The sequence below is a fragment of the Pseudomonas sp. PF05 genome (genome assembly GCF_056521845.1).
The window spans coordinates 114,888-172,558 of the sequence record NZ_JBWLPW010000013.1 but is presented as its reverse complement, the minus strand read 5'-3'; the positions used below and the strand labels follow the sequence as shown (position 1 = coordinate 172,558).

Annotated in this window: 47 protein-coding genes and 1 tRNA gene (2 of these 48 cut by a window edge); 29 read left to right on the top strand and 19 right to left on the bottom strand. The window is 60.2% G+C overall.

Annotation, left to right across the window (positions count from 1 at the left end; all coding sequences use genetic code 11):
- The 10 genes from trpE to AC09SL_RS21260 all read right to left on the bottom strand — a co-directional run.
- Window positions 1-709 carry the beginning of an anthranilate synthase component I gene (gene trpE / locus AC09SL_RS21305; RefSeq protein ID WP_058542829.1) on the bottom strand. Its footprint begins 773 nt before the window's first position, so 709 of the gene's 1,482 nt are visible here — the first part of the coding sequence; its start codon is at window positions 707-709; the stop codon falls past the left edge of the window.
- Window positions 710-780: 71 nt separating this feature from the next.
- Entirely contained in the window at window positions 781-1,599 is an 819-nt protein-coding gene (locus AC09SL_RS21300; RefSeq protein WP_058542830.1) for a phosphoglycolate phosphatase, read from the bottom strand.
- Window positions 1,596-2,270: a ribulose-phosphate 3-epimerase gene (gene rpe / locus AC09SL_RS21295; RefSeq protein ID WP_058542831.1), complete on the bottom strand. Its 675-nt coding sequence runs from the start codon at window positions 2,268-2,270 to the stop codon at window positions 1,596-1,598. Before rpe ends, AC09SL_RS21300 begins: the two co-directional genes overlap by 4 nt.
- Window positions 2,271-2,348: 78 nt before the next feature.
- Entirely contained in the window at window positions 2,349-3,497 is a 1,149-nt protein-coding gene (locus AC09SL_RS21290; protein WP_058542832.1) for an iron-containing alcohol dehydrogenase, read from the bottom strand.
- 138 nt (window positions 3,498-3,635) lie between these two features.
- On the bottom strand, window positions 3,636-4,460 hold the full coding sequence (locus AC09SL_RS21285; protein WP_058542833.1) for an ABC transporter permease: 825 nt from the start codon (window positions 4,458-4,460) through the stop codon (window positions 3,636-3,638).
- 12 nt (window positions 4,461-4,472) lie between these two features.
- Entirely contained in the window at window positions 4,473-5,720 is a 1,248-nt protein-coding gene (locus tag AC09SL_RS21280; RefSeq protein WP_058542834.1) for an ABC transporter permease, read from the bottom strand.
- Between the two features lie 153 nt (window positions 5,721-5,873).
- Entirely contained in the window at window positions 5,874-6,917 is a 1,044-nt protein-coding gene (locus AC09SL_RS21275; RefSeq protein WP_058542835.1) for an ABC transporter substrate-binding protein, read from the bottom strand.
- A gap of 49 nt (window positions 6,918-6,966) precedes the next feature.
- Window positions 6,967-8,091, bottom strand: coding sequence for an ABC transporter ATP-binding protein (locus tag AC09SL_RS21270; protein ID WP_058542836.1), 1,125 nt, complete (start codon window positions 8,089-8,091; stop codon window positions 6,967-6,969).
- 343 nt (window positions 8,092-8,434) lie between these two features.
- Entirely contained in the window at window positions 8,435-9,064 is a 630-nt protein-coding gene (locus AC09SL_RS21265) for a response regulator (protein ID WP_003206156.1), read from the bottom strand.
- Between the two features lie 116 nt (window positions 9,065-9,180).
- Window positions 9,181-11,577: a PAS domain-containing sensor histidine kinase gene (locus tag AC09SL_RS21260; protein WP_058542837.1), complete on the bottom strand. Its 2,397-nt coding sequence runs from the start codon at window positions 11,575-11,577 to the stop codon at window positions 9,181-9,183.
- A 74-nt stretch (window positions 11,578-11,651) separates the two neighbouring features.
- Between AC09SL_RS21260 and AC09SL_RS21255 the strand changes: the two genes are divergently transcribed.
- Window positions 11,652-12,644, top strand: coding sequence for an alpha/beta hydrolase family protein (locus AC09SL_RS21255; protein WP_058542838.1), 993 nt, complete (start codon window positions 11,652-11,654; stop codon window positions 12,642-12,644).
- A gap of 165 nt (window positions 12,645-12,809) precedes the next feature.
- On the opposite strand, the gene AC09SL_RS21250 is transcribed toward AC09SL_RS21255, so the two are convergent.
- The 3 genes from AC09SL_RS21250 to AC09SL_RS21240 are packed head-to-tail and all read right to left on the bottom strand — an operon-like array spanning window position 12,810 to window position 15,272.
- On the bottom strand, window positions 12,810-13,577 hold the full coding sequence (locus tag AC09SL_RS21250) for a TerB family tellurite resistance protein (protein ID WP_058542839.1): 768 nt from the start codon (window positions 13,575-13,577) through the stop codon (window positions 12,810-12,812).
- Between the two features lies 1 nt (window position 13,578).
- The gene (gene murU / locus AC09SL_RS21245) at window positions 13,579-14,250 is read right to left on the bottom strand and encodes an N-acetylmuramate alpha-1-phosphate uridylyltransferase MurU (RefSeq protein ID WP_058542840.1); all 672 of its coding nucleotides are present in this window, start codon (window positions 14,248-14,250) and stop codon (window positions 13,579-13,581) included.
- Entirely contained in the window at window positions 14,247-15,272 is a 1,026-nt protein-coding gene (locus AC09SL_RS21240) for an aminoglycoside phosphotransferase family protein (protein WP_058542841.1), read from the bottom strand. Before AC09SL_RS21240 ends, murU begins: the two co-directional genes overlap by 4 nt.
- Window positions 15,273-16,394: 1,122 nt before the next feature.
- Here AC09SL_RS21240 and ltrA point away from each other — a divergent pair.
- From ltrA to AC09SL_RS21180, 12 genes are all read left to right on the top strand, one after another.
- Window positions 16,395-18,092, top strand: a complete 1,698-nt coding sequence (ltrA, locus tag AC09SL_RS21235) for a group II intron reverse transcriptase/maturase (protein WP_058542842.1) — start codon at window positions 16,395-16,397, stop codon at window positions 18,090-18,092.
- A 155-nt stretch (window positions 18,093-18,247) separates the two neighbouring features.
- Window positions 18,248-21,046, top strand: coding sequence for an LPS-assembly protein LptD (locus AC09SL_RS21230; protein ID WP_058542843.1), 2,799 nt, complete (start codon window positions 18,248-18,250; stop codon window positions 21,044-21,046).
- Window positions 21,027-22,343, top strand: a complete 1,317-nt coding sequence (gene surA / locus AC09SL_RS21225; RefSeq protein ID WP_153389002.1) for a peptidylprolyl isomerase SurA — start codon at window positions 21,027-21,029, stop codon at window positions 22,341-22,343. The genes AC09SL_RS21230 and surA overlap by 20 nt, the downstream gene beginning before the upstream one ends.
- On the top strand, window positions 22,340-23,329 hold the full coding sequence (gene pdxA / locus AC09SL_RS21220; protein ID WP_058542844.1) for a 4-hydroxythreonine-4-phosphate dehydrogenase PdxA: 990 nt from the start codon (window positions 22,340-22,342) through the stop codon (window positions 23,327-23,329). The genes surA and pdxA overlap by 4 nt, the downstream gene beginning before the upstream one ends.
- Window positions 23,326-24,144 carry a 16S rRNA (adenine(1518)-N(6)/adenine(1519)-N(6))-dimethyltransferase RsmA gene (gene rsmA, locus AC09SL_RS21215; protein WP_058542845.1) on the top strand — a complete coding sequence of 273 codons (819 nt, stop codon included), beginning with the start codon at window positions 23,326-23,328 and terminating at the stop codon, window positions 24,142-24,144. The genes pdxA and rsmA overlap by 4 nt, the downstream gene beginning before the upstream one ends.
- A gap of 115 nt (window positions 24,145-24,259) precedes the next feature.
- Entirely contained in the window at window positions 24,260-24,640 is a 381-nt protein-coding gene (gene apaG / locus AC09SL_RS21210; protein WP_058542846.1) for a Co2+/Mg2+ efflux protein ApaG, read from the top strand.
- A complete protein-coding gene (locus AC09SL_RS21205) occupies window positions 24,640-25,515 on the top strand; it encodes a symmetrical bis(5'-nucleosyl)-tetraphosphatase (protein ID WP_058542847.1) in 876 nt (291 codons plus the stop codon). Before apaG ends, AC09SL_RS21205 begins: the two co-directional genes overlap by 1 nt.
- Window positions 25,516-25,547: 32 nt before the next feature.
- A complete protein-coding gene (gene glpE, locus AC09SL_RS21200; protein ID WP_058542848.1) occupies window positions 25,548-25,877 on the top strand; it encodes a thiosulfate sulfurtransferase GlpE in 330 nt (109 codons plus the stop codon).
- 299 nt (window positions 25,878-26,176) lie between these two features.
- The gene (locus AC09SL_RS21195; protein ID WP_058542849.1) at window positions 26,177-28,099 is read left to right on the top strand and encodes a PrkA family serine protein kinase; all 1,923 of its coding nucleotides are present in this window, start codon (window positions 26,177-26,179) and stop codon (window positions 28,097-28,099) included.
- Window positions 28,100-28,211: 112 nt separating this feature from the next.
- Window positions 28,212-29,483 (top strand): YeaH/YhbH family protein, encoded by a 1,272-nt coding sequence (locus AC09SL_RS21190; RefSeq protein ID WP_003206179.1) that lies wholly within the window; start codon window positions 28,212-28,214, stop codon window positions 29,481-29,483.
- Window positions 29,480-31,045: a SpoVR family protein gene (locus AC09SL_RS21185; RefSeq protein ID WP_058542850.1), complete on the top strand. Its 1,566-nt coding sequence runs from the start codon at window positions 29,480-29,482 to the stop codon at window positions 31,043-31,045. Before AC09SL_RS21190 ends, AC09SL_RS21185 begins: the two co-directional genes overlap by 4 nt.
- Before the next feature lie 63 nt (window positions 31,046-31,108).
- On the top strand, window positions 31,109-32,335 hold the full coding sequence (locus tag AC09SL_RS21180) for a multifunctional CCA addition/repair protein (protein WP_058542851.1): 1,227 nt from the start codon (window positions 31,109-31,111) through the stop codon (window positions 32,333-32,335).
- 151 nt (window positions 32,336-32,486) lie between these two features.
- Here the strand turns inward: AC09SL_RS21180 and folK are convergent, their stop codons facing one another.
- Window positions 32,487-33,005: a 2-amino-4-hydroxy-6-hydroxymethyldihydropteridine diphosphokinase gene (gene folK / locus AC09SL_RS21175; protein ID WP_053189955.1), complete on the bottom strand. Its 519-nt coding sequence runs from the start codon at window positions 33,003-33,005 to the stop codon at window positions 32,487-32,489.
- The gene (folB, locus tag AC09SL_RS21170) at window positions 32,996-33,349 is read right to left on the bottom strand and encodes a dihydroneopterin aldolase (RefSeq protein WP_058542852.1); all 354 of its coding nucleotides are present in this window, start codon (window positions 33,347-33,349) and stop codon (window positions 32,996-32,998) included. The genes folK and folB overlap by 10 nt, the downstream gene beginning before the upstream one ends.
- 74 nt (window positions 33,350-33,423) lie before the next feature.
- Between folB and plsY the strand changes: the two genes are divergently transcribed.
- Entirely contained in the window at window positions 33,424-33,993 is a 570-nt protein-coding gene (gene plsY / locus AC09SL_RS21165; RefSeq protein WP_058542853.1) for a glycerol-3-phosphate 1-O-acyltransferase PlsY, read from the top strand.
- 8 nt (window positions 33,994-34,001) lie between these two features.
- Here the strand turns inward: plsY and tsaD are convergent, their stop codons facing one another.
- Window positions 34,002-35,027 carry a tRNA (adenosine(37)-N6)-threonylcarbamoyltransferase complex transferase subunit TsaD gene (gene tsaD / locus AC09SL_RS21160; protein WP_058542854.1) on the bottom strand — a complete coding sequence of 342 codons (1,026 nt, stop codon included), beginning with the start codon at window positions 35,025-35,027 and terminating at the stop codon, window positions 34,002-34,004.
- A 199-nt stretch (window positions 35,028-35,226) separates the two neighbouring features.
- Between tsaD and rpsU the strand changes: the two genes are divergently transcribed.
- The 5 genes from rpsU to AC09SL_RS21135 all read left to right on the top strand — a co-directional run bounded on the left by rpsU (window position 35,227) and on the right by AC09SL_RS21135 (window position 43,758).
- Complete coding sequence (gene rpsU / locus AC09SL_RS21155) at window positions 35,227-35,442, top strand: 30S ribosomal protein S21 (protein ID WP_002551877.1); 216 nt, start codon at window positions 35,227-35,229, stop codon at window positions 35,440-35,442.
- Between the two features lie 479 nt (window positions 35,443-35,921).
- Window positions 35,922-37,880 carry a DNA primase gene (gene dnaG / locus AC09SL_RS21150; RefSeq protein ID WP_024616738.1) on the top strand — a complete coding sequence of 653 codons (1,959 nt, stop codon included), beginning with the start codon at window positions 35,922-35,924 and terminating at the stop codon, window positions 37,878-37,880.
- 67 nt (window positions 37,881-37,947) lie between these two features.
- Window positions 37,948-39,795 (top strand): RNA polymerase sigma factor RpoD, encoded by a 1,848-nt coding sequence (gene rpoD, locus AC09SL_RS21145; protein WP_058542855.1) that lies wholly within the window; start codon window positions 37,948-37,950, stop codon window positions 39,793-39,795.
- A gap of 127 nt (window positions 39,796-39,922) precedes the next feature.
- Window positions 39,923-43,666: an EAL domain-containing protein gene (locus AC09SL_RS21140; RefSeq protein ID WP_058542856.1), complete on the top strand. Its 3,744-nt coding sequence runs from the start codon at window positions 39,923-39,925 to the stop codon at window positions 43,664-43,666.
- A gap of 15 nt (window positions 43,667-43,681) precedes the next feature.
- Window positions 43,682-43,758, top strand: a tRNA-Ile gene (locus AC09SL_RS21135).
- Between the two features lie 100 nt (window positions 43,759-43,858).
- Here the strand turns inward: AC09SL_RS21135 and AC09SL_RS21130 are convergent.
- The 3 genes from AC09SL_RS21130 to AC09SL_RS21120 form a co-directional block, all read right to left on the bottom strand.
- Window positions 43,859-44,740: an SH3 domain-containing protein gene (locus tag AC09SL_RS21130; protein WP_058542857.1), complete on the bottom strand. Its 882-nt coding sequence runs from the start codon at window positions 44,738-44,740 to the stop codon at window positions 43,859-43,861.
- A gap of 4 nt (window positions 44,741-44,744) precedes the next feature.
- A complete protein-coding gene (locus AC09SL_RS21125; RefSeq protein ID WP_269203541.1) occupies window positions 44,745-44,999 on the bottom strand; it encodes a tyrosine-type recombinase/integrase in 255 nt (84 codons plus the stop codon).
- A gap of 132 nt (window positions 45,000-45,131) precedes the next feature.
- Complete coding sequence (locus AC09SL_RS21120; RefSeq protein WP_269203539.1) at window positions 45,132-45,260, bottom strand: hypothetical protein; 129 nt, start codon at window positions 45,258-45,260, stop codon at window positions 45,132-45,134.
- Between the two features lie 402 nt (window positions 45,261-45,662).
- Here AC09SL_RS21120 and AC09SL_RS21115 point away from each other — a divergent pair, with 402 nt between their 5' ends.
- The 10 genes from AC09SL_RS21115 to pqqF form a co-directional block, all read left to right on the top strand.
- On the top strand, window positions 45,663-46,163 hold the full coding sequence (locus AC09SL_RS21115) for a hypothetical protein (RefSeq protein WP_058542859.1): 501 nt from the start codon (window positions 45,663-45,665) through the stop codon (window positions 46,161-46,163).
- A gap of 10 nt (window positions 46,164-46,173) precedes the next feature.
- Window positions 46,174-46,416, top strand: coding sequence for a hypothetical protein (locus AC09SL_RS21110; RefSeq protein ID WP_054594326.1), 243 nt, complete (start codon window positions 46,174-46,176; stop codon window positions 46,414-46,416).
- A gap of 722 nt (window positions 46,417-47,138) precedes the next feature.
- Window positions 47,139-48,068 carry a pca operon transcription factor PcaQ gene (gene pcaQ / locus AC09SL_RS21105; protein WP_058542860.1) on the top strand — a complete coding sequence of 310 codons (930 nt, stop codon included), beginning with the start codon at window positions 47,139-47,141 and terminating at the stop codon, window positions 48,066-48,068.
- 127 nt (window positions 48,069-48,195) lie between these two features.
- Window positions 48,196-48,915 (top strand): protocatechuate 3,4-dioxygenase subunit beta, encoded by a 720-nt coding sequence (gene pcaH, locus AC09SL_RS21100; protein ID WP_046064546.1) that lies wholly within the window; start codon window positions 48,196-48,198, stop codon window positions 48,913-48,915.
- A 12-nt stretch (window positions 48,916-48,927) separates the two neighbouring features.
- Entirely contained in the window at window positions 48,928-49,530 is a 603-nt protein-coding gene (pcaG, locus tag AC09SL_RS21095; protein WP_058542861.1) for a protocatechuate 3,4-dioxygenase subunit alpha, read from the top strand.
- A 360-nt stretch (window positions 49,531-49,890) separates the two neighbouring features.
- Complete coding sequence (locus AC09SL_RS21090) at window positions 49,891-52,203, top strand: hypothetical protein (protein ID WP_479571958.1); 2,313 nt, start codon at window positions 49,891-49,893, stop codon at window positions 52,201-52,203.
- Between the two features lie 36 nt (window positions 52,204-52,239).
- Window positions 52,240-52,701, top strand: a complete 462-nt coding sequence (locus AC09SL_RS21085) for an Lrp/AsnC family transcriptional regulator (RefSeq protein ID WP_018607342.1) — start codon at window positions 52,240-52,242, stop codon at window positions 52,699-52,701.
- Window positions 52,702-52,882: 181 nt separating this feature from the next.
- Window positions 52,883-54,565, top strand: a complete 1,683-nt coding sequence (locus tag AC09SL_RS21080; protein WP_058542863.1) for a flavin monoamine oxidase family protein — start codon at window positions 52,883-52,885, stop codon at window positions 54,563-54,565.
- A gap of 11 nt (window positions 54,566-54,576) precedes the next feature.
- Window positions 54,577-55,374 carry a carbon-nitrogen hydrolase family protein gene (locus AC09SL_RS21075; RefSeq protein ID WP_058542864.1) on the top strand — a complete coding sequence of 266 codons (798 nt, stop codon included), beginning with the start codon at window positions 54,577-54,579 and terminating at the stop codon, window positions 55,372-55,374.
- A gap of 58 nt (window positions 55,375-55,432) precedes the next feature.
- Window positions 55,433-57,671, top strand: partial view of a pyrroloquinoline quinone biosynthesis protein PqqF gene (gene pqqF, locus AC09SL_RS21070; RefSeq protein WP_058542865.1) — the 5' portion only. Its footprint extends 194 nt past the window's final position; the window shows 2,239 of its 2,433 coding nt (coding positions 1-2,239); it begins with the start codon at window positions 55,433-55,435; the stop codon falls past the right edge of the window.

Below are 57,671 nucleotides of genomic sequence, written 5' to 3'. Positions count from 1 at the left end.
TGTACTCCTTGATGGTATCGACGGCCCGCTCGTAATCGTCCTGGGTGAAACTGGAACGGAACACCGGGTCGGCCGCCGACTGCTTGCTGAAGTCCAGGCCGGGACGCGGAGCGATCGGCTGACGTAACTTTTCCAACAGTGCTTGCAGGCTTTGTTGACCTTGCTCGTAGGCACCTTCCTGGGACGGATCGGCCAGGACGATGGCGTGCATCTTGCCGGCGAGGTTATCGAAGACCACGACCGCGTCGGAGACCATCAGCAAAATGTCCGGCACACCCAGCGGATCGGGGTTCGGGCAGGTGCCCAGGCGTTTCTCCACGTAGCGCACGCAGTCGTAGCCGAAATAACCCACCAGGCCGCCGTTGAAGCGCGGCAAGCCAGGGATGGTTGGCACGTTGTAACGAGCCTTGAAGGTTTCGACGAAGGCCAGCGGGTCTTCGACTTCGAGGCTTTCGATTTCGACACCGTCGTGGGTCACGCTGATGCGATGGTCATGGACCCGCAGCACTGTACGGCACGGCAGGCCGATGATGGAGTAACGGCCCCATTTCTCGCCGCCCTGCACCGATTCGAGCAAGTAGGAGTTGGGCTGGTCGGCCAGCTTGAGGTAGATCGACAGCGGCGTGTCGAAGTCGGCCAGGGTTTCACAGGCAAGGGGGATGCGGTTGTAGCCGGCAGCGGCTAGACGCAGGAATTCTTCACGGATCATGGGGGTGCCTCGTGGCAAGAGGAGCTGACAGTCAGGTATGCAAACGCGCCGGATAACCGGCCAGGATCACGTCAGGTGCGCCAACGCCAGCGGGCCAGGGCCTTCATGACTTTCATCCAGAGCTTGCGAGTGACCACCACGATGGCGTTTCCAGAAGAGGATTGAACAGCGTCGGGCAACGTTATCTCAGCGGCCGGGTCCAGGCAACCGGGAATTAACAGGCGCAAATCGTCGATCACCAGCGTTGGAAACTCTTCGGCGATCGGCCGACCATGGTTGTAGCCATAACTCAACGCCACACATTTGACCCCAGCCGCTTTCGCCGCCAGCACATCGCTGCGCGAGTCGCCGACGAACAACGATTGGGAGGCCGGGATGTTGGCCATTTTCATCACGAAGAACAGCGCGGCCGGGTCCGGTTTTTTCTGCGGCAAGGTGTCGCCGCCGATGATCCAGCGGAAATAACGGCCGATTTTCATCTGGTCCAGCAACGGCGCAACGAAGCGCTCCGGCTTGTTGGTAATCAGGGCCATTTCCACGCCCTGTTTTTGCAGCCACTTGAGGGTGGAGCGCACGCCGGGATAGACCACCGTCAGTTGGTGATTGTCTTCGTAGGCGTCATTGAACAACGCCAGCGCCCGCTCGGCCTCGGCATCATCGACACCTTGGGCGTCGATGTCATTGGCCAGGGCCCGGCGCACCAGCATCGGCGCGCCATTACCGACCCAATGGCGTACCGAATCGAGGCCGGCAGGCGGGCGTCCAAGCTTGAGCAGCATCGTGTCCACCGCCGCCGCAAGGTCCGGGACCGAATCGACCAATGTGCCATCGAGGTCGAACATCACCAGACGCGGCAAGCTGCCGGGGAACAGCTGCTCGAAGCCGCTCATGGGCGCGCCAGGGCCAGTTCGGCGCGCATTTTTGCAATCACCTCTTTGTAGTCGGGTGCATTGAAGATCGCCGAACCCGCGACGAACGTGTCGGCGCCGGCCGCGGCGATTTCACGGATATTGTTCACGTTCACGCCACCGTCGATTTCCAGGCGGATATCACGGCCCGAGGCATCGATCAGCGCACGGGCTTCGCGCAGCTTGTCGAGGGTGCCCGGGATGAACTTCTGCCCGCCGAAGCCAGGGTTGACGCTCATCAGCAGGATCATGTCGACCTTGTCCATCACGTACTTGAGCACGTCCAGGGGCGTGGCCGGGTTGAACACCAGGCCGGCCTTGCAACCGCCTTCGCGGATCAGCTGCAGGGAGCGATCGATGTGCAGCGTGGCTTCCGGGTGGAAGGTGATGTAGGTGGCGCCGGCTTCGATGAAGTCACCGACAATGCGGTCCACCGGGCTGACCATCAGGTGCGCATCGATCGGCGCGGTGACGCCGTACTTGCGCAGCGCCGCGCAGACCATCGGGCCGATGGTCAGGTTGGGTACGTAGTGGTTGTCCATGACATCGAAGTGCACGATGTCGGCCCCGGCGGCCAGAACGTTGTCCACTTCCTCGCCCAGGCGGGCGAAGTCGGCAGAGAGAATCGACGGAGCAATAGCGAAGGGCTGCATGACGCACCTGTTTTGAGCGAAATCACGATGGCGCGCATTGTATACCTCAAGATTTGGCGCGCCCACCGCGACAATCGATCAATACGCTGCGCGGTAGATTTCCTCGATATCGGCAGCGCTCAGTTTGCGCGGATTGTTGCGCATCAGCCGTTCTATTCCCGCCGCTTCCACCGCCATGGATGGAATCACCTCCTCGGTCACGCCCAGGCTGCTGAGGCCCTTGGGTATTTCCACCGCGGCACACAGCGTTGCCATGGCCTCCACAGCCTCGTCGGCAGCCTCAAGATCGCTCAGGTGAGCGGTCTTGAGGCCCATGGCCTCGGCGATGTCACGCATGCGTTCGACACACGCCATCTTGTTCCAAGCCATGACGTACGGCAGCAACAAGGCGTTGGCCACGCCATGGGACACGTGAAAGCGCCCGCCCAACGGATAGGCCAGCGCATGCACCGCTCCAACTCCGGCATTGCCAAATGCCATGCCGGCCATCAGGCTGGCCGTGGCCATGTCTTCACGGGCTTGCAAGTGAGCCGGGTTGGCATAGGCCTTGGGCAGCGCGCGGGTGATCAGCTTGATTGCGCCTATGGCCAGGGCATCGGTGATCGGCGAAGCATTGAGCGACAGGTAGGCCTCGATGGCGTGGACCAGCGCATCAACGCCACTGGCAGCCGTGACGCTGCGCGGGCATGTGAGGGTCATCTGCGGGCTGACCAGCGCCACGTCCGGCAACAGATAATCGCTGACGATGCCTTTTTTCAACTGCGCGGCCTTGTCGGAGAGGATCGCCACGTTGGTGACTTCCGAACCGGTACCGGCCGTGGTGGGGATGGCAATCATCGGCGGGCCTTTGCGCGGCACCTGATCGACGCCGAACATATCTTGCAACTCGCCGTGGTACCCGGCATAGACCCCCACGCACTTGGCGATGTCGATGGCACTGCCGCCACCCAGGCCAATCAGGCCGTCATGACCACCGTCGCGGTAGGCTTGCATGCAGTCTTCGACAATGGCGATTTCCGGGTCCGGCATGACCCGGTCGAAAATCTCGTAGTCCCGTCCACCCAGATGTTGCAGGGCCAGCTCAACAGTGCCGGACTTGACGAGCGCGGCATCGGTGACGATCAGCGGGTTGTCGACATCCAGCCGGGTCAGCTCAGCCGCCAGTTGCTCGATGGCAGCGGCACCGGTGATCAGTTTGTGGGCGATCTTGAATGAGGAAAGACTCATGTGCGCGGCCTCTTATTCGAGTATGGGCTGGCACAAGGATAGCTCGGTATTGAGGGTTGTCTGCTATTCAGCGCATGAATACACCCCAGCCCCCCGTGGGAGCGAGCAAGCCCGCTCCCACAGGGACCAACGCTGGCCTCAGACTTGGGCAGTGCGCAGTTTCTCGCTGCGCCCACGCAACCATTCCAGGGTCAGCAGCAGGATCACCGAGAAGGCGATCAGCAGCGTCGCCGCCGCCGCGATGGTGGGGCTGAGGTTTTCGCGGATGCCGCTGAACATCTGCCGTGGCAGGGTTACCTGCTCGGGACCCGCCAGGAACAGGGTCACCACCACTTCATCGAACGACGTCGCGAAGGCAAACAGTGCGCCGGAGATCACCCCCGGGGCGATCAACGGCAGGGTCACCCGACGAAACGCCGTCAGTGGCGAAGCCCCAAGGCTGGCGGCGGCCCGAACCAGGTTGTAGTTGAACCCCTGCAGGGTCGCCGACACCGTGATGATCACGAACGGTACGCCCAGCACGGCGTGGACCACGATCAGCGAGACGAAACTGTTGCCCATCCCCAGTGGCGCGAAAAACAGGTAACTGGCCACGCCGATGATCACCACCGGCACCACCATCGGCGAGATCACCAGGGCCATCACCAGCGCCTTGCCTGGGAAGTCGCCACGGGTCAGGCCGATGGCCGCCAGTGTGCCGAAGATCATCGCCAGAAACGTCGCCGCCGGGGCCACGATGATGCTGTTTTTCAGCGCCCGCATCCATTCGGCCGAGGCGAAGAAATCGTGGTACCACTGCAGCGAAAAGCCTTGCAGCGGGTACACCAGGAAACTGCCGGAGTTGAACGACAGTGGGATGATCACCAGCACTGGCAAAATCAGGAACAGCAGGATCAGCCCGCAGAGTGTGCGCAAGCTGTAGAACCACACCCGTTCGACGGGAGACATGTAAGGACTCAGCATTTCAATCTCCCCTTAGCTCAGGCGCAGGCGACTGGCGCCCACCAGCCAGTTGTAAATCAGGTAAAGCACGACGGTCGCCAGCAACAGCAACCCGCCGAGCGCCGTGGCCATGCCCCAGTTGATACTGGTGTTGGTGTAGAACGCGACAAAATAGCTGACCATCTGATCGCTCGGGCTGCCCAGCAGCGCCGGGGTGATGTAGTAGCCGATGGCGAGGATGAACACCAACAGGCAACCCGCGCCGACACCGGCATAGGTCTGCGGGAAGTACACGCGCCAGAAACTGGCAAACGGATGGCACCCCAGGGAAATCGCCGCACGCATGTAAGTCGGCGAGATGCCTTTCATCACGCTGTAAATCGGCAGGATCATGAACGGCAGCAGGATATGGACCATGGAGATGTACACACCGGCGCGATTGAACACCAGTTCCAGAGGCTTATCGATGATACCCATGGCCATCAGGCCACTGTTGATCAATCCGCCCGATTGCAGCAGCACAATCCACGCTGCCACCCGCACCAGGATCGACGTCCAGAACGGCAACAGCACCAAAATCATCAGCAGGTTGCTCTGGCGTGACGGCAGGTTCGCCAGCAGGTACGCCAACGGATAGGCCAGCACCAGGCAGATCGTGGTAATCACCAGGCCCATCCAGAACGTACGGGCAAAAATATCCAGGTAGATCGCCTGATCGGGGGTGGCCGGGGCCAGTTCACCGAGGTCATCGATGCGATGATCGACAGCCGCCAGCAGGTAGTACGGGGTGACATCACTGGTGTTGCGGCGGATCACCTGCCAATACGCCGGATCGCCCCAGCGTTCGTCGAGGTTCTCCATCGCTTCTTTATAAGAGGCCGGCTCAGTGGCGAACGGCAGCGCACGGGCGGTCTTGGTCATCAGGCTGCGATAGCCGGCCAGTTCCATGTTCAGGCGCTTGGACAAATCGCCCAAGGTCTGATTCTTGCGGGCTTCGGCCAGGTCTTCGCTGGCGGCCTTGTATACCGGCTCGCCTGGCAACCCACGTCCGTCCCAGGCAGCGACCGCAGCGACGGTGCGCGGCATGCCATTGACCACTTCCGGATTGCTGACACTTTTGAACAGCAGCGCCACGATCGGCACCAGGAACACCAGCAACAGAAACAACACCAGCGGCGCGATCAAGGCCTGGGCCTTCCAGCGGTTGACCCGCTCGGCGCGCTTGAGCCGTTGCTTGAGGGTGGGGCTGGTGCCCGCGTTCAGTGGAACGGCGATGGCCATGGCGAACTCCGCAAATCTTTTTGATCGTTACAGCGGCGGCGAACCGCCACTGTTTATGGTGAAACGCAAATCCTGTAGGAGCTGGCGCAGCCTGCGATCTTTTGAGGCCCTCATGGACACTGAAGATCAAAAGATCGCAGCCTTCGGCAGCGCCTACTTGGCCGCCCAGGAGTTGAAGCGCTGTTCCAGTTGCTCACCGTTGTCAGCCCAGAAGCTGACGTCGATCTGCACTTGGTTGGCGATGTTTTCCGGAGTGGTCGGCATGTCTTTCAGAACATCCTTGGCCAGCAACGGTACTGCCTGGGTGTTGGCCGGGCCGTAGGCGATGTTTTCCGAGTAGGTCTTCTGCTGCTGCGGTGCCACCGAGAAGGCGATGAACTTCTTCGCCGCTTCCGCCCGGGTCTTGTCCAGGCCACGCGGAATGGCCCAAGCGTCGAAGTCGTAGATGCCGCCGTTCCACACCACTTTCAGGTTGCTTTCTTTCTGTACCGCGGCGATCCGGCCGTTGTAGGCCGAGCTCATGACTACGTCACCGGACGCCAGGTACTGCGGCGGCTGGGCGCCAGCTTCCCACCACTGGATGTTCGGCTTGAGCTCATCGAGCTTCTTGAACGCACGGTCCTGACCGTTTTTGCCAGCCAGCACTTTGTAGACGTCTTTCGGTGCGACACCATCGGCCATCAGGGCGAATTCCAAGGTGTACTTGGCGCCTTTGCGCAGGCCGCGCTTGCCTGGGAATTGCTTGGTGTCCCAGAAGTCCGCCCAACTGGTCGGCGCGGTTTTCAGTTTGTCAGCGTTGTAGGCCAGCACGGTCGACCACACGAAGAAGCCCACGCCGCAAGGCTGGATGGCGCCCTTGACGTAGTCTTCGGCCTTGCCGAACAGGGCCGGGTCCAGTTGTTCGAACATGTCTTCGTCACAACCACGGGACAATTCCGGGGACTCGACTTCTACCAGGTCCCAGGAAACGCTCTTGGTATCGACCATGGCCTTGACCTTGGCCATTTCGCCGTTGTATTCGCCAGCGATAATTTTACCGTTACCGGCCGCTTCCCACGGTGCGTAGAAGGCTTTGACCTGAGCCGCCTTGTTCGCCCCGCCAAAAGACACCACGGTCAGGTCCGGGCCCGCCGCCATCGCGCTTGCCGCACCCATCATGCCCAGGGTCAGGGCTGTGAACTTCAGGGATCTCAACATTTATTGTTCTCTCCACGTGCAGGGTTGGTGTTGGTACAGCAGGGGGCGATCAATTCGCCTCTAGAAGGGGATCGAGCGCACGCACATGCTCGACTTGCCAGCCAAGCGGAACCACGTCCCCGACAGCGAGCTCGGGGTCGAGCTCGGCAATCGGTTGTTTCACGAAGAAGTCATTCTTGCCGCAGACTTCCAGGCGAACCCGGACGTGGTCGCCCAGATAGATGAATTCCGCCACCCTCCCTGAGAAGCGGTTGACACATTGTTCGCTTGCGCCGTTGAGGCTCACCCGCTCCGGACGGATCGACAGGGTCACCGGCTCGCCGGGCTTGCCGACATTCACCGCCAGTGCCTCGACCTTCTCACCGCGCCCCAGCTCCACCAGGCAGCGCTCGCCGGTTTGACTGTGCAGACGACCATTGAGACGGTTGTTCTCGCCGATGAAGTTGGCGACGAAGGTGTTTTTCGGCTCTTCATACAGGGTACGCGGCGGGGCGATCTGCTGGATCTCGCCCTGGTGGAATACCGCCACGCGGTCGGACATGGTCAGGGCTTCGCCCTGGTCGTGGGTCACGTAGACCACCGTCACGCCAAGGCGCTGGTGCAGGTGTTTGATTTCCATCTGCATGTGCTCGCGCAATTGCTTGTCCAGCGCACCCAAGGGTTCGTCCATCAGCACCAGCTGCGGCTCGAACACCAGGGCCCGGGCCAGGGCTACCCGTTGCTGCTGGCCACCGGACAGTTGCGCCGGGTAGCGCTGGGCGAAGCTGTCCAACTGGACCATGCTCAAGACGCGCTTGACCCGATCACTCACGTCGCTCTTGTTCAGGCCACGCACAGTAAGCGGGAACGCCAGGTTCTCGGCGACGGTCATGTGAGGGAACAAGGCGTAGTTCTGGAACACCATGCCGATGTCGCGCTTGTGCGGTGGCACATTGTTGATCGAGCGCCCGGCCAGCAGGATCTCACCGGCGGTTGGGGTTTCAAACCCGGCGAGCATCATCAGGCTGGTGGTCTTGCCGGAGCCGGAAGGCCCGAGCAGGGTCAGGAATTCGCCTTTGCGAATATCCAGGTTGAGGTCCTTGACGATCAGGTTCTCGCCGTCGTAGCTCTTTTGCACACCACGAAAGCTGACCAGCACATCACTGGCCCCCGCGCTTGAATCGACCTGGCTCATACCCGCACCTTTTGTATTGATGACTGCTTGTGAATCAAGCCTAGTGGACCCTGGGAGCCGCGCAAATCGGGAGGCAGGAGAGAATCGCCTCAGCCGGATGGAAGAGTCGGGGTAGGGATTGCCCTACAAGGATGGCGGGATTGGGTAAATGCAGCGGCGAGTTGTAAGCGGCAAGCTGCAAGTAGGGGCAAAAAGCGCTGTTGGGGTGTGTCGCAAATGGATATGCCGACACATTTCCCGTGGGAGCGAGCTTGCTCGCGATAGCGCCGTGTCAGCCGACATCAATATTGAATGTGCCGCCGCCATCACGAGCAAGCTCGCTCCCAGGGGGGAATTGCGGGGTTCAGAGCAACTTGTGCTCCATCGCATATTTCACCAACTCTGCCAATGAGGTGATGTTGAGCTTCTGCATCAGCCGCGCCTTGTGGGTGCTGATGGTCTTGCTGCTCAGGGCCAGTTGCTGGGCGATGTCGTTGACGTTGGCGCCCTGGGCCAATCGTTCGAAGACTGAGAACTCACGCTCGGACAGCAGCGAGTGCAACGGCCGCGTGTCGGTCAGGCCGACTTCAAAGACCATGCGGTCGGCCAGGTCCGGGTCGATATAGCGTCCGCCGGCCGCGACCTTGCGAATCGCCATGAGCAGCAGGGCCGGGTCGCTGTCCTTGGTCGCGTAGCCGGCGGCGCCGACCTTCAGGGCGCGGGCAGCCATTTGCGCCTCGTCATGCATCGACAACACCAGGATGGCCGGCGGATTGTTCAGCGCCCGGATCCGTGGGATTGCCTCCAGGCCGTTGACGCCCGGCATGGAAATGTCCAACAGCACCACCTCGCAGGGCACGTGGCGCAAGGTCTCGAGCAACTGTTCGCCATTGCTCGCCTCCCCTACCACCACCAGATCCTTGGCCAGGCCGATCAACTGCTTGATGCCTTCACGGACGATGGTGTGGTCTTCGGCTACCAGTACACGGATCACGTTGTTCTCCAGATTCAGGATCTCATCGCGAGCAAGCTCGCTCCCCCAGGGTCATGTGTACATCTCAATCAATGTGGGAGCGAGCTGGCTCGGGCCCGCCCAGGCAACCCACCCCATCAGACCTCATGCAACGGCACCCGCACCGACAGGGTCGTGCCCTCCCCCGGTTCACTCTCCAGGGTCAACTGCCCGCCCATGATCAGCACCCGCTCACGCATGCCGACCAGGCCAAAGGAGGTTGGCCGACCCGTATCGGCAATAAATCCTACACCGTCGTCGCTGACGGTCAGGCACAATTCGTCGCCCTCCTGAACCAGCGTCAGCTCTACAGTATGCGCTTGGGCGTGGCGCATCACGTTGGTCAGCGCTTCCTGGAGAATCCGGAACAGGCCAATGGCCTTGGCATCGCTCAGGGCCGGCAGGTTGTCCGGCACCTGCACCAGGCATGGAATCTGCGTACGCGCCTCGAAACGCCGAGCCTGCCATTCGATGGCCGAGGCAATGCCAGCATCCAGGATCGGCGGGCGCAGCGCCGTTGCCACGTCCCGCACCAGTTGGAACAACTGGGCAATCAGGCGCTTCATGCTGTTGAGCCGCTCATGCAGGCCCGGGTCGAGTTGCGCGTAGGCCAATTCACACATGGATGTTTCTAGCTTCAACACCGTCAGCATCTGGCCCAGCTCGTCGTGAACTTCCCGGGCAATGCGTGCCTTTTCCTCTTCCCGCACGCTTTCCAGGTGCGCCGACAACTCGCGCAACTGCTCCCGGGAGCTGGCCAGTTCCAGTTCGATGCGCTTGCTTTCGGTGATGTCCCAGACGATCCCGTCCCAGACGTAGGCGCCATCTTCCAGGCGACGGGTGATCGCCTTGATCTCGGCCCAACGCTCCTGGCCTTCGCGGGTCAGGATGCGGCCCTGCCACGACCAGTCACTGTCGGTGTCCAGCGCCTGGTCCTGGGTGCGGTGGTAATCGGCCTTGTCCTGCGGGTGCACCAGGCTGCGCAGCCCGGTGTCGCTGCGGGCCAGGGTTGCAGGGGAATAACCCACCAGGCTTTCGCTGCCTTCACTGATGTAGGCAAAGTCGATCTGGCCGGTCACTGGCGCCCGCTCCAGGCGAAAGACCAGGCCTGGCACATTAGCGGCGATACCTTGCAACCGCGCTTCGCTTTCGCGCAACGCCGCCAGCGCACGTCGACGTTCGGTCACGTCGTTGAGGTAGACCACCAGGTATTCGGCGTCGCGAAAACGCAGGAAACTCAGGGAAACGTCGGCCGGCAGAATGCTGCCGTCGGCTCGCACGCACTCGGTCTCGAAACTCTGCGGCCGGTCTTCACTGGCCCGGGCGCGCTTCCACAGGTTCAGCCAACGATCCATGTGCAAGCCCGGCTCGAAGTCGATCAAGGGACGGTCGATGATGGCGCCCGAGGCATAGCCGAGCATGGTTTCAGCCGCTCGGTTGGCATAGCGCACGTGGCTGTCCCAATTGACCCAGAGGATGCCGACCGTGCTTTGATCGATGGAAAACTGCGTCAGGCGCAAGGCTTCCTCGCTGGCAGCACGCTGGGCGATGTCCTCCTTCGCGGCCCGTAGACGGCGTTCCAGTGCGCGTTGCTGGCGGCGCTGCCAGAACACGATGGCGATGCTGCTGAGCAGCAGGGCCAGAATCAACAGGGTCAAGTTCTGCCAGAAACCCGGGGTCTCGGTCAGGCGCGGGTATTTCGGCTTGAGCCAGCGGCTGTGCAGTTGCTCCAGCTCCTTGGCCGGAATTGCCTGCAAACCGCTCTCGATGATATCGGCCAGTTCCGGCCAGTCCCGGCGCGTGGCAACCCGCAGCAACTGCGGCAGGCCGATGTCGCCCACCACCGCCAGCTCGGCGAATTCGGGCTCGACCATCAGCCGCCCGAGCTGAGCCTCATCGACCACCGCATATCGAGCCTGCTGGGTCAGCAACAATTGCAGGGCCGCGCGCTCCATCGGCACGCCTTGCAGATTCAGCATCGGGTAGTTGCTGCGCAGGTAATCGGCCGTGGCGCTGGGCATGCGCACCGCGACCCGGGCCTGGGTGTCGAGTTTTTCCAACTCCACCCCCTCGGCCCCCTTCTGCGCACCGACGATCAATTGCGGCACGCGCATGTAGGGATCGGAAAACTGCCAGAGCTTGAGCCCGCTCGGAGATTGGCTCAGGCCCGGAGCAACGTCCACTTCGCCAGCGCGCACCGCCGCTTCCAGTTGCGCCAGGTCCTGGAAATTGCGCCAGGTGAGTTCGACGTTCAACGCCTTGCCCAGCCATTGCATCAACTCGACGTTGGTGCCGGACAACCGCTGCAAGCGCCGGTCGTATTGCGCATAGGGCGCCTGCAATACCAGGCCGACCCGCCATTGCGGATGCTGCGCCAACCACTGGCGCTGCCCTGCATTCAATTGCACCCCGTGCGCCGACGGCGCGGGCGCGGCCCACGCCATCAAGGGAAGCCATAAACAGCCGATAACCCACAGGCAGCAAAAACGCATCATCGAAGTCTCATGCACTGACAAATACTGACCAACCCATTAGGCTGCCGGAAATACTTCTGGTCATGGAATATCCGATGCCCTCTGTTTATCGCCTGGCGTTGCCAGCATTGTGCCTGTCGCTGATCCTGCCAAGTGCCTTTTCTGTGCAGGCCAGCGAAACGGCACCCGCCGCGCAGCAACCTGCCGAGGAAAAACCCGTCGAGCGCCAACCCTTGCTCGAGCGTAGCCAGGAAGAAGCGATCGCACTTGAGCGAACGATCCCACTTCAGGAACAACAACAGTTGCAGACCGGCAGCGATACCTTCCTGGCGCTGTGGAAACCGGCCAATACCAGCGACCCCAAGGGCGCAGTCATCATAGTCCCCGGCGCCGGCGAAACAGCTGACTGGCCTCAAGCTATCGGCCCGTTGCGTAAAAAATTGCCCGATGTTGAATGGAGCAGCCTGAGTATCACCCTGCCGGACCTGCAAAGCGACGTCATTGCACCGCGCGTGATGGAAACACCTCCCGAAACCAAGCCGGCCGACACCGCTGCGGCAGCACCGGATGCCACCACCGCGGCGCCGATCGAACAGGTCGCGGGCGGCGAAGCAGATGCGGCAGATCCAATCGTTCCCCAAACTGATGAAGAACACGCCAAGGCCGATGCCGAGCGCATCTTCGCCCGTATCGATGCAGCGCTGGCCTACGCCGAACAACAAAGCGCGCGCCGCATCGTGCTGCTGGGCCATGGCACTGGCGCCTATTGGGTAGCGCGTTACTTGAGTGAAAAACAACCCTCGCAAGTCGAACGCTTCGTGATGGTGGCCGCCCAGACCCCGGTCACCGCCAAGCCGGCCCTGGCCGAACTGACCTCGACCTTGAAACTGGCGACCGCCGACATTTTCTACATGGACAAGCCGCTGGATCGCAACGCGGCGCTGGAGCGCTTGCAAGCGAGCAAACGCTTGAAAGGCTCGACCTTCAGCCAAGTGTCCCTCAAGGCCCTGCCGAACCCGGCGGCGGAGCAGGAGCAACTGTTCCGTCGGGTTCGGGGTTGGTTGAGTCCGCAGAAAGCCGGGGAGTAAGGCTGACTATGGCCCCACCCACCGTGGTGGGGGAGCTTGCTCCCATTGGACCACGCTGTAGGAGCTGCCGAGCGAAGCGAGGCTGCGATCTTTCCAAGGCCAGTTGAGTCTCAGGCGAAATATCAAGATCGCAGCCTTCGGCAGCGCCTACCGCAGGCCAGCGGGCTACCGAAAATCCCGCCGCTCGCGAATCAGTCGATAGGCATTGTGCAGCTCCCGGGTTCTGTCGGTGGCCTCACGCACCTGCAAGGGCGTTGCCCCGCTACCGGCAATCTTGTCCGGATGATGACGACTGAGCAGACGCCGGTAAGCACGCTTGATCTGTGACGGTTCGCTGGTGGCCGAAACACCCAACAAGCGCAAGGCTTCCTGATAGGTCACGCCGCTGTTGGGCCGCGACAGTTTCTGCGGTTCGTAATCAGCCGCCAGCGCTTGGACCTGTTGCGGCGTCCAGCCCAGCCACCGGCCCCACTGCGCCACCAGTTCTCGCTCGTTGACACCGGCACGCCCATCGGCCCAGACCATCCGCCAACACGCGCGCAATACCCCTTCAGCCGCATGAGGCTGGACGGCCAGGCGCCGCATATAACCGCGCAAGCGATCATTTGCGGACTTGCCCCGGTTGAACGCCGCGATCGCCCGGCGCTGCGCCGACTCGCTCAAGTCCAGCGCACGCATTTCCTGGCGAGCCTGCTGGATGTGGCCATCGACCACACGCCCATCACTTTTCGCCAACCGCCCCAGCAATACAAACAACAACTCATCGTTGCGTAACGCCGGGCGCCCACCCAGGCGCTCACGTACCTGCGCCCAGCCCTGCAGGTTCAGGCGCCGATCCAGCGCCTGTCCCAACAACGCCCCAAGCATGGCCCCCGGGATGCTGGCTATGGCAAAGCCAGCCCCGGCTCCAATCAGAGTCCCTGGCCACCACATATCAACCGCTCGCTTCTATCAAGGTTTCGACCTGCGCCAAACGTTCATGGGTGCCGACATCGACCCAATGCCCTTTGAGGTGCTCGCCACTGACGCGTCCCTCGGCCATGGCCGCGCGCAACAGCGGTGCGAGCTTGAACGCACCGGCCGAGCAACCGTCGAACAAGCGCGGGTGCAGGACGGCGATGCCGCTATAGGTCAGGTTGTCGGCAGGTGCGCGCCTATCGTGAACCTTTCCGTCGGCCAGGACGAAATCGCCGTCCGGGTGATGCTCGGGATTATCGACGAGCACCAGGTGCGCCAGCCCCTCGATCGGCCGGCGCAACGCGCTGAAATCGTAGTCGGTCCAGACATCGCCGTTCACCACCACAAACGCTTCATCGCCCAGCAGCGGCAAGGCCCTGAAGATTCCGCCGCCGGTCTCCAGCGGCTCGCCTTCGGGGGAAAACCGAATGCTCACGCCAAACCGCGAACCATCCCCCAGGTGATCTTCGATCTGCTGACCGAGCCAGGCGTGATTGATCACGATCTCGGTGAAGCCGGCCCTGGCCAGCGCCCGCAAGTGGTATTCGATCAAGGGAACACCCCCCACGCGAATCAACGGCTTTGGCGTGGTCAGGGTCAAGGGCCGCATGCGTTCGCCCTTGCCTGCCGCCAGGATCATCGCCTTCATGCCGTTGCTCCGGCCGATTGCCGCAGGCTGCCCAGCAATTCACCGAGCGGTGCCAGTTCCGGACGACGGGCAATGACCGCTTCTATATAGGCAAAGAAGCGCGGCACATCGCCGAGGTAGCGTGGCTTGCCATCACGATGGCAAATGCGCGCGAAGATCCCGATGACCTTGAGATGGCGCTGCACGCCCATCAAGTCGCTGGCCCGCAGGAAGTCCTCAAGGTCCGGCTGGACGGGAATGCCAAGGGCGCCGGCCTGCTGCCAGTAATTCTCCAGCCAGCCGCGCACGCGCGCCTCGGGCCAACTGAGGAAGGCGTCCTTGAACAGACAGGTCACGTCGTAGGTGACGGGGCCATAGACCGCATCCTGAAAATCCAGCACACCGGGGTTCGGCACGCTGAGCATCAGGTTGCGCGGCATGTAGTCGCGGTGCACCAGCACTTTGGGCTGGGCCAGGGCGCTGTCGATCAGCAATTCGCTGGCCTGCTGCCAGAGTTGCTGCTGGGCCGAATCCAATTCGATACCCAGCTCGCGCTTGACGTACCACTCGGGGAACAATTCCAGCTCCCGGCGCAGCAACGCGACATCGTAGCTCGGCAACGGCGCAACCATCGGCAGTTGCTGGAAAGCCAGCAAGGCTTGCAGGGCATCGCGGAATAAATCGTCGGCATTTTCGCCGTTGATCACGTCCAGATAGGTCTGGTTGCCCAAGTCATTGAGCAAAAGAAAGCCGCGATCGAGGTCTTCGGCATAAATTTTTGGCACGTTAATGCCGGATTTCGCCAGCAAAAAAGCAATATCCACGAAGGGTTTGCAGTTTTCCTGGGGCGGCGGCGCATCCATTACGATCAAACTGCGACCCTCGCCTTCCCAGCGGAAATAACGCCGGAAACTCGCGTCACTGCTGGCGGCGGTCAACGTGGCCGGGGGTACGACTCCCCAGCCCTGTTGAGTAAAAAGGATAGGCAGTTGTTCATCGAGCCAAACTTTCAGGTGTTGCAAGCGTACATCTTGGTCGGGCATTGCAAGGGTCTCCGACGGCGCTAGCCGTCAAGCGGGTCATGCTTTATTATCCAGCATCTTGTGCGACACGCGTAGCGTGCCTCCAGCTTCGCGATGAGGAGTCATCGTGAAGGGTTCTTGCAAAGGAACCAACAGCCCGGCAGCCAATTCGGGAAACAAAACCGCCCAAGGAGTCCTTCGCTTAAAAAGACTCGTTGTCGCTGCGGCGCAATAGCGAACCCAAAACCACTTAGCACTCGGAAGCGTGGTTATGGTCCGGATTTCGGACTGGGAGTGCTTACTTCATCACATCGGCCCCATGGCCTTACTCTGACGGGAAGAATCCCCGCAGGGGTTCCTCCTTCTGCAAATAGGGGGAACATCACCCAGACAAGCCGTTTTCCTACGGTCCTTGTCCATTTCAACTGGAGACATGAGCGAAAGTTCTGTCTGTCATTGTCCAACTGTTGCAGTCACTGAACAGTAGCGGACTCGTTGTGCGACCAACGATAGCCTAGGAAGACATGCGTCACTGGTAACGGTGGGGTATGAAGCTCTTCCGACAATGTAGCCCCCGTCAGGGCGTGATCTTGCTGCGAGGCAAGTCATGGATGCTCGGAGCAGTACCGGGTTGAGGCGCTAGGCTGGCTGGCAAGGGCAACGTAAGTGAACTGCTGATAAACGCCGTAAGGATAACCATGCCCAAACTGCTGTCAGGCATGAACCAAAAGGTACGAGGCCAGATATTCCTGTGGGATGTGGGAATACGTCGCTGCACAAGCCTCCGGCGAAAAGGCAGGTCCTAAACCAGTCGTGTGACAGTCAGGGAACGTGGTAAGCCCGTATGGCTGCCTTCGGGCAGGCAAACCGCAAGGTGAACTGTTGGCTGTGCGGGTATGGGATCGCAGAGAAAGCGAACGCCGGGCTGTAATGGTTCGGATAGGGATTGGAACATTATCCCACGGGAAACCGGGCAGACTTCTGCGTGGTCTTTCGTCGCATGAATGCTGATTGAGCCTGTTTCAATGAACTTCGAGGTCCAGAAATACCGGACCTTCCAATAGTCCAACCCTGACGGGAGCGCCCCTCCTCATCAGGGGATGCGTACGTCTTTTGCTCAGGGTCATCTGAGAGGAAGGCAGCATGATAGAACACAGCCAAATGGCCGTGTCTGCGCCTTCCGACGTTCCGCAGCAATGGCACGACATCGACTGGTGTCGCGTTCAGCGGAACGTTCGGGCAATGCAGATACGGATTGCGAAGGCTTGTCGGGAAGGCAACTGGCGCAGGGTGAAAGCCTTGCAACGGATGCTGACCCGCTCACGCTCGGCCAGATACTTGGCCGTACGGCGAGTCACTGAAAACCAGGGTAAGCGCACGGCGGGAGTCGACCGCGTGCTCTGGGATACACCGGATGCCAAATGGAAAGCGGCAGATGGATTGAAGCGCCACGGGTATAAACCTCGGCCGCTACGGCGAGTGTTTATCCCAAAGTCGAATGGAAAGGAGCGCCCTTTGGGCATCCCGACCATGACTGACAGGGCAATGCAGGCGTTGTACTTGCTTGCTCTGGCGCCCATCGCAGAAACCACGGGTGATCCCAATAGCTACGGCTTCAGGATCGAACGCTCGACGGCGGATGCGATGGGGCAGTTGTTCGTTTGCCTGTCCAAGAGGCTATCGGCCAAATGGGTTTTGGAAGCGGACATCAAGGGCTGCTTTGACCATATCAACCACGACTGGCTGATCCACCACGTCCCTACGGACAAAATGGTTCTTCGCAAATGGTTGAAAGCAGGCGTGATCCATAAAGGCCAGCTTCAGGCAACGGATGCCGGTACACCTCAAGGCGGGATTATCTCGCCGACCTTGGCAAATATGGTGCTGGATGGCCTGGAAACACAGCTCAAGCGATATCTGGGCGTGACACGGGCCAAGAAGCTGAAAATCAATGTAGTGCGATATGCGGACGATTTTGTGATCACTGGCGAATCGAAAGAGGTGCTCGATAGCGAAGTCAAACCTTGGGTGGAGCAGTTCCTCGCGGTGCGCGGATTGCAGTTATCCCCTGAGAAAACCCATGTCGTCCATATAGATGAAGGCTTTGACTTTCTGGGTTGGAATTTCCGCAAGTACGGCGGGAAGCTTCTGATCAAGCCGAGCAAGAAAAACGTGAAAGCGTTCTATCGCAAGGCCAAGGAGGTCATCAGCACCAACAAAGCGGTGACGCAAGAGGATCTGATCCGATTGCTGAACCCGATGCTGCGAGGCTGGGCGTTCTATCACCAGCCAGTAGTCGCCAAGAAGGCGTACAGCCGCATGGACTTTCAAATATTCCAAGCGCTATGGCGCTGGGCAAAACGGCGACACCCGAACAAAAACCTCGACTGGATCAGGAAGAAGTATTTCCAACTCATCGAGGGTCGAAACTGGGTGTTCTGCACCACGTTACTGACAGAGACTGGGGACAAAGAGGAGATCAGGCTATACACCCTTGAGGCTACGCCGATCGAGAGGCACAGAAAAATCAGCGGGGAGTACAACCCGTTCGATCCTTCGATGGAGGAAATGGGCGAGAAACTGCGGATGTCCCGGATGCTCGGGAAGCTGAAATACCGTAAACAAGTATCAAACCTGTTTCAATCGCAAAAAGGTCTGTGTTTACTGTGCAAGAACCCGATAATCAGGGAGACGGGGTGGCACGACCACCACATCATTTATCGCTCACAAGGCGGTGGTGACTCGCTAAGCAACCGGGTACTATTGCATCCCATTTGCCACCAGCAGCTTCATGCTCGTGGGCTAACAGTGAACAAACCGGCTCCCGATTTCGGGGGTTAAGTAGAGACTTGAGCCGTATGCGCTGAAAGGCGCACGTACGGTTTTTAGGGGGGAGCAGGCCAGAAATGGTCTGCTCCTACCCAACTTTCAGACCATCGAGAGGCGTGCGGCCCACACCGCGGGCAGATGGCACGCAGGAAGCCCGGACTAATAAGATGGCATTGAAATCCCCCGCGTTTCGTAAAAAATTTCCGTTGCTGGTCACCGGCAGTCTGCTGGCCCTGCAACCCCTGGCCTCTTCATTCGTCGTCGCGGCGCAGCAGTATGACTGCTCCGTCTCCGCTTCGGGTGCCTGGGACTGTGCGCCCAAGACACCGGCCGCCGCGTTGCCGCCGCGTCCCGTGCATGACGGCAGCGCGGTTTCCGACAGCGGCGCAACTGCAGCCGACAGCAGCTCGGGCGAGGAAGCCGGCGAAAAGCCGATGCTCGTTACCGAAGCCAAGGGCCGTGGCCTGAAGTCGCGCAGTGCAGACTACAGTCACCTGGATTGGGTTCCACGAGAGAACCTCACCCCCGCGCAATTGGCTGAAACCGGGCCTTACTGCGCGGGTGCCTATATCGAGCCGACCCGTCCTGGCATGAACGACAAGACGGCCAAGAGCGACGCCCCCACCTTCCTCGGCGCCAAGGCTTCACGCTATCAACAGGAAGAACAGGTGGCGACCCTGGCCGGTGACGTGGTCATGCGCCAGGGCAGCATGCAGGTCGAGGCCGACGAGGCCAACCTGTACCAGGCCGAGAACCGTGGCGAGCTGAGCGGCAACGTGCGGGTTCGCGACAACGGGGCGCTGATCGTCGGCGATCACGCCGATGTACAGCTGGACACCGGCGAAGCCAAGGTCGACAACGCCGAATACGTGATGCACAAGTCGCGCATCCGCGGTAACGCGCTGTACGCCAAGCGCGCCGAGAACGCGATCATCCGCCTCAAGGACGGCACGTACACCACGTGTGAACCGAACAGCAACGCCTGGACCCTCAAGGGCAACAACATCACCCTGAACCCAGCCACCGGCTTCGGTACCGCGACCAACGTGACGCTTCGGGTCAAGGACATTCCAGTCCTGTACACGCCTTATATTTACTTCCCGATCGACGACCGTCGCCAGTCCGGCTTCCTGCCACCAACCATCGGCAGCGGCAGCGATACCGGCTTCCTGCTGGTCACGCCGTACTACTTCAACCTGGCGCCGAACTACGATGCCACGTTGTACCCGCGCTACATGAGCAAGCGTGGCCTGTTGATGGAAGGCGAGTTCCGCTACCTGACCAAGTCCAGCGAAGGTCAGTTCGGCGCGGCGTATCTCAACGACGAAGAAGACGAACGCGCCAAGCAGTCCGACTACAGCAAGACCCGCTACATGTACAACTGGCAGCACAAGGGCGGCCTCGACTCGCGCGTGCTGACGGAAGTCGACTACACCAAGATCAGCGACCCTTACTACTTCCAGGATTTGCAGACCGACCAGATCGGTGTCGAGTCCAGGGATTATGTAAACCAGCAAGGGGCCGTCAGCTATCGAGGGGACAACTACGTTGCCCGCTTGAATGCCCAGGCTTACCAGATGGCGACGATTTCCAAGGTCACGCCCTATGATCGTTTGCCGCAGATCACCTTCAACGGTGCGTTGCCACAGCATCCATATGGCCTGGATTTCGCTTACCAAACAGAACTGGTCCGATTTGATCGAAACTTGAGAAATGGCCTGTATAGCAACGACGAAGGCGTTACATCGCCGTGGCTGGACAACAACATCCGCGGCCTTGCGCGAGCGAACGGCAATCGCCTGAATTTGGCGCCGGTCATGAGCTTGCCGATGGAGGCGAGCTACGGCTACATCAAGCCATCCTTGAAATACCAGTACACCCAGTATGACCTGGATCTGGATGGCAGAGGCAAATCGCAAATTGCGGCACAGAGCGCCGAGGCCGATCGCCTGCGCGGCACCTATAGCAGCAGCCAGAGCCGTGGCGTTCCAATAGCCAGCATCGACAGCGGCTTGTATTTTGACCGCGATACCCAATGGTTCGGCACCAACTATCGCCAGACCCTGGAACCACGCCTGTTCTACCTCTACGTACCGGAGAAGGATCAGAGCGATATCCCGGTCTTCGATACCAGTGAATCGACCTTCAGCTATTCCTCGCTGTTCCGGGACAACCGCTTTACCGGCTCCGACCGTGTCGGCGACGAAAACAAGCTGTCCCTGGGCGTAACCAGCCGCTGGATCGAAGAAAACGGTTTCGAACGCCAGCGTATCAGCGTCGGCCAGGCCCTGTACTTCAAGGATCGCGAAGTTCAGTTGCCAGGCATCGACTTCAAGACACGTGAGGACGCCAAGTCGGACGTTTCCCCGTACGCACTGGAATACGAGTACCGCTGGAACCGCGATTGGCGCACCACCGCCAACTACAACTGGGACCCGGATACCCACAGCCCCCGTTCGGGCAGCGCGATGTTTCACTACCAGCCGGAAGACAACCCGAACAAGGTCATCAACGCTGGCTATCGCTATCGCAACGACCTGGTCCGCTACGATGAAACCACTGGCCAGTGGCAAGTGGGCGGTGGCGACTACGGCACCCCGGGTACTCCTGGCTACGTGAAGGACTACTACAAAATCAAGCAGCACGACTTCTCGGTCATCTGGCCGATCGTGCCGCAGTGGAACGTAATCAGCCGCTGGCAGTATGACTACAACCGCAACCGCACCCTGGAAGCCTTCGGTGGTTTCGAATATGACAACTGCTGCTGGAAACTGCGCCTGATCAACCGTTACTGGGTCGACTATGAAGAATTCAGTCAAGCCGCCCCGGAAAACGAAAAAGGCGACCACGGCGTCTTCCTCCAAATTGTTCTGAAGGGACTCGGCGGCCTGACTGGCGCCAAGGTAGAGAGCTTCCTCGACAAAGGCATCCAAGGTTATCGTGAACGTGAAGACCAAGCTTTCTGATTGTCTGCGCCCGCTGATGCTGGGCGCGCTGTTCCTGGGTACTGCGGCCAACGCCGCGGTACAGCCCATCGATAAAGTGGTGGCCATCGTCGACAACGACGTGGTCATGCAGAGCCAGCTGGACCAGCGCGTCCATGAAGTGCAGCAAACCATCGCCAAGCGCGGTGGTGGCCTGCCGCCGCCAGGCGTGCTGGACCAGCAAGTGCTCGAACGCCTGATCGTCGAAAACCTGCAGTTGCAGATCGGCGAACGTTCCGGCATTCGCATCACCGATGAAGAACTGAACCAGGCCGTTGGCACCATTGCCCAGCGCAATAACATGAGCGTCGACCAGTTCCGTGCCGCCCTGGCTCGCGACGGCCTCTCCTACGAGGACGCCCGCGATCAGATCCGCCGCGAAATGATCATCAGCCGTGTGCGCCAACGCCGTGTAGCCGAACGCATCCAGGTGTCAGAGCAGGAAGTGAAGAACTTCCTCGCCTCTGACCTGGGCAAGATGCAGCTTTCCGAAGAACTGCACCTGGCGAACATCCTGATTCCTACCCCGGAAAGCGCCAACTCCGAAGCGATCCAGAGCGCTTATCGACAGGCGATGGATGTCTACCAACAGCTCAAGCAAGGCGCTGATTTCGGTCAGATGGCCATTGCCAAGTCGGGCAGCGACAACGCCTTGGAAGGCGGCGACATGGGCTGGCGCAAACCCGCTCAACTGCCGCCTCCGTTCGACCGCGAACTGAGCGCCATGGCCGTGGGCGACATCACCCAGCCAGCGCGCACGCCAGGCGGCTTCATCATCCTGAAAGTGCTGGAAAAACGCGGTGGCGGAACCCAGGTGCGTGACGAAGTGCATGTTCGCCACATCCTGATCAAGCCCAGCGAGATTCGCAGCGAAGCCGAGACCAAGCGCCTGGCGGAGAAACTCTACGATCGCATCGAAGCGGGCGAAGACTTCGCCGAACTGGCCAAGAGTTTCTCGGAAGACCCGGGCTCGGCCCTCAACGGCGGCGACCTGAACTGGGTCGACCCCAATGCATTGGTTCCTGAATTCCGCCAGGTCATGGCCAACACGCCGCAAGGCCAGCTGTCCAAGCCGTTCAAGAGCCCTTATGGCTGGCACGTGCTGGAAGTCCTTGGCCGCCGCGCCACCGACAGTACCACCCAGGCTCGTGAACAGCAGGCGATGACGGTCTTGCGCAACCGCAAATACGACGAAGAGCTGCAAACCTGGCTGCGGCAGATTCGCGACGAAGCCTACGTTGAAATCAAACTTCCTGGTGCAGACCAGGCAGCGCAGTGAAACCCAAGCGTTTTGCGCTGACACCCGGCGAACCAGCCGGCATCGGTCCCGACCTGTGCCTGCTGCTCGCCTCGCAAGCCCAGCCATATCCCCTGATTGCCATCACCAGTCGCGACCTGCTCCTTGAGCGGGCCGCGCAACTGGGGGTGGTCGTCAAGCTGTTGCCCGTGACACCGCAGGCCTGGCCGGATGTCCCGGCACCCGCCAATAGCCTGTATGTCTGGGATACGCCCCTGGGCGCTCCGGTCGTCACAGGGCATCTGGACAAGGCCAACGCCGCATTCGTCCTCGAGACCCTGACCCGCGCCGGCCAGGGCTGCCTGGACGGCGCGTTCGCCGGCATGATCACTGCCCCCGTGCACAAAGGCGTGATCAACGAATCCGGGATTGCCTTTTCCGGGCACACCGAATTCCTGGCTGAGCTGACCCACACCCCGCAAGTGGTGATGATGCTCGCCACCCGAGGCTTGCGCGTGGCCCTGGTGACCACTCACCTGCCCTTGCGGGACATCGCCGACGCCATCACCGCACAACGCCTGGAGCGGGTCACGCGCATCCTGCACGCCGACCTGCAGGAAAAATTCGGCATCGCCCGGCCACGCCTCCTCGTCTGCGGGCTCAATCCCCATGCCGGCGAAGGCGGACACCTGGGCCGTGAAGAAATCGACATCATCGAACCCACCTTGGAGCGCTTGCGCAGCGAGGGCATGGACCTGCGTGGCCCGCTGCCTGCCGACACTCTGTTTACCCCAAAATATCTGGAGCACTGCGACGCGGTGCTGGCGATGTACCACGACCAGGGCCTGCCCGTGCTGAAGTACAAAGGCTTTGGCGCGGCGGTCAACGTGACGCTGGGCCTGCCGATCATCCGCACCTCCGTGGACCATGGCACCGCCCTGGATCTGGCCGGCAGCGGCAAGATCGATACCGGCAGCCTGCAAGTCGCCCTGGAAACCGCCTACCAGATGGCCGAGACCCATTTATGACCGAGCAATACCAACACCGCGCGCGCAAGCGTTTCGGCCAGAACTTCCTGCATGACGCCGGCGTGATCGATCGCATCCTGCGTTCCATCCGGGCCAAGCCCGACGACCGCCTGCTGGAAATCGGCCCGGGCCAGGGCGCCCTGACCGAGGGCCTGCTCAACAGCGGCGCGCAACTGGACGTGGTGGAACTGGACAAGGACCTGGTCCCGATCCTTAACCAGCAGTTCGCCGGCAGGAGCAATTTCAACCTGCACCAGGGCGACGCGCTGAAGTTCGACTTCAATAGCCTGAACGCCGCGCCGAACAGCCTGCGGGTAGTGGGCAACCTGCCGTACAACATCTCCACGCCGCTGATCTTCCACCTGCTGAGCAACGCCGGCCTGATCCGCGACATGCACTTCATGCTGCAAAAAGAAGTGGTCGAGCGCCTCGCCGCCGGCCCGGGCGGGGGTGACTGGGGCCGCCTGTCGATCATGGTCCAGTACCATTGCCGGGTCGAGCACCTGTTCAACGTAGGCCCGGGGGCCTTCAACCCGCCGCCCAAAGTCGATTCGGCTATCGTCCGCCTGGTACCCCACGCCGTCCTGCCGCACCCGGCCAAGGATCATCGCCTGCTGGAACGTGTGGTGCGCGAAGCGTTCAACCAGCGCCGCAAAACCTTGCGCAACACCTTGAAACTGCTGCTCAGCAGCGCCGAAATCGAAGCCGCCGGCGTCGATGGCAGCCTGCGCCCAGAGCAGTTGGACCTGGCAGCGTTCGTGCGCCTGGCCGACAAACTCAGTGAACAGGTCGCCCCGCAAGTCGACGCCAACTGAACGAGTGACGATCGCTATCGGGCAGTACGCCAGTCTGGTCTACTACCCGATACTTGGCCTAGACTGATCCCTTGAGTCGCGCCCGCGTCCCGCTTCGCTTTTAAGGCCTTTTTGCATGTCCGATCCTCGTTACCAGGTCGACGTCAGCGTCACCACCCGTTTTCTGGCAGAACAGTCGCAACCCGAGCATGACCGCTTCGCCTTCGCCTACAGCATTACCGTGCGCAACAACGGCTCCCTGCCGGCCAGGCTGCTGTCGCGGCACTGGATCATCACCGACGGCGATGGCCATGTCGAAGAAGTGCGTGGCGAAGGTGTGGTCGGCCAGCAGCCATTGATCGACGCTGGCAAAAGCCACAGCTACAGCAGCGGCACAGTGATGACGACCAAGGTCGGCACCATGCAGGGCACCTACCAGATGCAGGCCGAGGACGGCAAACGCTTCGACGCCGTCATAAAGCCTTTCCGCCTGGCCGTGCCCGGAGCCCTGCACTGATGGCTACGTATGCGGTCGGCGACCTGCAAGGCTGCCTCGACCCGCTCCAGTGCCTGCTGGAGCACGTTGCCTTCGATCCTCAAAAAGACACGCTGTGGCTGGTGGGCGACCTGGTCAACCGTGGCCCGCAATCCCTTGAGACGTTGCGTTTTCTCTACAGCATCCGCCAGTCGCTGGTGTGCGTGCTCGGTAACCACGACCTGCATCTGCTGGCTGCCTGGCAGAACATCGAGCGCCTGAAAAAATCCGACACCTTGAGTGAAATTCTCGACGCCCACGATTGCGTTGAACTGCTGGAGTGGCTGCGCCAACAGAAGCTCATGCATTACGACGAGGCGCGCAACCTGGCGCTGGTCCATGCTGGCATCCCGCCCCAATGGTCCTTGCGCAAGGCGCTCAAGTGCGCCGGCGAAGTCGAACAGGCATTGCGCGACGACAATCTATTGGCCCCTTACCTGGATGGCATGTACGGCAACGAGCCTGTCAAGTGGGACAATGACCTTACCGGCAGCGCCCGTCTTCGCATCATTACTAATTATTTCACGCGCATGCGCTTCTGCACCCGCGACGGCAAGCTCGATCTCAAGGGCAAGGAAGGCATCGAGACGGCACCGCCCGGCTATGCCCCCTGGTTCAAGCACAGTGAGCGCAAGACCCGTAACCTGAAGATCATTTTCGGGCACTGGGCGGCACTGGGTGGCCAATGCGACGAACCCGGCGTCTTTGCCCTCGATACCGGTTGCGTGTGGGGCAGCGCCATGACGCTGATGAACGTCGACACCGGCGAGCAACTGCGTTGCGATTGCGACGAACAGGGCCACGCCAAAACCCATCAACCGACCACTGCACCATTGCCGGCCGGCACTGCCGTTTGACCGGCGTTGCGCTTGAGCCACAGGAGCCCTTCATGAGCGAATTCAAACGCATCCCCCCGGAACAGGCCCAGGCCTTGCGCGAGCAAGGCGCGGTCGTCGTCGATGTCCGCGACCCAGCCACTTTCGCGGCTTCGCATATCAGTGGCTCCCGGCATCTGGATAACCATTCCATCGCCGACTTCATCCATGCCGCCGACCTCGATGCGCCTACAGTCGTGGTCTGCTATCACGGCAACTCCAGCCAGAGCGCAGCCGCCTATCTGGTCAGCCAGGGCTTCAGCGACGTCTATAGCCTGGACGGCGGTTTTGAGTTGTGGCGTGCGACTTATCCTGCAGAAACAGCGCAAGACAATCAGGAATAATTTTTTATGTTGTCCAAGCCCGCGTGAACCGTGGGCTTGAGCGATCGCGGACAAACGGTCTGCCATAACTAATTACGTATTCCACCTTTACCTCCGCGATTCCGAACTATCCTTAGCCTCAGGCCATCCAAAACAGGGGAGAGCCGGTACACCGGCGCGCGGGTCATCGGGAGTCAGCTTTCAAGAGCCTGCATTCTTGAAAGCATTCTGGGGGGTAAACGGCAACTGGGTTCCCAGCGGCTGTCCAGCATCGACTGATTGATCCGACACCGGCTCCACGTATCGAGCGAGGTGACGTCATGAGCATTTTTAGCCACTTCCAGCAACGTTTCGAGTCCACGCGGCAGGAGGAATACTCGCTGCAGGAATACCTCGAACTCTGCAAGCAGGACCGCAGTGCTTATGCATCGGCTGCGGAACGTCTGTTGCTGGCAATCGGAGAACCGGAGCTGCTGGATACCTCGACCAACTCGAGGCTCTCGCGAATCTTCTCCAACAAGGTGATTCGCCGCTATCCGGCCTTTGCAGACTTCCACGGGATGGAAGAATGCATCGAACAAATCGTGTCCTATTTCCGCCATGCCGCCCAAGGCCTGGAAGAGAAAAAACAAATCCTTTATCTGCTTGGCCCCGTGGGTGGTGGTAAATCATCCCTGGCCGAGAAGCTCAAGCAATTGATCGAAAAAGTGCCCTTCTTTGCCATCAAGGGCTCACCGGTGTTCGAATCGCCCCTGGGGCTGTTCAACGCCACCGAGGATGGCGAGATCCTCGAGGAAGATTTCGGCATCCCACGCCGCTACCTCAATACCATCATGTCGCCATGGGCGACCAAGCGCCTGGCCGAGTTCGGCGGTGACATCAGCCAGTTCCGGGTGGTCAAGCTCTACCCATCGATCCTCAACCAGATCGCAGTGGCCAAGACCGAACCGGGTGACGAAAACAACCAGGATATTTCCGCCCTGGTGGGCAAGGTCGATATCCGTAAACTGGAAGAATTTCCACAGAACGACGCCGACGCCTACAGCTATTCAGGTGCACTGTGCCGGGCCAACCAGGGCCTGATGGAATTCGTCGAGATGTTTAAGGCGCCCATCAAGGTGCTGCACCCGCTGCTGACCGCCACCCAGGAAGGCAACTACAACAGCACCGAGGGCCTGGGGGCCATTCCGTTCACCGGCATCCTGCTGGCCCACTCCAACGAATCGGAATGGCATACCTTCCGCAACAACAAGAACAACGAGGCCTTCATCGACCGGATCTACATCGTCAAGGTCCCGTACTGCCTGCGAGTGAGCGATGAGGTGAAGATCTACGACAAGCTGCTGTTCAACAGTTCGCTGTCCAAGGCTCATTGCGCCCCCGACACCCTGAAGATGCTTGCCCAGTTCACGGTGCTGTCGCGCCTCAAGGAGCCGGAAAACTCCAACATCTATTCGAAGATGCGCGTGTACGACGGTGAAAACCTCAAGGACACCGATCCGAAGGCCAAGTCGATCCAGGAATACCGCGACAACGCGGGGGTCGACGAGGGGATGAACGGGCTGTCTACACGTTTTGCGTTCAAGATCCTGTCCAAGGTCTTCAACTTCGACCCTCACGAGATCGCGGCCAACCCGGTTCACCTGCTGTATGTGCTGGAACAGCAGATCGAGCAAGAGCAATTCCAGGCCGAAACCCGCGAGCGTTACCTGCGCTTCCTCAAGGAATACCTGGCCCCGCGCTACATCGAGTTCATCGGCAAGGAAATCCAGACGGCGTACCTGGAGTCCTACAGCGAGTACGGCCAGAACATCTTCGACCGCTACGTGCTGTACGCAGACTTCTGGATCCAGGACCAGGAATACCGCGACCCGGAAACCGGCGAAATACTCAATCGCGTGGCCCTCAACGAGGAACTTGAGAAAATCGAGAAACCGGCGGGCATCAGCAATCCGAAGGACTTCCGCAACGAGATCGTCAACTTCGTGCTCCGCGCCCGGGCCAACAACAACGGCAAGAACCCAACCTGGCTGAGCTATGAAAAGCTGCGGGTGGTCATCGAGAAGAAAATGTTCTCCAACACCGAAGACCTGCTGCCAGTCATCAGCTTCAACGCCAAGGCCAGCAAGGAGGACCAGCAAAAACACAACGATTTCGTCACACGCATGGTCGAACGTGGCTACACCGACAAACAGGTACGACTGCTCTCCGAGTGGTATCTGCGGGTCCGGAAATCGCAGTAAGCAGCGGCAAGCTTCTAGCTACAGCCTGCAAGGGAACGGCGTTGAGCCACGGCTCGACGCCACGCCCCTTGCAGCTTGAGGCTTACGACTTGAAGCTCCCTCGGAGGGGCCTATGAGCTATGTGATCGACCGACGCCTTAATGGCAAGAACAAGAGCACGGTGAACCGCCAGCGATTTCTGCGGCGTTACCGTGACCACATCAAGAAGGCCGTTGAAGAGGCGGTCAGCCGGCGCTCCATTACCGACATGGAGCACGGCGAACAGATCAGTATCCCCGGCCGCGACATCGACGAGCCGGTGCTCCACCATGGTCGCGGCGGCAAACAGACCGTCGTGCACCCCGGCAACAAGGAATTCACCAGTGGTGAGCACATCCCCCGTCCCCAGGGCGGAGGCGGCGGCAAGGGGCCCGGCAAGGCCGGCAACTCCGGCGAAGGCATGGATGAGTTCGTGTTCCAGATTACCCAGGAGGAATTCCTGGAGTTCATGTTCGAGGACCTGGAACTGCCCAACCTGGTCAAGCGCAACCTGACTGGCACCGACACCTTCAAGACCGTGCGTGCTGGTATCAGCAATGAAGGCAATCCATCACGTATCAACATCATCCGCACCCTTCGTTCAGCCCACGCCCGGCGCATCGCGCTGTCGGGCAGCAGCCGGGCAAAACTACGCGAGGCCAAGGAAGAACTGGCCCGCCTGAAACGCGAAGAACCTGACAATTTCGGCGACATTCAGGACCTTGAAGCGGAAATCGAGAAACTCAGCGCCCGCATCCACCGCGTACCGTTCCTCGACACGTTCGACCTCAAGTACAACCTGCTGGTGAAACAGCCAAACCCCAGCTCCAAGGCGGTGATGTTCTGCCTGATGGACGTCTCCGGTTCCATGACCCAGGCCACCAAGGACATCGCCAAGCGCTTCTTCATCCTGTTGTACCTGTTCCTGAAACGGAACTACGACAAGATCGATGTAGTGTTCATCCGCCATCACACCAGTGCCAGGGAAGTGGACGAAGAGGAGTTTTTCTACTCCAGGGAAACCGGCGGCACCATTGTCTCCAGCGCCCTGAAGCTGATGCAGGAGATCATGGCCGAACGCTACCCCGCCAACGAATGGAACATCTATGCAGCCCAGGCGTCGGACGGCGACAACTGGAACGACGATTCACCGATCTGCCGTGACATCCTGATCAACCAGATCATGCCGTTCGTCCAGTACTACACCTATGTGGAAATCACTCCACGCGAACACCAGGCCTTGTGGTACGAATATGAACGGATTGCCGAAGCTTTTTCCGACACATTTGCCCAACAGCAATTGGTCTCGGCCGGGGATATCTACCCGGTCTTCCGTGAACTCTTCCAGCGCAGGTTAGTGACATGACCGCCAAAAAAGAGCAGAAGCGCCAGCCCATTTCCACCGGCTCCGAATGGACGTTCGAGCTGATCAAGGCCTACGACCGCGAAATCAGCCGTATCGCGGACCGTTATGCCCTCGACACCTACCCAAACCAGATCGAAGTGATCACCGCCGAGCAAATGATGGACGCCTATGCGTCGGTCGGCATGCCGCTGGGCTATCACCACTGGTCCTACGGCAAGCACTTCCTCAGTACCGAAAAATCCTACAGCCGCGGCCAGATGGGGCTGGCCTATGAGATCGTCATCAACTCCGATCCTTGCATCGCCTACCTGATGGAAGAAAACACCATCTGCATGCAAGCCCTGGTGGTGGCGCACGCCTGTTATGGGCACAACAGCTTCTTCAAGGGCAACTATCTGTTCCGCACCTGGACCGATGCCAGCTCGATCATCGATTACCTGGTGTTCGCCAAGCAGTACATCATGCAATGCGAGGAACGCCACGGCATCGACGCGGTGGAGGACTTGCTGGACTCCTGCCACGCCTTGATGAACTACGGCGTGGACCGCTACAAGCGGCCGTATCCGATTTCCGCCGAAGAAGAACGCCGGCGCCAGAAGGATCGCGAAGAGCACCTGCAAAAACAGATCAATGATCTGTGGCGCACCATTCCCAAAGGTGCAGACAAGTACAACGAAAAAGACAATGCCCGCTTCCCTGCCGAGCCCCAGGAAAACATTCTCTATTTCATTGAAAAACATGCGCCGTTGCTGGAGCCGTGGCAGCGGGAAATCGTGCGCATCGTGCGCAAGATCGCCCAATACTTCTATCCACAACGCCAGACCCAGGTCATGAACGAGGGCTGGGCCACGTTCTGGCACTACACGCTGATGAACGACCTGTACGACGAGGGCCTGGTCACCGACGGCTTCATGATGGAGTTCCTGACGTCCCACACCAGCGTGGTGTTCCAGCCTGGCTTCGACAGCCCGTACTACAGCGGTATCAACCCCTACGCCCTGGGCTTCGCCATGTACCGCGACATCCGGCGCATGTGCGAAAACCCTACCGAGGAAGATCGTCGCTGGTTCCCGGAAATCGCCGGTTCGGACTGGTTGTCCGCCATTAAATTCGCCATGAGCAGTTTCAAGGACGAAAGCTTCATCCTGCAGTACCTCTCGCCCAAGGTGATCCGCGACCTGAAACTGTTCAGCATCCTCGATGATGACCAGAAAGATGACCTGGTAGTACCTGCCATTCACGATGAGAGCGGCTACCGCATCATCCGCGAAACCCTGGCGGCGCAATACAACCTGGGCAATCGCGAACCCAACGTGCAGATCTACAGCATTGACCGCCGCGGTGATCGCTCGCTGACGCTGCGGCACCAGGCGCATGACCGCAAGCCACTGGGCGACTCCACCGACGAAGTGCTCAAGCACCTGCATCGCCTCTGGGGTTTCGATATCCACTTGGAAACCCTGCAAGGCGACCAGGTGATGAAAACCCATCACGTACCTCCCAGAGGCGAACAAGCCGAAGGAGACTATGGCCGCCTGGACCTGGCCGTCATTCATCTTTGATCCCGTTTTCCCCTCCGGACGTCCGACGCAAAGGTTATCCTGTCGGACCAACGGAGGTTTTTTATGCAGATCTATAAAGTCGGCGGCGCCGTTCGCGACCGCCTGCTAGGCATTCCCGTCACCGACGTCGATCGGGTCGTGGTGGGGGCCACCGCCGAGGAAATGCTCGCCAAGGGTTTTCGCCCCGTGGGGGCCGATTTTCCGGTATTCCTCGACCCGAAGACCGGCGAGGAATACGCCCTCGCCCGCACCGAACGCAAAAGCGGCCGAGGCTATGGCGGCTTCGTGTTCCATGCCAGCCCTGAAGTGACCCTGGAGGAGGACCTGGTTCGTCGGGACTTGACGATCAACGCCATGGCTGAAGATGACCACGGCAACCTGACCGATCCGTACCACGGTCAGCGCGACCTGGAAGCCCGGGTCCTACGTCACGTTTCCCCCGCTTTCGCCGAAGATCCCCTCCGAGTCCTGAGGGTTGCCCGCTTTGCCGCGCGTTATGCTCCATTGGGTTTCAAGGTGGCGGACGAAACCCTGGAACTGATGCGCCAACTCAGCGACTCCGGCGAGCTGGAAGCACTGACGGCCGAGCGCAGCTGGAAGGAAATTTCTCGCGCTCTCATGGAGAAACAGCCACAGGTGTTTATCCAGGTCTTGCGCGACTGCACGGCCCTCAAGGTCCTGATGCCCGAAGTCGATGCGTTGTTTGGCGTGCCCCAGCCCGAAGCCCATCATCCGGAAATCGATACCGGCGTCCATACCCTGAGCGTGCTGGAACAAGCCGCCCTGCACCGACAACCGCTGACGGTCCGCTGGGCCTGCCTGCTCCATGACCTGGGCAAAGGCCTGACGCCCCAACACGAATGGCCGCGACACATCGCCCACGAGCACACGGGGTTGAGGCTGATCAAAGCGGTCAATGAGCGCTTCAAGGCGCCTCGCGACTGCCAGGAACTGGCGTTATTGGTTGGCCAGTACCACACCCATGGCCATCGCGCGCTGGAGTTGAAGGCGTCTACCCTGCTTGAACTGCTGCAAAGTTTCGATGTGTACCGCCGACCTCAGCGCTTCGAGGAGTTCATCGCAGCCTGTGAGATGGATGCACGGGGACGCAAAGGGCTTGAAGAGCGAAGTTATCCACAGGCTGATTATCTGCGGGGCGCAGCGGCAGCGGCCCGCGCAGTGGCGGTACAGCCTTTGCTGGAGAAGGGTTTCAAGGGGCCGGAGCTGGGTGAGGCGATCAAGCGTGAGCGTCTCAGGGCGTTGAAGGCCTACAAGGAAGCGGCGAACTGACGCTGAGTTTCGGGTCAGCTTGCATTTTTGCCGGATATACCGCCGTCATCGCGAGCAAGCTCGCTCACAGTGGATCTTGGCTGAACACAAAATATGTGCCCGCTGAAACTCCAATGTGGGAGCGTACTTGCTCGCGATAGCGGCAGGTGCCTCAGCGCAGATTCGATGGCGTAAGTTGCTGGCCGCGCCATTCGAAAGCCACCGGCGCCAGCACCTGGTCGATCTGCGCTTCTTCCCACAATGTGGCAAAGCTTTTGCCAACACCCGGATGAATTCGATCCGGCGCGATCAACGACAAAGGCCACAGGACGAAGGCGTTCTTGAGGATTTCCGCGCGCGGCAGGATCAATCCATCGAAGTTGCCGACCTGCTCGCCATACAACAATACGTCGATATCCAGCGGCAGCCCCTTGCGGTCCGGCGCATAGCGACCATTGTCCGCCTCGATGAACTTGAGGCGGCGATCCAGTTCCATCAACGGCAGATCCGTGAAGGCCGAGACGACGAAATTGAAGAATGGCCCGCTCTTGATACCTACCGGCTGGCTCTCGAACACGGCCGAACAGCGCATGTCCACCAGGAAACCGGCCAAGGCCTCAAGACCGGCGCACAGATGGGTTTCGCGCTCGATATTGCTGCCGAGCCCGAGAAAAACCTGAGTCAGCGACATCCGCGCTCGATCTCCACACCAACGCCGCTGGCTGCCGGTACGGCGCCAGGCTTGGTTAATTTCAGACGCAGCCACGTGATCTTGAACTCATCCATGAGCGCCTGGGCCAGTCGCTCGGCAAAGGTCTCGACCAATTGGAATTGCGCCTGTTCGGCAAATGCCTGGATGCGCGACGAAACGCTGGCGTAGTCGAGCGCCAGGGTCAGGTCGTCGCCCGCAGCGGCCGGACGGTTGTCCCAGGCAAAGCTCAGGTCAAGTCGCAGGCACTGTCGGATGCCTCGCTCCCAGTCGTAGGCCCCGATGACCGTGTCGACTTCCAGGCCTTCGATAAACACTCTGTCCAAGCACTCTTCTCCGCAGCACGACAAGGGCGCAATGCGCCGTTAGAATCAGGGCGTCCTCGCCCGGAATAGTTAGCATGTTTTGGTTACTGGCGATTCTCGCCTACCTGCTCGGCTCGCTGTCCTTCGCCATTTTGCTCAGCCGCCTGACCGGTCGCCCGGATCCGCGAATGAGTGGCTCAGGCAATGCCGGCGCCACCAACATGCTTCGCCTGGCCGGACGCAAACTCGCCATCCTGACCCTGCTGGGCGACCTCTGCAAAGGCCTTGTCCCGGTATTGATCGCCAGCCTTGCAGGGCTCTCGTTGCAGCAACAGGCCTGGATCGGCGTCTGCGCCGTCATCGGCCATCTATTCCCGCTGTACTTTCGCTTTCGTGGCGGCAAGGGCGTCGCCACTGCCGCCGGCATGCTGCTGGGCCTGTACCCGCCCGCCGCGCTGCTGGCTGCCTGTGCCTGGCTGCTGACGTTCTACCTGACCCGCACCAGCTCCCTGGCCGCACTGATCGCCACGCCGCTGACCTTGCCGTTGCTGGCCTGGCAGGAACCGGCGGCCTTGCTGCCAATGGCCGCGCTGGTTGCGCTGATCGTCTGGCGTCACCGGGGCAATCTACGCGACCTGTTCGCCGGGCGCGAACGGCATTTTTAAATGACGCTTCACAGCGGCGCCAACTGCTCCATCGGCCAGCGCGCCTGTACGCTGATCGCCAAGCTTTCGTGCTGGCCGGCCTGCAAGCGCTGGCAGCCGGCAAAGGCAATCATCGCGCCGTTATCTGTACAGAACTCCGGCCGGGCGTAGTAAACGTCGCCCTTCATGTCGCCGAGCATCTTCTCCAGCGATGTCCGCAGGGCCTTGTTCGCGCTCACGCCACCAGCGATCACCAGGCGCTTGAGCCCGGCCTGTTTGAGGGCACGCTTGCACTTGATGGTCAAAGTCTCCACCACGGCCTGCTGGAACGCCAGCGAGATGTCGCAACGGGCTTGTTCACTGTCGTCCCCGGCGCTGACGCACTGCTGCCAGGTGTTCAGGGCGAAGGTCTTCAGCCCGCTGAAACTGAAATCCAGGCCGGGACGGTCACACATCGGCCGCGGGAACACGAAACGCCCATCGACCCCTTGTGTCGCAAGCCGGGAGATTTCCGGCCCACCGGGATAGTTGAGGCCCATCATTTTTGCAGTTTTGTCGAACGCTTCGCCGGCAGCATCATCGAGCGTCTCGCCGAGCAACTCGTATTGGCCGATGCCATCGACCCGGATGAGCTGCGTATGGCCGCCCGACACCAACAAAGCGACGAACGGAAATTGCGGCGGTTGCGACTCCAGCATCGGCGCCAGCAAGTGGCCTTCCATGTGATGCACACCCAGGGCCGGAATACCCCAGGCAAAGGCCAGGGCCTGGGCGCAAGAGGCGCCCACCAGCAGCGCGCCCACCAAGCCCGGGCCGGCGGTGTAGGCAATGCCGTCGATCTCCGTCGGCACGCAGCCGGCTTCGGCCAGGACCTGGCGGATCAAGGGCAGCATGCGCTTGACGTGATCGCGGGAGGCAAGCTCGGGCACCACCCCGCCATAGGCACGGTGCAGGTCGATCTGGCTGAACAGCGCATCGGCCAGCAGGCCGCGCTCACTGTCGTAAAGTGCGACACCGGTTTCGTCGCAGGAGGTTTCTAATCCCAGTACTAGCATGGGTTTGCGCCTTGTAGAGGCTGAATTCGAAGGCGCGCATAATAGTCGCCGCGTTGTGCCCCGACCAGCGGTTTTCGATCAGAGGCTTTGCATTCCGAGCGTTGAGGGGTTAACATCCGCAACCCTTAAAAACCGACGTCTTCAAGTGCTCTTTTGCCGCGAGGATGTTGACCCCGGTAATGAATGAAGGTAGCTCTGGATGCCAGCCGTCAAAGTAAAAGAGAACGAACCCTTCGACGTAGCTCTGCGTCGTTTCAAGCGCTCCTGCGAAAAAGCCGGTGTTCTGGCTGAAGTTCGTAGCCGCGAATTCTACGAGAAGCCGACTTCTGAGCGTAAGCGCAAGGCAGCAGCCGCTGTTAAGCGTCACGCCAAGAAAGTTCAGCGCGAACAGCGCCGCGCCGTACGTCTGTACTAATACACAGACGTCCGTAGCAAGCTTCTGCCAAGCCCGGCCTTCAAGCCGGGCTTATGGCATTTGCGGAATAACGCTTGATGCTTCACCGTCAAAGTCGCAGACGCGACCAAGACAACCTGCTTCAGCGCGTCAGACCTGGCTCTTTTGCCAGCGGTGCACGTCTTTCCTGACGAGCCTTCCAAGGCTACCGACGAGCACACCCTGATTCCTCTAACGACGATCAGCCCAAGGCACCTGCCTGCGTGTCCGCTTCATGAGCTATCCGAGGCCTGAACGGCCGTTACCGGACTCAGCGCAACACATTCAAACAGTCGAATACTGATAGTTATTAACGTCAGTGGATTATCGGCAGATACACTTCCCGACAGCGATGATGCAGACGACCCGGTCGAGCCACCGATTTAGCGTGCCTCAAACCCAGCCCCGGTTACGCCTGCCGATTTCGGGTCCATATTTCGCGCAGTGATGACGAGAACGCCATGGCCGGGCTGATTCCCCAGAGCTTTATTGACGACCTCCTGAACCGCACCGACATCGTCGACGTGGTCAGCTCTCGCCTGCAAATGAAGAAAGCAGGCAAGAACTACACGGCCTGCTGCCCGTTCCATAAAGAGAAAACGCCTTCTTTCAGCGTCAGCCCCGACAAGCAGTTCTACTATTGCTTCGGCTGCGGCGCTGGCGGCAACGCCCTCGGCTTCATCATGGACCACGACAACCTGGACTTTCCCCAGGCCGTCGAAGAACTGGCCAAAGCCGCCGGCATGGAAATACCCCGCGAGGAAAGCGGTCGACAGCACAAGCCACGCCAACCGACCGATTCTCCGCTTTACCCACTGCTGACGGCGGCGGCGGATTTTTATCGCCAGGCCCTCAAAAGCCATCCGGCACGCAAGGCCGCGGTGGATTATCTCAAGGGCCGCGGCCTGACCGGCGAAATTGCCCGAGACTTCGGCCTCGGCTTCGCCCCGCCCGGCTGGGACAACCTGTACAAGCACCTAAGCAGCGATACGCTGCAACAGCGCGCCATGATCGACGCTGGCCTGCTGATCGAAAATGCCGAAACCGGCAAGCGCTACGACCGCTTCCGTGACCGGGTCATGTTTCCGATTCGCGACACGCGGGGGCGGATCATCGCCTTTGGTGGCCGGGTGCTGGGCGACGACAAGCCGAAATACCTGAACTCCCCGGAAACCCCGGTGTTCCACAAGGGCCAGGAGCTCTATGGCCTGTACGAAGCGCGCAAGAACAACCGCAACCTTGATGAAATCATTGTCGTCGAAGGCTACATGGACGTTATTGCCCTGGCCCAGCAAGGCCTGCGCAACGCCGTCGCGACCCTGGGCACGGCCACCAGCGAAGAGCACATGAAGCGCCTGTTTCGCGTTGTGCCCAACGTGCTGTTCTGCTTCGACGGCGACCAGGCCGGCCGCAATGCCGCCTGGCGCGCACTGGAGGCTACCTTGCCGTGCCTGCAGGACGGTCGCCGGGCACGCTTTCTGTTCCTGCCCGAGGGCGAGGACCCGGACACCCTGGTGCGCTCCGAAGGCACCGACGCGTTCCGTGCGCGGATCAACCAGCACGCACAACCGTTGGCCGACTATTTTTTCCAGCAGTTGACCGAAGAAGCCGATCCACGCTCCCTCGAAGGCAAGGCCCACATGGCCACCCTCGCGGCACCGCTGATCGACAAGGTACCCGGCGCCAACCTGCGCACACTCATGCGCCAGCGCCTGACCGAGATCACCGGCCTGAACAGCGAAGCGGTCAATCAGTTGGTGCACAGCGCCCCCCAGGAGGCGCCGCCGGCGTATGACCCTGGCATCGACTACGACGCGATGCCGGATTTCGCCGACTATCATCAACCCCAGCAGGATTACGCCCCCCAGCAGGAATGGACGCCGAAAAAACCCGGCAGTGGCGGCAAGAAATGGGACAAGAAACCCTGGGACAAGAACGGCAAGCGCGGCGATCGCGACCAACCACGTGCCCCGCGCGTGCCGGCCGCCGTCGAACCACCAACACTGGCCGCCTTGCGCACCTTGCTGCATCACCCGCAACTGGCGGAAAAAGTAGAGGACGCCGGGCACTTCGCCGCCGAGGACCACAGCAACACGCAATTGCTGGTTGCACTCCTTGAAGCCGTGCAGAAGAACCCCAAGCTAAACTCTTTCCAGTTGATCGCACGGTGGCACGGCACCGAGCAGGGGCGCTTGTTGAAGGCCCTGGCCGAGAAGGAATGGCTGATTGAGGGAGACAACCTTGAACAACAGTTTTTCGACACCATTACTAGCTTGTCCGCCCGCCAACGCGAGCGAAACCTGGAACAACTTCTGCGAAAAGCTCGCCAGAGCGAGTTGACCAGCGAAGAGAAAAACCAATTGCGCGACTTACTCAGCCGCAATGTTTGCGCATCAAACCCGACCTCAACTGGCGCGTGAGGTCACAGCTCAGGTATAATCCTCGGCTTGTTTTTTGCCCGCCAAGACCTTCAGTGGATAGGGTGTTATGTCCGGAAAAGCGCAACAGCAGTCTCGTATCAAAGAGTTGATCCTATTGGGTCGTGAGCAGGGCTACCTGACTTACGCGGAGGTCAACGACCACCTGCCGGAGGATATTTCAGATCCGGAACAGGTGGAAGACATCATCCGCATGATCAACGACATGGGGATCAACGTATTCGAGGTTGCTCCAGATAAGGATGCCCTTATGCTGGCCGACGCCGATACCGACGAGGCGGCCGCTGAAGAAGCGGCCGCAGCGTTGGCAGCGGTCGAGACCGACATTGGTCGCACCACCGACCCCGTGCGCATGTACATGCGTGAAATGGGTACGGTAGAGCTCCTCACGCGTGAAGGCGAAATCGAAATCGCCAAGCGTATTGAAGAAGGCATCCGTGAAGTGATGGGCGCAATCGCGCACTTCCCTGGCACGGTTGACCATATTCTCTCCGAGTACACCCGCGTCACCACCGAAGGTGGCCGCCTGTCCGACGTCCTGAGCGGCTATATCGATCCGGACGACGGCATTGCGCCGCCTGCCGCCGAAGTGCCGCCGCCGATCGATGCGAAAGCCGTCAAGGCCGACGACGACACCGATGACGACGAGGCCGAAGCGAGCGACGACGAGGAAGAAGCCGAAAGCGGTCCGGATCCGGTCATCGCAGCACAGCGTTTCGGCGCTGTGGCCGACCAGATGGAAATCACCCGCAAGGCGCTGAAAAAGCACGGCCGCAACAACAAGCAGGCGATTGCCGAGCTGTTGGCACTGGCCGAGCTGTTCATGCCGATCAAGCTGGTACCGAAGCAATTCGAAGGCCTGGTCGAGCGTGTTCGCAGTGCCCTGGATCGCTTGCGCCAACAAGAGCGCGCGATCATGCAGCTTTGCGTGCGTGATGCCCGCATGCCGCGCGCCGATTTCCTGCGCCAGTTCCCCGGCAACGAAGTCGACGAAAGCTGGACCGATGCACTGGCCAAGGGCAAGAGCAAATACGCCGAAGCCATTGCCCGCCTGCAACCGGACATCATTCGTTGCCAGCAGAAGCTCAGTGCGCTGGAGGCCGAGACCGGCCTGAGCATCGCCGAGATCAAGGACATCAACCGTCGCATGTCGATCGGCGAGGCCAAGGCCCGTCGCGCGAAGAAAGAGATGGTCGAAGCGAACTTGCGTCTGGTGATCTCCATCGCCAAGAAGTACACCAACCGTGGCCTGCAATTCCTCGACCTGATCCAGGAAGGCAACATCGGCCTGATGAAGGCGGTGGACAAGTTCGAATACCGTCGCGGCTACAAGTTCTCGACTTATGCCACCTGGTGGATCCGTCAGGCGATCACTCGCTCGATCGCCGACCAGGCCCGCACCATCCGTATCCCGGTGCACATGATCGAGACGATCAACAAGCTCAACCGCATTTCCCGGCAGATGCTGCAGGAAATGGGTCGCGAACCGACGCCGGAAGAGCTGGGCGAACGCATGGAAATGCCTGAGGACAAGATCCGCAAGGTATTGAAGATCGCCAAAGAGCCGATCTCCATGGAAACCCCGATCGGCGATGACGAAGACTCCCATCTGGGTGACTTCATCGAAGACTCCACCATGCAGTCTCCGATCGATGTCGCCACTGTCGAGAGTCTCAAGGAAGCGACTCGCGAAGTACTCTCCGGCCTCACTGCCCGTGAAGCCAAGGTACTGCGCATGCGCTTCGGCATCGACATGAATACCGACCATACCCTTGAGGAAGTCGGTAAGCAGTTCGATGTAACCCGTGAGCGGATTCGTCAGATCGAAGCCAAGGCGTTGCGCAAACTGCGCCACCCGACGCGAAGCGAGCATCTGCGCTCCTTCCTCGACGAGTGACCTTCAAAACCCCCGGCCCTGCCGGGGGTTTTGTTATGCAAAGATAAAATCCCCTTCGTTACGCTCCTCACCACCCTGTTGCCCGTCTACACTCGAATCATCCTCCCCAAGCCATGACGAGACAGTGATGCCCAGACTGACGGCCGCGCTTTTGCTGTCATTGATGACCTGGACCGCAACAGCTGGCGCGTTGACGCTCACCGACGAGGAGCTCCGCTGGCTCAAGGACCACCCCGACCTGCGCCTGGGCGTTGACGCCTCATGGCCGCCGTTTGAGTTTCGTGACGACCAGGGCCGCTATCAGGGCCTGGCTGCCGACTACGTTGAGATCATTCGTGAACGGCTGGCCATCAAGCTCACCCCCATCGAGCCGGCCAGCTGGACCGCCGTGCTGGAGCAGGTCGCTCAGGGCAAGATCGACCTCTTGCCGGGCATCATGTCCACGCCGGAACGCCAGAATTACCTGGCGTTTACCCGGCCTTACCTGGATTTCCCCATTGTCATCCTGGCCCATCGCGGTGGCGCCCAGCCTCACAACCTCAAGGAGCTGTACGGGCTGAAAATCGCCGTGGTGGAGAACTATGCCCCCCATGAATTGCTGCGCAACCACCATCCCGACCTGAACCTCGTGGCGCTGCCCAATGTCAGTTCAGCCCTGCAAGCGCTGGCAACCGACGAAGTGGATGCGGTGGTGGGCGATCTGGCATCCAGTGTCTGGAGCCTGCGCCAACTCAAGCTCGAAGGCCTTTATGTCAGCGGGGAAACGCCTTATCGCTATCAGCTGGCAATGGCCGTCCCTCGAGACAACAAGGTATTGGTGGGCATCCTGGACAAAGTCCTGGCAGACATGAGTCCGGCCGAAGTTGCCGAGATCCAGCAGAAGTGGGTCGGCAATGTGCATGATTACCGTCAGCTCTGGTCAGACCTGCTAATTTACGGCCTGCCTGCGTTGCTGCTCCTGGTCGGCATACTGGCGGTGGTGATTCGCATCAACCGCCGACTCAGTTCGGAAATCGCCCGGCGGGTCGAGCTGGAACAGGAACTGCGCAGCAGCGAATACCATTACCGTGGACTGGTGGAGAGCCTGTCGGCCATTGCCTGGGAAGCCAGGGTCAGCGATTTTACCTACAGCTACGTATCGCCCCACGCCGAAGACCTGTTGGGTTATCCCCTCTCCCATTGGCTGGTCCCAGGCTTCTGGCGCAACATCATTCATCCGGCCGACCTGATCCGTGCCCAGACCTACTGCAACCATGAAGTGCTGGCCGGTCGCGACCACTGCATCGATTACCGGGTTCTCACCGCTGATGGCCGCTGCCTGTGGGTGCGCGACATCGTCAGTCTGATCGAGCACGGTCACGAACCGCTGATGCGCGGGCTGATGATCGATATCAGTGAAGCCAAGCGCACCGAGGAAGCACTGCGCCTTTCGGAGCAGAAATTTGCCTCTGTTTTCCGCCAGTGCCCGGACATTCTGGTGATCGCACGGCTATTGGACGGTTGCCTGCTAGAGGTCAACAAGGCCTTCGAAGAGCAGGTCGGCCTCAGTGCCGCCGAGGTGGTGGGACGAAACGCAACCGAACTGAATATCTGGGGCATCCAAGGCGTGGGGCCGGCCCTGTTGCAGCGCTTGCAGGCCGGCAGCATCCGCAACCTGGAAATGCCCTTCCGTCGCAGCAATGGCCAAGTGTTCACCGGGCTGATTTCCGCCGAGCCCTTCGATCTCGACACGACGCCAGCCCTGGTCGTGGTGGTGCGGGACATCAGCCAGCTCAAGGAAACCCAGCAGCAATTGCAGACCTCCGAAGAGAAATTCGCCAAGGCGTTCCACGCCTCGCCCGATGGCCTGCTGCTGTCCCGACAAAGCGACGGCCTGCTGATCGAAGTCAACGAAGGTTTCAGCCGCATTACCGGCTTCAACAGCGTCCTGTCGGTGGACCGCTCCACCTTGGACCTGGGTATTTGGGTCAACCTCAACGAACGAAAGCAGATGCTCGACCTGCTTAAGCGGGACGGCTTCGTGAAGGACTTCAGTTGCCATATCCGTCGCAACGACGGGCAGATCCGGCTCTGCGAAGTCTCCAGTCGCCCGCTGCCCATCGGCAACGAAGACTGCATGCTGACCATCGCCCGGGACATCACCGAACGCCACCTGATGCAGGAGAAACTGCAACAGGCCGCTACCGTGTTCGAAAGCACTGCCGAAGGCGTGCTGATCACCGATACGCAACAACACATCAGCGCCGTGAACCGAGCCTTCACCGAAATCACCGGCTACAGCGAAACCGAAGCCCTGGGCCATACACCTCGATTATTGGCCTCCGGCCTGCACGACAGCGCGTTTTACGCGGCGATGTGGCACCAGTTGACAGCCGAAGGGCACTGGCAGGGAGAGATCTCCAACCGGCGCAAGAACGGCGAACTGTACCCCAGTTGGCTAACCATCAGCGCGGTGCGCAATCGGGACCGACAGATCACCCATTTCGTCGCGGTCTTCGCCGATATCTCCAGCCTCAAACACGCCCAGGCCCGGCTCGACTACCAAGCCCACCACGACCCGTTGACGGGCCTGCCGAATCGCACGTTGTTCGAAAGCCGCTTGCTGACGGCCCTCAACAGCCAGCAGGAAAACGGCGGCCAGGGGGCGGTGCTGTTCCTGGACCTGGACCGCTTCAAACACATCAATGACAGCCTTGGGCACCCAGTCGGCGACCTGCTGCTCAAAGGCATCGCCGTGCGTTTGCGCGAGCAGTTGCGCGACATCGACACCGTGGCACGCCTGGGCGGCGACGAGTTCATCATCCTGCTGCCTGGCTTGCAGCAACCCAGCGATGCCGAGCACATCGCCCAAAAACTGTTGAACTGCTTTGCCGCGCCGTTCCAGGCCGGCGAGCACGAGTTCTTCATCAGCGCCAGCATCGGCACCAGCCTCTACCCGCAGGACGGCTGCGACGTCGCCACGCTGGTCAAGAACGCTGACGCGGCGATGTACCGCTCCAAAGCGAAGGGCCGCAACCGGGTAGAGAAATACACCTGTGACCTCACCGCCCAGGCCAGCGAGCGCGTGGCCTTGGAACACGAGCTGCGACGAGCGATTGAACGCAACGAATTGTCATTGTCCTTCCAACCAAAAATCAGCCTCGTCGACAATCAACTGGTGGGTGCCGAAGCATTGATCCGCTGGACGCACCCCACGTTTGGCGACGTGCCGCCGGAACACTTCATCCCCCTGGCGGAAGAAAACGGCATGATCCTGCAAATCGGCGATTGGGTGCTGGAGCGCGCCTGCCGGCAATTGTCTGAATGGAACGACGCCTACGACAGCCTCGGCCCCCTTTCGGTCAATCTGGCCGGGGCCCAGCTGCGCCAACCCAACCTACTGGGGCGTATCGAACAACTGCTGCGCGAGCACCAGCTCGAACCCGGCTTATTGCAACTGGAAATTACCGAAAACTTCATCATGAGCCAGGCCGAAGAGGCCCTGACGGTGCTGCACCAGCTGAAAAAGCTCGGCGTGCAATTGGCCATCGACGACTTCGGCACCGGCTATTCCTCCCTGAGTTACCTCAAGCGCCTGCCACTGGACATCCTCAAGATCGACCAATCCTTCGTCCGCGGCCTGCCCGACGACCCCCACGACGCGGCCATCGTGCGAGCAATCATCGCCCTGGGCCGCAGCATGCAATTCACCGTGATCGCCGAGGGCGTCGAAACCCTGGCCCAGCAGCAATTCCTGACCGAAGAAGGTTGCGAACAGATCCAGGGCTACATCGTCAGCCTGCCGCTGTGTGCCGACGAGTTTGCCGCAACGTTTCTTCGTATGACCGTATCGGATTTTTCGGATAGCACAGCCGAGAAACCATCGCTATAATCCGCGGCCTACTGAGGGCCCATAGCTCAGTTGGTTAGAGCAGAGGACTCATAATCCTTTGGTCCACGGTTCGAGTCCGTGTGGGCCCACCATCTTGAAAGCCGCGCATTGCGCGGCTTTCGTATTTTCTCCCTGAGAAAAAGTGGCACTTCGACCCGCGGCCGTGTCCACAAAGCGTCCACCCCCAAGCGCTCATCGATTCAGACGATGCGTATATTTACGGGAGATCCATCCCGTTATCCCGCCCTCATTCACAACTGAGACATGAAGCCAATCTCGATTGCTATCGTCTAAGACCTCCAACAAATCGCTATCTTGGAGGGATAGCGCAATAAGCTCCGACTTCATTCCAGGTTCATTACGAAGCCTTACACCCTCCCCCTTTACGATGCGATAACGTGCGAACTCCACCGCTGGCAAGGCGGCTTCGCACATAGCCGCTCTCACCACTTTTCCATAGCTGCTGGCAGTCATCGTCGGCATAGCTTTCGGTACGATAAAGCAGAGTTCGCTTCTGACCGCGTTCTGCGTATCAAGATAGTTCATCACAAATAGCATGAGCCCCAAGAGCCAGACTAAATACTCACGCGCAGAGCTAGAAAGGCCATGAGCATCAGCGTTCTGCTGAATTTTCTGAGAGATTTCTTGCTCGGCCTTTTCCTGAATCTCTGGGGTTACATCAAAATTAGCGATCGTCTGTAGCTGCTGACTATCTGCGTTTGCTAAGGCAGCAGGCATTGCCCGAGTCATCTGTTCGATTCGGCTATCGAATAGCTTCGAACGCCCCACGAGCGATGACAGCTTTGCAAGGTTTACATTTGACAACCTAGACGCGGAAGGCCAACCGTTAAGCGCGAGATCCAGCAGCCGCGCGTACTCCTCAATACCTGCAGGCCCGGCCATGTCTTCGAGAATTCGGAAGTCCTGATCACTCCATGTAGCCAGCGCACCGCTTCTGACAGCCGTCCTTATCCACTTTTGGTTTGCCATCGCAAAGGCTGCAACGGCCCCTACTCCCGGAACTATTTGGCTAAGGAGATTCATTTTTCGCTGATCAGATTTCCGTTCAGACATATCGCTATCCTACCTTCGGCAAACTGGCCGCCTTCAAATGAGCCAGAGGGTTAAGACTTACCACCTCTGCCATGTGACCAGGGCTGAAATGAGCATACTTCTGAGTCATGGCCAGGGTCGCGTGACCGAGCACCTTTTGAAGCGCGATGATGTCGCCGCCATTCATCATGTAGTGGTTGGCGAAGGTATGACGCAAAACGTGGGTCAACTGCCCAGCAGGTAGATCCAGCTTTGCAACTTCGATAGCCCGCCGAAATATGTCCTATCAAGGCTTGAACGGCAGCGTCTTCAACAGACGCTGCTCCAACTCCTTGGAGATTTGCACAGTACGATTCTTACTCGACTTCGTTTTGTTGTACTGGATGCGCTGCTGGCGAACCTGGCGCGGTTGTCAGCCCTCTGCCTCGCCCCAGCGGGCCCCCGTAGACAAACACACCTCGGCGATCAACAGCGTGTCACTGTCCAGGGCTTGCACGCACTCCAGGAAAGGGTCGATCTGTTCAAGAAGCAGATACGCCATCTCAGTTTCATCAAACCGGAGTCCGCGGACATTGCCCAGCGAGTTATCCCCAGCCCACTCCTCTAATCGCTTCAGTGAATCGCCCCGGATTCTCTAGACACCTTGCGGCGGGATTCCGCGATTGCAGTTTGATTGCACGCCCTTAACTCTCAGCGCAATGCAGAAGTTGTCGACGGAGCTTTACACGGTCACAGCATACCCCGGCCAGTGCCTCGTGCCGAGGCGCCTCGGCCTAACGTCTCCAAAACCGACGCGCTCGATGTGTTGTTACCGGGGAGTTGGCTCGCTGGCGATGAGACCCGTGCAGACGTCAAATTCCCTGGGGCCTCACATCAAAGACCGTTTGCATCTTAGTCACCGCTTGTAGAAAATCATCGTCGTTTTGCATGAATGGATACGCGCATGAAGTTCGATAAGACCACGCAGTACAGGTCCGCGGAAGGGATCGTCTTCAATCTGTCTCGAATCACCCTCATGGAAAGCGACCGAGGTCGCCTGCGCGAGCTGCACTTTGGCGAAGCGAAACGCGCCCATTACCAAGTCAACAGCATGGTCGTCGATATGTACGACCGAATGCAGGCTCGAAACCTGCCATGCCTGCTGACAGTCTGCATTTCCAATCCCCTCACCCGGCAGCAGGCCGATGCTATCAATACTATGCGCGGCAGCGTCGCCAAGGGAATTGCTGCGGCCTCAGGTGGCGTTGCCGGGAGGGTAGGTGCGTTGGGCGGGCCGCTCATTGGCTGGGCTTCAGGTGCAGCCGTGACGACAGGTGTCAACTGGTACCTCAAAGGGGCCTTGCCGAACCTGCATGCAGGTGACGTGCTGGTCAGCATCGAGGGAGAGGTCCATGGCGGGATTGGCCCACAGCGCTCTGTCGTGACGCTGGTCATCAAGGTCTGAGGAACTGCACATGCCCTACATCATGCAAACTGTCGTCCTTCTGGTGCTGGGCGCGATCCTCGTTCAGTTTCTGAAACCATACCCGCTGCGCAAGTGGCTGGGTTTGGCGCTGCTGGCAACGGGCTTGGTCAGCATCTTCAAGGTTGGTGAGCAGCAGGTGCTGGGCTTTGACCTGGAGCTGCTAGCACTGCTGGCCGTGCCACTGGGCGTGGTGCTTTTCCTGACGCGGCGGCGGTTCACGGAGGGGGACTGAAGCCCTGGCACGATTTCTCGGTGCCGTCTCTGACCCAAAATCATATGGGACAACAGTCGATCAACAGCGCGTTGATCGATGCCACATTGACCAGCCTCGCCAACTCTGCAGGCGCGGCCTAATTCTGATCCTAGACAGCACGGATCTAACGCACATGAAAGGTCACCGCAATCGCCAACCTTTAAAGTCAGACTATACGCATGCCTTAGACCAAGCCGCGTTTTGCTTCTTGATCTGTGAATGGAACGTGGTTCTGGAGCTGCGAGAGAATTAGCCCGGGGGCACTACAGAAGATCGTGGGAGAAGATTTCACTGCGGGGCGAATTGCGAAACTCAAAGTCCGCAAAATCAGTACAACCACGGTACAGTACTCAGCTTGAGCAACCTTCTCAAAATTACGCTCAAAACCAGTAACTACGGGCCCTCCAGCTATGCCAACCTACGTTCACCTTCGAACGATTTCTCTAGGCATAGCAACTCGCCCAGCAACTCATAATCCTTTGGTCCACGGTTCAAGTCCGTGTGAGCCCACCATATTGAAAGCCGCGCATTGCGCGGCTTCGTCGTTTTTGAGACTGTGGACTTTGCGCACTAGGTGAAGGTTTTCATAAACGGCTCTGCAAACAGGTAGTCCCCAACGAGCCCTCCACTGTCGCCTTCAGGCGTTGCAACCCACAGCACAAACACTGCGCCCCCCAAGTCCCTTGAAGGCAGCGACCCGATTGAACATCGACACACGCATCAAATTCCGTCATCTGGTGTGTTTTCTCGAAGTGGCGCGCCAGGGCAGCCTGGCCCGTGCGGCAGACAAACTGGCGATCAGCCAACCGGCGCTTTCCAAGACGTTGAAGGAGTTGGAAACGTTGCTGGCCGCCGTGCTGTTCGAACGAAGCAAGAAGGGGGCGACGCTGACGGAAGCCGGCGCAGCTTTTCTGCGATATGCGGGGCCGAGCGTGCAAGCGCTGCGCGAGGGGGTCAATAGCCTGCGCGCAGGTGTCCATGAGCCCGTTGCCATTAGCGTTGGCGTGCTGTCCACGGTTGAAAGCCTGTTGGTCCCAGAGGTTGTCTGTCGATTGCATGCTCGTCATCCGGCCTTGGTAATCAGCGTGGTGACCGGCCCCAGTGCGCATTTGCTATCGCAACTGCGCGTCGGTGAACTGGACCTGGTGGTTGGCCGAATGACCGATAGCCCATTGATTCACGGGCTGGCATTCGAACACCTCTACAGCGAGTCCATGACCCTGGTGGTGTGCAACGACCATCCTGTGCTCGCGAATCCACAGGGGCATAAGAATCTCGAGGACTATCCCTGGGTACTCCCCTTGGCGGGGACGACCATCCGTAAATTCGCCGACGCCCTGTTTGTTCAGCACGGCATTACCCCATCACGCCAACGCCTGGAAACCCTATCGGTCGCGTTGAGTCGGCGCTACGTACAATGCAGCCAGGCCATCTGGGTGGCGCCTTTCGACGCGGTCCGGCAGGACTTGAAACAAGGCGTTTTGGTGGAGCTGGAATTAGGGGCACGCGAACCTGGCGGTTCCGTGGGGCTGTGCACAAATCCCGCGTTGCCGGTGACACCCCAGGCACAGTGGTGCATGGAGGCACTTCGCGAAGTCGGGCAGGAATACCTCGAAGGAAAATACCCATAACCATTTGGATATGGATCAAGTCGGTTTTTTCAATTTTGGGTTGGGCCGGGCAAGAGGAAACTGGGCTACCAGTTGCTGCCAACGCAGCGCTTGCCTTTGCCGAACCATAACAACAGGAAAAATCGACATGTCTGATGCGCATGACAGCCGCTTCGTCATTCGTGACCGAAATTGGCACCCCAAAGCCCTGACACCTGACTACAAGACTTCGATCCTGCGTTCACCGCGCCAGGCCCTGGTGAGTATTCCCCAGTCCCTGTCGGAAACCAGCGGGCCGGATTTTTCCCATCTGAAAATGGGCCAGCACGATAACGATCTGCTGCTCAATTTCAATCACGGCGGCTTGCCCATCGGCGAACGCATCATCGTCGCGGGCCGGGTCTGTGACCAATTCGGCAAACCGATTCCCCATACGTTGGTGGAAATGTGGCAAGCCAATGCAGGGGGGCGTTACCGGCATAAGAAAGACAGTTATCTGGCGCCGCTCGATCCCAATTTCGGCGGGGTCGGCCGCGCACTGACTGACCGTGACGGCAACTACAGTTTCCGCACGGTCAAACCTGGCCCCTACCCATGGCGCAACGGTCCCAATGACTGGCGGCCAGCCCACATTCACGTCTCCATCAGTGGCCCGTCCATTTCTACGCGTTTGATTACTCAGCTGTATTTCGAAGGTGATCCGCTCATTCCCATGTGCCCGATCGTCAAGACGATCGCGAATCAGGAGGCGGTGCAGAGCTTGATCGCCAAGCTTGATATGAGCATGGCCAATCCTATGGATTGCCTGGCTTATCGCTTTGATATCGTTTTGCGCGGACAGCGCAAGACCCACTTCGAAAACCGCTGAGGAGGCATGCGCATGTCCGTTCAACTTCTGCCTGAAACCCCTTCGCAAACTGCCGGCCCTTATGTGCATATCGGCTTGGCGCTGGAGGCGGCTGGTAATCCGCCGCGAGCACAGGAAATCTGGAATGAAATGGCCAAGCCTGGCGCGCCAGGTGAGCACATCGTACTGATGGGCCACGTTTATGACGGCAACGGCCATTTGATTCGTGATGGGTTCCTGGAGTTCTGGCAGGCGAATCCCCAAGGCGTCTACGACACCGAATACGCTCTGGAAAAGCCCTTCAACTGTTTTGGCCGTACTGCCACCGCCGACGATGGCGCGTGGATCATCAAGACCGTAAAACCCGGCACCGTGAAAAACGCCGCAGGCTTTCCCATGGCCCCGCATATCAACGTTTCCCTGTTTGCTCGCGGGATCAACATTCACTTGCAGACCCGCCTGTACTTCGACGACGAATCCGAGGCGAACGCCGCGGACCCCATCCTGGGTCTGATCGAGCAGCCGCCACGTCGCCAATCCCTGATTGCCAAGCGCTCCACGCTCGATGGCAAGTTGGTTTATCGGTTCGACATTCATGTGCAAGGTGAATCAGAAACGGTGTTCTTCGATTTTTAATCGCCACTTGCACAGCACCGGGGGTGTGAGCACTCGGATTGTTTAGACGCCCTCCCTAAAACCAGCCCCATCAGGGTCTGGTTTTTTGTCGAATTCAGCTTTAAAGGCTGATGGTTTTTTGATCGCCATAGCAACTCCGGCAACCCATCGCTCCCCGCCCTTGTCCCTGTACTCACCGGCAGTAATACTCTGTGACGTTCACCCTTCCCACACCTAAGACCGTTCAGCCTCCTCAGCGAGACACCCATCATCGCCAGCCCCAGCCTCTCTCGACTGTTTCTAGACCTGTTCTGGCAACTCAACATCCTGCTGGTGCCGGCCTTTTTCGTAACATTGCTACCACCTGCGCTGGCTTTATCGGTGGTGCTGTTCTTCGGCCTGCTGATGGGAGTTGCCGCGCGTCTGGGCTGGCTATCGATCGGCCGAGGCTGTGCCCGGCTGATGATCGGCGCCGTGTTCGGCCTGGGCTTCAGCCTGGGCAGGGCCCTGCCCGAGTGGTGGGGAATTCTGGTGGCAATTGTCAGCATCATCGGTGGGCTCGCGGGCGTCAGTGCATGGGAGCGGCGCCTGGGCTTGGTGTTGGTTAGCCTCAAAGGAGCCAGTGCCTGGGGAGGAAACGAACCGCAACTGACGCCTGAAGGCGAGCCGATCCGGGTGTTCAATCACGGTGAGATCGCCATGGGCGGCCCGACTTATTGCGACTATCTGTTCCCCGACGGTGTGCTCCTGCAAGGCTTGGGCTCTTCGGCCGTGTTCTCCAGCGACGGGCGCTATTTCGCGGCGCCGGTACCGTCCCGGCAGGCATGGGGATTGGTGGTGCTCGACCGTCAGCAACGCCAGTTGTACCGCTGCGCCGACAGTGGGCTTTGGGAGTTGGACGCTTTTGACCTCGACGTCTTGCGCGGCCGCCACAGCCCCTTGGTGGACGACAGTGTTCGCGAAACCCGGCTCGATGAGCTGTTAAAAACGGCCAGCGTTTCCAGTCTGGTGCCTGTCGCCGATCTCTGGCTGGAACCCGACTGGCATCCGGAGAATGTCCTACACACGTTCGAACGACGTTCCGCTGATGGCCTGCAATGCCTGCAAGGCAACATTTCATTGCCTTCGACGTTCCGTGATCTGGCCCAGCCATTGGAACCGCTGCGTTCACCGCGCTACACCGTCAGCGTCAACGGGCAACCGTCTGGCCTGCTGATGGCGGCCGATGCGCCGCTGGTATGGAGCAGCGATCAACGCGCGCTGGTGTGTCTGGCCCAGGCGCGGGATTCTCAAGAGGGCGACCAGTATTGGTTGTGGCAGCTCGACAAAGGCTGGCGCGCCTTGCCGTTGCCGTGGGTGAAGAGTGTTACTGAACCGTCTTTCTATTGGCATGAGTTGCTGAGCCTCGACGCGCACCATGTGCATATCGGCGCGTACCTCGACTATCCCCGACCAGGCTCTGGCCGTTATGGCTACCGCCTGGACAGCATCCATAGCGACACCGAAACCCAGGCCGGTCATGACGCCCAGGGTCGGGTAAAGGTCGCTGAGTTCACACTGACCCGCACGGCCATTGTGATGCCGTTGGACAGCCGGGGCCTGCGCGGTGACTCATACATCGAGACGCAGCCGATGCTGGGTGGCGCATGCGCTCAGTTGATCTGGCTTAGCGACAATCGCGAGGGGCTTGGCGGTTATCGCTGCCAGATTGGTGATTGGCACTTGCCAGGCAGTTGGCTGCTGGATCATCGCGTCTCTGACTGCGGGCGTTACCTGGCGCTGCTGCCCTTTGCAGACTCGACGACAGTGACCACCCATGCGGTCATTGCAGATGTGAAGGATCGACGCCTGCTGGAAGGCCCCGCCATGTGGGTGGAACGAATACTCGATTTTCGGGATGGCCGGCTGAGCCTGGCGGTTGTGGCCGGTCGTCTTGACCAAGACCTGGACAGCAGCGCGCTGCAACGCTTCAACATCCCCGCGCCGCCGATCGGCAGCGACCCTTCGTTCTTTCATCCCCGCGAGCAATCCCGGCTGTTCTACAACACCGTGGACCTGCAGGTAACAAACTCACAACTGCACCGCGTTGCCCCCTGGCGCCTGGTGGATCGACCGCAAGTGGCCAACGCCGACGGTGACTTCATCCAGCCCGCCCGCGACCATCAGGATGCCGCCTGGCTGTTCGGCAGCGAAACGGAATATGCCGACAGTTGGGTGCGCGCGCAGACGCCCCGGCTCGCAGGCCATCTGCTGACAGCCTCAGGCTGCGCGTTGGTCGACCTGGCACCGTCGATGATCTGGTCGACGGATAGCCGCTACCTGGCCCTGACCTGTATGGCAACCGATGTGACGGAACAGTGTGGCAGTTATCGAGGCTGGCAATTGCTGCTCCTGGATGTCCAGGCGCACTCGTTGCGGGTGCATCCGCAGTGGCTGGGCAGCCGGCCGCTGTTTGAACGCTTCGACGCCGAGCAGCTGCATGTCCGGTGCTTCGAGCGCGATTGGGAAGCGCAAGACGATGACGACCCAGGCTCAGTACAGTCGTTCTCACTGGATCTCTTGTTGCAGCTGCCCACCGAACAGCTGGTTTGCCAGGACGGTTTCTGGTTCAGGGCTTCACAGGTGCATCTGGCCCCCGCCTGGCGCGCACTGACTTTGCCTGCCATTGGCTATTTCGCACGTGAGAGCCTGTAACATGCTCGCCATCGAATGCCTGCGCCGGAGCCCACTGTGACTGACACCCGCCCTCCCGTCCTCGACGAAATCGACCGGCAGCTGATCGCGGCGCTGCAAATCAATGCACGGGAAAGCGTCGCCATGCTCGCCCGGCAACTGGGCATCGCCCGTACGACCGTGACCTCGCGGCTGGCGCGCCTGGAAAAGACCAAGGTAATTACCGGATATGGCGTGCGCCTGGGGCAACGAGTGATTGACGGCGGCTTGCAGGCTTACGTCGGCATCAAGGTCCAGCCGCGCTCCGGCAAGGACGTGCTGCGACGCTTGAGCGCCATGGCCCAGGTGCAGCAGCTGTGCGCGGTCAGCGGTGAGTTCGACTATGTCGCCTGGTTGCGCACGGACTCGCCGGAACAGCTGGACCAGTTGCTGGACCAGATCGGCAGCGTGGACGGCGTGGAAAAGACCACCACCTCGATCATCCTCAGCAGCAAGATCGATCGGGGCCAGCCAGTCTAAGCCCGCTCCCACAGTGACATGTTTCGTCATTACGACTTACAAGTACAACAAAGTGACTAGAAACCGTTCAAAACGACGACACATTGTGTCTTATTAACGTGTTCCACCCTCCCTAGAATGGCTGGCATCTTTCCTATACTCAGACGCGAACACCGCGTCGAGTCGCCCATCAAGGTCAGCCATGAACAAGAACAATCGCCACCCAGCAGACGGTAAGAAGCCCATCACCATTTTCGGGCCGGACTTTCCTTTCGCCTTTGACGACTGGATCGAGCATCCGGCTGGCCTGGGCAGTATTCCCGCTCACAACCACGGTGCGGAAGTGGCGATTGTCGGGGCCGGGATCGCTGGCCTGGTGGCGGCGTACGAGCTGATGAAGCTGGGTCTCAAGCCCGTGGTCTACGAAGCGTCGAAAATGGGTGGGCGCCTGCGTTCACAAGCGTTCAATGGCGCCGAAGGCGTGATCGCCGAGCTGGGCGGCATGCGCTTTCCGGTGTCGTCCACTGCGTTCTACCATTACGTCGACAAGCTGGGCCTGGAGACCAAACCGTTCCCCAACCCACTGACCCCGGCGTCCGGCAGCACGGTCATCGACCTGGAAGGCCAGACCTACTACGCACAGAAATTGGCGGATCTCCCCGCACTGTTCCAGGAAGTCGCCGACGCCTGGGCCGATGCGCTGGAGGATGGTTCGCGCTTCGGCGACATCCAGCAGGCAATCCGTGACCGCGACGTGCCACGCCTCAAGGCGCTGTGGAACACCCTGGTGCCACTGTGGGACGACCGCACCTTCTACGACTTCGTCGCCACCTCCAAGGCCTTTGCCAAGCTCTCTTTCCAGCACCGCGAAGTGTTCGGCCAGGTCGGTTTCGGCACGGGCGGCTGGGATTCGGACTTCCCCAACTCCATGCTGGAAATCTTCCGTGTGGTGATGACCAACTGCGACGACCACCAGCACCTGGTGGTCGGCGGCGTCGAGCAGGTGCCCCACGGCATCTGGAACCATGTGCCGGAGCGCTGCGTGCACTGGCCAGAAGGTACCAGCCTGAATTCGCTGCACCTGGGTGCCCCGCGCAGCGGCGTGAAACGCATTGCCCGCGCGACTGATGGCCGGTTCAGCGTGACCGACGTCTGGGATAACACCCGCGAGTACGCCGCCGTGCTGGTCACCTGCCAGAGCTGGCTGCTGACCACCCAGATCGAATGTGAAGAAACGCTGTTCTCGCAAAAAATGTGGATGGCCCTGGACCGCACCCGCTACATGCAATCGTCGAAGACCTTCGTGATGGTCGACCGGCCATTCTGGAAGGACAAGGACCCGGAGACCGGCCGCGACCTGATGAGCATGACCCTGACCGACCGTCTTACCCGCGGCACCTATCTGTTCGACAACGGGGACGACAAGCCAGGGGTGATTTGCCTGTCGTATTCCTGGATGAGCGACGCGCTGAAAATGCTGCCGCATCCAGTGGAAAAGCGCGTGAAGCTGGCCCTCGATGCCCTGAAGAAGATCTACCCCAAGGTGGACATCGCCGCACGGATCATCGGCGATCCGATCACCGTGTCCTGGGAAGCCGACCCGCATTTCCTCGGCGCCTTCAAGGGCGCCCTGCCCGGCCACTATCGCTACAACCAGCGCATGTATGCGCATTTCATGCAGGACGACATGCCAGCCGAACAACGCGGGATCTTTATCGCCGGTGATGACGTCTCATGGACACCGGCCTGGGTCGAAGGCGCGGTACAGACCTCCCTCAATGCCGTATGGGGCATCATGAAGCACTTCGACGGTGAAACTCACACCGAGAACCCGGGTCCAGGTGATGTGTTCCACGAGATCGGTCCGATCGCCCTGCCCGAATAAAGGAGTTTTTGATGCGTGTAGCCCTCTACCAATGCCCGCCGCTGCCACTGGATCCGGCCGGCAACCTGCAACGCCTGCACCAGGTGGCGGGGGAAGCCAGGGGCGCCGATGTGCTGGTGCTGCCGGAGATGTTCATGACCGGCTACAACATCGGCGTCGACGCGGTGAATGTATTGGCCGAGGTCTACAACGGCGAGTGGGCGCAACAGATCGCCCGCATTGCCAAGACGGCCGGCCTGGCGATTGTTTATGGCTACCCTGAACGCAGCGAAGACGGGCAGATCTACAACGCCGTGCAGCTGATCGACGCCCGGGGCGAGCGTCTGGCCAACTACCGCAAGAGCCACCTTTTCGGCGATCTCGATCACGCCATGTTCAGCGCTGGCGACGACGCATTGCCCATCGTGGAGCTCAATGGCTGGAAGCTCGGCTTCCTGATTTGCTATGACCTGGAGTTCCCGGAAAATGCCCGACGCCTGGCCCTGGCCGGCGCCGAGCTGATCCTGGTGCCGACCGCCAATATGCAACCCTACGAGTTCATCGCCGACGTCACCGTGCGCGCCCGGGCCATCGAGAACCAGTGTTTCGTGGCGTACGCCAACTACTGCGGCCACGAAGGTGAACTGCAGTATTGCGGCCAAAGCAGCATCGCCGCCCCGAATGGCAGCCGCCCGGCCCTTGCGGGGCTGGATGAGGCCTTGATCGTCGGAGAACTGGATCGACAACTGATGGACGACTCCCGCGCGGCCTACAACTACCTGCATGATCGTCGCCCCGAGCTTTACGACGACCTGACAAACATTGATTGAGGATTGAGAACGCGGCCTAATCCGCTAGCATGAGCGCATCTTTGTTCTGGAAGCGCTCATGCCGGCCCCCGACTCCCTCCGCCCCCACACTGAAACCCTGGCCAACGGCTTGCGGGTGACATTGCGTCACGTCCCAGGCCTCAAGCGCAGCGCTGCAGTACTGCGAGTCGCGGCTGGCAGCCATGATGCGCCCCTGGCCTGGCCGGGAATGGCGCACTTGCTCGAACATCTGTTCTTCCTCGGCACCGAGCGTTTTCCCACTGGGGAGAACCTGATGGCCTACGTGCAGCGCCATGGCGGCCAGGTCAATGCGCGTACCAGCGAACGCACCACGGACTTTTTCGTCGAGTTGCCGCCCGCAACCTTCGCCGACGGACTGGAACGACTGGGGGACATGCTCGCCCACCCGCGCCTGGATGAAGCCGATCAAGTGCGCGAACGGGAAGTGCTGCATGCCGAGTTCATTGCCTGGTCCCAGGATGCTGCAGCCCAGCGACAGCTCGCCTTGCATGATGGCCTGTCGGCGACCCATCCACTGCGGGGTTTTCATGCCGGCAATCGCGACAGCCTCGCGGTGACGCAAACCGAATTCCAAAGCGCATTGCACGACTTCTATCGCTGCTTTTACCAGAGCGGCCAGATGACCCTGAGCCTGGCCGGCCCGCAAAGCATCGACGCCTTGAAAGCGCTGGCAGAACAGTTCGACAGCCACATACCGGCCGGTGAAGCGGTTGCCAGGCCCGCACCGCCAAGGCTGATGGCGTCGTCCCAGACGAGTTATCAACAGACCCGCGCGGGTGGCCTTGATCTGCTGTTCGCCTTTGAAGATTTGCCCGCTGCCTCGCCTCAAGCCCTGGATTTTCTCTGTACGTGGCTGAACTCCAGCAAACCGGGTGGCCTGCTCGCCACGCTGCGTCAGCGCGGCCTGGCTGACAGCCTCAAGGCCACGCCGCTGTATGAATTTGCCGGGCAAGCGCTGCTGCACCTCGAACTCAAGCACGCCAACGCTCTGGCAGCAGAGCAGATCCTACCGTTGCTGCTCGACTGGCTGGGGTTCATTGCCGCCCAGGCCGACTGGGCGCCGTTGCGCCAGGAGTTCACCGCACTGTTGCAGCGCCGGCAGGAGACAGGATCGGCCTTGCAGTTGGCCCGCTGGGATTGTGAAGGGCGTGACGGGCCGCTGCTGGCAAAAGACCTCATGAGGCTCAGGGAAATCCTCAAGCAGCTGCACCCCGTCGACAACGTCACGCAAGAATGGCAACTGCCCGCGCCCAATCCGTTTCTGCAAACGCCAAGCGAAGCGCCACGCGCCGGCCTGATACGCGGCCAGACCAGTGCCCACCGCGGTTTACGAACTTTCGCCCAGGACCGCTCCCGGGGGCGCCGGGAACGTTCGCCCATGCAGTTCAGCCAGGCGCTGCCAGACAACGGTCGTGAAGGCGCGGTGTACCTGCGCTGGCAATTGACGACCCAGGCACCGCTCGACTTTCAACCCAGGCTCGACCGGCACCTGCAGGATGTGCGCGAGGATGCTCGCCAGGCCGGTGTGGACGTCAGCTTCGAGCCCTCCGGTCATCAATGGCTACTGAAACTGGTCGGTTTACAGGCGCCGATACCATTGGTACTCGAACACGTTCTGACGAAGCTTGCGCAACCGCTGCCAATGGTCCAGGCCGATCATGAAACTCCGCTGATGCCGATTCGACACCTGCTGAAGGCCTTGCCGAATCACTGCCGGCAATCGTCAACGTTGCCAATGCCCGACAGCGATCAACATGTGTGGACAACGGCCCGATGGGACGGGTTGGCCATCGGTCTGTCGACGGCCACCCAAGGAGCGCTGGGCCCTGCGTTGGCCCGGGTGCCAGGCATCGCCGACGAGGACGTCAACCTGGCAGCGGCACCTGGCGGGCAGTGCCTCTGGCATACGCTCCAGACTCACGGCGAAGAACCGGCCGTGTTGCTGTTTTGCCCGACAGCCACTCCGGCACTGGCCGACGAAGCCGCCTGGCGGTTGCTGGCGCAGCTGTGTCAGACACCGTTCTACCAGCGCCTGCGCGTCGAGTTGCAGTTGGGTTATGCGGTGTTCAGTGGATTGAAGCAGATCGATGGACAAACCGGGGTGTTGTTCGGCGTCCAATCGCCCAGCCTCTCGGCCACGCAACTGAGCGCCCATATCGAACAATTCCTGGCCGGGTTACCGGCATTGATCGAGCAGCTCGATGATTTATCCCTGACTGGCCAGCAACAAGCGCTCGCCGCCCAACTCCAGAGCACCGCCCTGCCCTGCGCCCAAG

Excerpts from the sequence above, each read along its gene's own strand:
- AC09SL_RS21300 (WP_058542830.1), bottom strand. The coding sequence starts at position 1,599 with ATGAGCGGCTTCGAGCAGCTGTTCCCCGGCAGCTTGCCGCGTCTGGTG.
- rpe (WP_058542831.1), bottom strand. The coding sequence starts at position 2,270 with ATGCAGCCCTTCGCTATTGCTCCGTCGATTCTCTCTGCCGACTTCGCC.
- AC09SL_RS21290 (WP_058542832.1), bottom strand. The coding sequence starts at position 3,497 with ATGAGTCTTTCCTCATTCAAGATCGCCCACAAACTGATCACCGGTGCC.
- AC09SL_RS21285 (WP_058542833.1), bottom strand. The coding sequence starts at position 4,460 with ATGCTGAGTCCTTACATGTCTCCCGTCGAACGGGTGTGGTTCTACAGC.
- AC09SL_RS21280 (WP_058542834.1), bottom strand. The coding sequence starts at position 5,720 with ATGGCCATCGCCGTTCCACTGAACGCGGGCACCAGCCCCACCCTCAAG.
- AC09SL_RS21275 (WP_058542835.1), bottom strand. The coding sequence starts at position 6,917 with ATGTTGAGATCCCTGAAGTTCACAGCCCTGACCCTGGGCATGATGGGT.
- AC09SL_RS21270 (WP_058542836.1), bottom strand. The coding sequence starts at position 8,091 with ATGAGCCAGGTCGATTCAAGCGCGGGGGCCAGTGATGTGCTGGTCAGC.
- AC09SL_RS21260 (WP_058542837.1), bottom strand. The coding sequence starts at position 11,577 with ATGATGCGTTTTTGCTGCCTGTGGGTTATCGGCTGTTTATGGCTTCCC.
- AC09SL_RS21255 (WP_058542838.1), top strand. The coding sequence starts at position 11,652 with ATGCCCTCTGTTTATCGCCTGGCGTTGCCAGCATTGTGCCTGTCGCTG.
- AC09SL_RS21250 (WP_058542839.1), bottom strand. The coding sequence starts at position 13,577 with ATGTGGTGGCCAGGGACTCTGATTGGAGCCGGGGCTGGCTTTGCCATA.
- murU (WP_058542840.1), bottom strand. The coding sequence starts at position 14,250 with ATGAAGGCGATGATCCTGGCGGCAGGCAAGGGCGAACGCATGCGGCCC.
- AC09SL_RS21240 (WP_058542841.1), bottom strand. The coding sequence starts at position 15,272 with ATGCCCGACCAAGATGTACGCTTGCAACACCTGAAAGTTTGGCTCGAT.
- ltrA (WP_058542842.1), top strand. The coding sequence starts at position 16,395 with ATGATAGAACACAGCCAAATGGCCGTGTCTGCGCCTTCCGACGTTCCG.
- AC09SL_RS21230 (WP_058542843.1), top strand. The coding sequence starts at position 18,248 with ATGGCATTGAAATCCCCCGCGTTTCGTAAAAAATTTCCGTTGCTGGTC.
- rsmA (WP_058542845.1), top strand. The coding sequence starts at position 23,326 with ATGACCGAGCAATACCAACACCGCGCGCGCAAGCGTTTCGGCCAGAAC.
- apaG (WP_058542846.1), top strand. The coding sequence starts at position 24,260 with ATGTCCGATCCTCGTTACCAGGTCGACGTCAGCGTCACCACCCGTTTT.
- AC09SL_RS21205 (WP_058542847.1), top strand. The coding sequence starts at position 24,640 with ATGGCTACGTATGCGGTCGGCGACCTGCAAGGCTGCCTCGACCCGCTC.
- glpE (WP_058542848.1), top strand. The coding sequence starts at position 25,548 with ATGAGCGAATTCAAACGCATCCCCCCGGAACAGGCCCAGGCCTTGCGC.
- AC09SL_RS21195 (WP_058542849.1), top strand. The coding sequence starts at position 26,177 with ATGAGCATTTTTAGCCACTTCCAGCAACGTTTCGAGTCCACGCGGCAG.
- AC09SL_RS21190 (WP_003206179.1), top strand. The coding sequence starts at position 28,212 with ATGAGCTATGTGATCGACCGACGCCTTAATGGCAAGAACAAGAGCACG.
- AC09SL_RS21185 (WP_058542850.1), top strand. The coding sequence starts at position 29,480 with ATGACCGCCAAAAAAGAGCAGAAGCGCCAGCCCATTTCCACCGGCTCC.
- AC09SL_RS21180 (WP_058542851.1), top strand. The coding sequence starts at position 31,109 with ATGCAGATCTATAAAGTCGGCGGCGCCGTTCGCGACCGCCTGCTAGGC.
- folK (WP_053189955.1), bottom strand. The coding sequence starts at position 33,005 with ATGTCGCTGACTCAGGTTTTTCTCGGGCTCGGCAGCAATATCGAGCGC.
- plsY (WP_058542853.1), top strand. The coding sequence starts at position 33,424 with ATGTTTTGGTTACTGGCGATTCTCGCCTACCTGCTCGGCTCGCTGTCC.
- tsaD (WP_058542854.1), bottom strand. The coding sequence starts at position 35,027 with ATGCTAGTACTGGGATTAGAAACCTCCTGCGACGAAACCGGTGTCGCA.
- rpsU (WP_002551877.1), top strand. The coding sequence starts at position 35,227 with ATGCCAGCCGTCAAAGTAAAAGAGAACGAACCCTTCGACGTAGCTCTG.
- dnaG (WP_024616738.1), top strand. The coding sequence starts at position 35,922 with ATGGCCGGGCTGATTCCCCAGAGCTTTATTGACGACCTCCTGAACCGC.
- rpoD (WP_058542855.1), top strand. The coding sequence starts at position 37,948 with ATGTCCGGAAAAGCGCAACAGCAGTCTCGTATCAAAGAGTTGATCCTA.
- AC09SL_RS21140 (WP_058542856.1), top strand. The coding sequence starts at position 39,923 with ATGCCCAGACTGACGGCCGCGCTTTTGCTGTCATTGATGACCTGGACC.
- AC09SL_RS21130 (WP_058542857.1), bottom strand. The coding sequence starts at position 44,740 with ATGTCTGAACGGAAATCTGATCAGCGAAAAATGAATCTCCTTAGCCAA.
- AC09SL_RS21120 (WP_269203539.1), bottom strand. The coding sequence starts at position 45,260 with ATGGCGTATCTGCTTCTTGAACAGATCGACCCTTTCCTGGAGTGCGTG.
- AC09SL_RS21115 (WP_058542859.1), top strand. The coding sequence starts at position 45,663 with ATGAAGTTCGATAAGACCACGCAGTACAGGTCCGCGGAAGGGATCGTC.
- AC09SL_RS21110 (WP_054594326.1), top strand. The coding sequence starts at position 46,174 with ATGCCCTACATCATGCAAACTGTCGTCCTTCTGGTGCTGGGCGCGATC.
- pcaH (WP_046064546.1), top strand. The coding sequence starts at position 48,196 with ATGTCTGATGCGCATGACAGCCGCTTCGTCATTCGTGACCGAAATTGG.
- pcaG (WP_058542861.1), top strand. The coding sequence starts at position 48,928 with ATGTCCGTTCAACTTCTGCCTGAAACCCCTTCGCAAACTGCCGGCCCT.
- AC09SL_RS21080 (WP_058542863.1), top strand. The coding sequence starts at position 52,883 with ATGAACAAGAACAATCGCCACCCAGCAGACGGTAAGAAGCCCATCACC.
- AC09SL_RS21075 (WP_058542864.1), top strand. The coding sequence starts at position 54,577 with ATGCGTGTAGCCCTCTACCAATGCCCGCCGCTGCCACTGGATCCGGCC.